This window comes from Bradyrhizobium sp. CCBAU 45389 (assembly GCF_028128625.1).
Lineage (GTDB): Bacteria > Pseudomonadota > Alphaproteobacteria > Rhizobiales > Xanthobacteraceae > Bradyrhizobium > Bradyrhizobium liaoningense_B.
In genome coordinates, this window is the sequence record NZ_LBIY01000079.1 from 1 (window position 1) to 52500 (window position 52500).

General features: G+C 63.9%; 64 protein-coding genes and 2 tRNA genes (1 of these 66 only partly in view). 32 read left to right on the forward strand and 34 right to left on the reverse strand.

Annotated elements, in window-relative coordinates; all coding sequences use genetic code 11:
- Positions 1–80: 80 nt before the first annotated feature.
- The 4 genes from XH79_RS11180 to XH79_RS11195 are packed head-to-tail and all read right to left on the reverse strand — an operon-like array spanning position 81 to position 5803.
- Positions 81–992, reverse strand: a complete 912-nt coding sequence (locus XH79_RS11180) for a hydroxymethylglutaryl-CoA lyase (RefSeq protein WP_271581684.1) — start codon at positions 990–992, stop codon at positions 81–83.
- A gap of 1 nt (position 993) precedes the next feature.
- The gene (locus XH79_RS11185) at positions 994–2997 is read right to left on the reverse strand and encodes an acetyl/propionyl/methylcrotonyl-CoA carboxylase subunit alpha (RefSeq protein ID WP_271581685.1); all 2004 of its coding nucleotides are present in this window, start codon (positions 2995–2997) and stop codon (positions 994–996) included.
- A 4-nt stretch (positions 2998–3001) separates the two neighbouring features.
- Positions 3002–4606 carry a carboxyl transferase domain-containing protein gene (locus tag XH79_RS11190; protein WP_271581686.1) on the reverse strand — a complete coding sequence of 535 codons (1605 nt, stop codon included), beginning with the start codon at positions 4604–4606 and terminating at the stop codon, positions 3002–3004.
- Positions 4607–4630: 24 nt separating this feature from the next.
- Positions 4631–5803: an isovaleryl-CoA dehydrogenase gene (locus tag XH79_RS11195; RefSeq protein ID WP_333938870.1), complete on the reverse strand. Its 1173-nt coding sequence runs from the start codon at positions 5801–5803 to the stop codon at positions 4631–4633.
- Positions 5804–5914: 111 nt separating this feature from the next.
- On the opposite strand from XH79_RS11195, the gene XH79_RS11200 reads away from it, so the two are divergent.
- The gene (locus tag XH79_RS11200; RefSeq protein WP_271581687.1) at positions 5915–6943 is read left to right on the forward strand and encodes an AraC family transcriptional regulator; all 1029 of its coding nucleotides are present in this window, start codon (positions 5915–5917) and stop codon (positions 6941–6943) included.
- Between the two features lie 96 nt (positions 6944–7039).
- Here XH79_RS11200 and XH79_RS11205 read toward each other — a convergent pair whose 3' ends face one another.
- From XH79_RS11205 to XH79_RS11215, 3 genes are all read right to left on the reverse strand, one after another.
- Complete coding sequence (locus tag XH79_RS11205) at positions 7040–7336, reverse strand: DUF3551 domain-containing protein (RefSeq protein WP_212336702.1); 297 nt, start codon at positions 7334–7336, stop codon at positions 7040–7042.
- Between the two features lie 217 nt (positions 7337–7553).
- Positions 7554–8045, reverse strand: coding sequence for an Lrp/AsnC family transcriptional regulator (locus XH79_RS11210; protein WP_271581774.1), 492 nt, complete (start codon positions 8043–8045; stop codon positions 7554–7556).
- A gap of 309 nt (positions 8046–8354) precedes the next feature.
- The gene (locus XH79_RS11215; protein WP_271581688.1) at positions 8355–8660 is read right to left on the reverse strand and encodes an ETC complex I subunit; all 306 of its coding nucleotides are present in this window, start codon (positions 8658–8660) and stop codon (positions 8355–8357) included.
- A 258-nt stretch (positions 8661–8918) separates the two neighbouring features.
- Here XH79_RS11215 and XH79_RS11220 point away from each other — a divergent pair, with 258 nt between their 5' ends.
- Positions 8919–10091 (forward strand): OpgC domain-containing protein, encoded by a 1173-nt coding sequence (locus tag XH79_RS11220; protein ID WP_271581689.1) that lies wholly within the window; start codon positions 8919–8921, stop codon positions 10089–10091.
- A gap of 127 nt (positions 10092–10218) precedes the next feature.
- Here XH79_RS11220 and XH79_RS11225 read toward each other — a convergent pair whose 3' ends face one another.
- Positions 10219–10413 carry a hypothetical protein gene (locus XH79_RS11225; protein ID WP_211408071.1) on the reverse strand — a complete coding sequence of 65 codons (195 nt, stop codon included), beginning with the start codon at positions 10411–10413 and terminating at the stop codon, positions 10219–10221.
- Positions 10414–11384: 971 nt separating this feature from the next.
- Between XH79_RS11225 and XH79_RS11230 the strand changes: the two genes are divergently transcribed.
- On the forward strand, positions 11385–11837 hold the full coding sequence (locus XH79_RS11230; protein WP_271581690.1) for a hypothetical protein: 453 nt from the start codon (positions 11385–11387) through the stop codon (positions 11835–11837).
- Positions 11838–11876: 39 nt separating this feature from the next.
- Positions 11877–12098: an RNA-binding protein gene (locus XH79_RS11235; protein ID WP_271581691.1), complete on the forward strand. Its 222-nt coding sequence runs from the start codon at positions 11877–11879 to the stop codon at positions 12096–12098.
- 52 nt (positions 12099–12150) lie between these two features.
- On the opposite strand, the gene XH79_RS11240 is transcribed toward XH79_RS11235, so the two are convergent.
- The 4 genes from XH79_RS11240 to XH79_RS11255 form a co-directional block, all read right to left on the reverse strand.
- Positions 12151–12227 (reverse strand) — tRNA-Pro (locus XH79_RS11240).
- A gap of 96 nt (positions 12228–12323) precedes the next feature.
- Positions 12324–12809, reverse strand: a complete 486-nt coding sequence (locus tag XH79_RS11245) for a DUF192 domain-containing protein (protein WP_212336708.1) — start codon at positions 12807–12809, stop codon at positions 12324–12326.
- A gap of 132 nt (positions 12810–12941) precedes the next feature.
- On the reverse strand, positions 12942–13604 hold the full coding sequence (locus XH79_RS11250; RefSeq protein WP_271581692.1) for a cold-shock protein: 663 nt from the start codon (positions 13602–13604) through the stop codon (positions 12942–12944).
- Positions 13605–13802: 198 nt separating this feature from the next.
- Positions 13803–14564: an SIR2 family NAD-dependent protein deacylase gene (locus XH79_RS11255; RefSeq protein WP_271581693.1), complete on the reverse strand. Its 762-nt coding sequence runs from the start codon at positions 14562–14564 to the stop codon at positions 13803–13805.
- 396 nt (positions 14565–14960) lie between these two features.
- Between XH79_RS11255 and XH79_RS11260 the strand changes: the two genes are divergently transcribed.
- Entirely contained in the window at positions 14961–15125 is a 165-nt protein-coding gene (locus XH79_RS11260) for a hypothetical protein (protein ID WP_164933808.1), read from the forward strand.
- A 68-nt stretch (positions 15126–15193) separates the two neighbouring features.
- Here XH79_RS11260 and XH79_RS11265 read toward each other — a convergent pair whose 3' ends face one another.
- Entirely contained in the window at positions 15194–15478 is a 285-nt protein-coding gene (locus XH79_RS11265; protein WP_212336714.1) for a hypothetical protein, read from the reverse strand.
- A gap of 295 nt (positions 15479–15773) precedes the next feature.
- On the opposite strand from XH79_RS11265, the gene XH79_RS11270 reads away from it, so the two are divergent.
- Together XH79_RS11270 and XH79_RS11275 are read left to right on the forward strand one after the other, a co-directional pair.
- On the forward strand, positions 15774–16004 hold the full coding sequence (locus tag XH79_RS11270; RefSeq protein ID WP_271581694.1) for a hypothetical protein: 231 nt from the start codon (positions 15774–15776) through the stop codon (positions 16002–16004).
- A gap of 77 nt (positions 16005–16081) precedes the next feature.
- Positions 16082–16207 carry a hypothetical protein gene (locus tag XH79_RS11275; protein ID WP_271581695.1) on the forward strand — a complete coding sequence of 42 codons (126 nt, stop codon included), beginning with the start codon at positions 16082–16084 and terminating at the stop codon, positions 16205–16207.
- 11 nt (positions 16208–16218) lie between these two features.
- On the opposite strand, the gene XH79_RS11280 is transcribed toward XH79_RS11275, so the two are convergent.
- The 4 genes from XH79_RS11280 to XH79_RS11295 all read right to left on the reverse strand — a co-directional run bounded on the left by XH79_RS11280 (position 16219) and on the right by XH79_RS11295 (position 18286).
- Positions 16219–16416, reverse strand: a complete 198-nt coding sequence (locus XH79_RS11280; protein WP_271581696.1) for a hypothetical protein — start codon at positions 16414–16416, stop codon at positions 16219–16221.
- A 484-nt stretch (positions 16417–16900) separates the two neighbouring features.
- Entirely contained in the window at positions 16901–17041 is a 141-nt protein-coding gene (locus XH79_RS11285; RefSeq protein WP_271581697.1) for a hypothetical protein, read from the reverse strand.
- Positions 17042–17210: 169 nt separating this feature from the next.
- On the reverse strand, positions 17211–17348 hold the full coding sequence (locus tag XH79_RS11290) for a hypothetical protein (RefSeq protein WP_212336719.1): 138 nt from the start codon (positions 17346–17348) through the stop codon (positions 17211–17213).
- Between the two features lie 641 nt (positions 17349–17989).
- Positions 17990–18286 (reverse strand): HU family DNA-binding protein, encoded by a 297-nt coding sequence (locus tag XH79_RS11295; protein ID WP_063683643.1) that lies wholly within the window; start codon positions 18284–18286, stop codon positions 17990–17992.
- A 539-nt stretch (positions 18287–18825) separates the two neighbouring features.
- Here XH79_RS11295 and XH79_RS11300 point away from each other — a divergent pair.
- Positions 18826–19128 carry a hypothetical protein gene (locus tag XH79_RS11300; RefSeq protein WP_183239317.1) on the forward strand — a complete coding sequence of 101 codons (303 nt, stop codon included), beginning with the start codon at positions 18826–18828 and terminating at the stop codon, positions 19126–19128.
- Between the two features lie 95 nt (positions 19129–19223).
- On the opposite strand, the gene XH79_RS11305 is transcribed toward XH79_RS11300, so the two are convergent.
- Positions 19224–19559: a GYD domain-containing protein gene (locus XH79_RS11305; protein ID WP_212336721.1), complete on the reverse strand. Its 336-nt coding sequence runs from the start codon at positions 19557–19559 to the stop codon at positions 19224–19226.
- Positions 19560–19871: 312 nt separating this feature from the next.
- Here XH79_RS11305 and XH79_RS11310 point away from each other — a divergent pair, with 312 nt between their 5' ends.
- Together XH79_RS11310 and XH79_RS11315 are read left to right on the forward strand one after the other, a co-directional pair.
- The gene (locus XH79_RS11310) at positions 19872–20144 is read left to right on the forward strand and encodes a hypothetical protein (protein WP_212336723.1); all 273 of its coding nucleotides are present in this window, start codon (positions 19872–19874) and stop codon (positions 20142–20144) included.
- A gap of 169 nt (positions 20145–20313) precedes the next feature.
- Positions 20314–20808: a hypothetical protein gene (locus tag XH79_RS11315; protein WP_271581775.1), complete on the forward strand. Its 495-nt coding sequence runs from the start codon at positions 20314–20316 to the stop codon at positions 20806–20808.
- 265 nt (positions 20809–21073) lie between these two features.
- Here the strand turns inward: XH79_RS11315 and XH79_RS11320 are convergent, their stop codons facing one another.
- Genes XH79_RS11320 through XH79_RS11330 form a run of 3 tightly spaced genes read right to left on the reverse strand, consistent with a single transcriptional unit; the run spans position 21074 to position 22100 of the window.
- The gene (locus XH79_RS11320; protein ID WP_271581698.1) at positions 21074–21337 is read right to left on the reverse strand and encodes a hypothetical protein; all 264 of its coding nucleotides are present in this window, start codon (positions 21335–21337) and stop codon (positions 21074–21076) included.
- Positions 21337–21537, reverse strand: coding sequence for a hypothetical protein (locus XH79_RS11325; protein ID WP_271581699.1), 201 nt, complete (start codon positions 21535–21537; stop codon positions 21337–21339). The genes XH79_RS11320 and XH79_RS11325 overlap by 1 nt, the downstream gene beginning before the upstream one ends.
- A gap of 53 nt (positions 21538–21590) precedes the next feature.
- Complete coding sequence (locus XH79_RS11330) at positions 21591–22100, reverse strand: site-2 protease family protein (protein WP_271581700.1); 510 nt, start codon at positions 22098–22100, stop codon at positions 21591–21593.
- Positions 22101–22349: 249 nt separating this feature from the next.
- On the opposite strand from XH79_RS11330, the gene XH79_RS11335 reads away from it, so the two are divergent.
- The 6 genes from XH79_RS11335 (at position 22350) to XH79_RS11360 (ending at position 28624) form a co-directional block, all read left to right on the forward strand.
- Positions 22350–22817: a cupin domain-containing protein gene (locus XH79_RS11335; RefSeq protein ID WP_271581701.1), complete on the forward strand. Its 468-nt coding sequence runs from the start codon at positions 22350–22352 to the stop codon at positions 22815–22817.
- A gap of 233 nt (positions 22818–23050) precedes the next feature.
- Entirely contained in the window at positions 23051–23860 is an 810-nt protein-coding gene (locus tag XH79_RS11340) for an HNH endonuclease (RefSeq protein WP_271581702.1), read from the forward strand.
- A 270-nt stretch (positions 23861–24130) separates the two neighbouring features.
- Positions 24131–25045, forward strand: a complete 915-nt coding sequence (locus XH79_RS11345) for a DUF4238 domain-containing protein (RefSeq protein WP_271581703.1) — start codon at positions 24131–24133, stop codon at positions 25043–25045.
- 1172 nt (positions 25046–26217) lie between these two features.
- Positions 26218–26904: a hypothetical protein gene (locus tag XH79_RS11350; RefSeq protein ID WP_271581704.1), complete on the forward strand. Its 687-nt coding sequence runs from the start codon at positions 26218–26220 to the stop codon at positions 26902–26904.
- A gap of 247 nt (positions 26905–27151) precedes the next feature.
- Positions 27152–27604, forward strand: coding sequence for a VOC family protein (locus XH79_RS11355; RefSeq protein WP_018641785.1), 453 nt, complete (start codon positions 27152–27154; stop codon positions 27602–27604).
- Between the two features lie 381 nt (positions 27605–27985).
- Positions 27986–28624, forward strand: coding sequence for a glutathione S-transferase family protein (locus XH79_RS11360; RefSeq protein ID WP_271581705.1), 639 nt, complete (start codon positions 27986–27988; stop codon positions 28622–28624).
- Positions 28625–28759: 135 nt separating this feature from the next.
- Here the strand turns inward: XH79_RS11360 and XH79_RS11365 are convergent, their stop codons facing one another.
- The 3 genes from XH79_RS11365 to XH79_RS11375 are packed head-to-tail and all read right to left on the reverse strand — an operon-like array spanning position 28760 to position 29481.
- Positions 28760–28921, reverse strand: a complete 162-nt coding sequence (locus XH79_RS11365) for a hypothetical protein (RefSeq protein ID WP_271581706.1) — start codon at positions 28919–28921, stop codon at positions 28760–28762.
- A gap of 6 nt (positions 28922–28927) precedes the next feature.
- Entirely contained in the window at positions 28928–29173 is a 246-nt protein-coding gene (locus XH79_RS11370; RefSeq protein ID WP_271581707.1) for a hypothetical protein, read from the reverse strand.
- A gap of 53 nt (positions 29174–29226) precedes the next feature.
- Positions 29227–29481, reverse strand: a complete 255-nt coding sequence (locus XH79_RS11375; RefSeq protein ID WP_212336740.1) for a PilZ domain-containing protein — start codon at positions 29479–29481, stop codon at positions 29227–29229.
- A gap of 225 nt (positions 29482–29706) precedes the next feature.
- On the opposite strand from XH79_RS11375, the gene XH79_RS11380 reads away from it, so the two are divergent.
- From XH79_RS11380 to XH79_RS11420, 9 genes are all read left to right on the forward strand, one after another.
- Positions 29707–29781: transfer RNA gene (locus XH79_RS11380), tRNA-Glu, on the forward strand.
- A gap of 105 nt (positions 29782–29886) precedes the next feature.
- Positions 29887–30477, forward strand: a complete 591-nt coding sequence (locus XH79_RS11385) for a hypothetical protein (RefSeq protein WP_271581708.1) — start codon at positions 29887–29889, stop codon at positions 30475–30477.
- Between the two features lie 243 nt (positions 30478–30720).
- Positions 30721–31347: a PilZ domain-containing protein gene (locus tag XH79_RS11390; RefSeq protein ID WP_271581709.1), complete on the forward strand. Its 627-nt coding sequence runs from the start codon at positions 30721–30723 to the stop codon at positions 31345–31347.
- A 122-nt stretch (positions 31348–31469) separates the two neighbouring features.
- Complete coding sequence (locus XH79_RS11395; RefSeq protein ID WP_271581710.1) at positions 31470–32468, forward strand: acyl-CoA desaturase; 999 nt, start codon at positions 31470–31472, stop codon at positions 32466–32468.
- A gap of 138 nt (positions 32469–32606) precedes the next feature.
- Positions 32607–32849, forward strand: a complete 243-nt coding sequence (locus XH79_RS11400; RefSeq protein ID WP_212336748.1) for a hypothetical protein — start codon at positions 32607–32609, stop codon at positions 32847–32849.
- Positions 32850–32949: 100 nt separating this feature from the next.
- Complete coding sequence (locus tag XH79_RS11405) at positions 32950–33105, forward strand: hypothetical protein (protein WP_212336750.1); 156 nt, start codon at positions 32950–32952, stop codon at positions 33103–33105.
- 323 nt (positions 33106–33428) lie between these two features.
- On the forward strand, positions 33429–34469 hold the full coding sequence (locus tag XH79_RS11410; protein WP_271581711.1) for a PrsW family glutamic-type intramembrane protease: 1041 nt from the start codon (positions 33429–33431) through the stop codon (positions 34467–34469).
- 68 nt (positions 34470–34537) lie between these two features.
- The gene (locus XH79_RS11415; RefSeq protein WP_212336755.1) at positions 34538–35116 is read left to right on the forward strand and encodes an HdeD family acid-resistance protein; all 579 of its coding nucleotides are present in this window, start codon (positions 34538–34540) and stop codon (positions 35114–35116) included.
- A gap of 233 nt (positions 35117–35349) precedes the next feature.
- Positions 35350–36435, forward strand: a complete 1086-nt coding sequence (locus XH79_RS11420; RefSeq protein ID WP_271581712.1) for a 3-deoxy-7-phosphoheptulonate synthase — start codon at positions 35350–35352, stop codon at positions 36433–36435.
- A 158-nt stretch (positions 36436–36593) separates the two neighbouring features.
- On the opposite strand, the gene XH79_RS11425 is transcribed toward XH79_RS11420, so the two are convergent.
- Genes XH79_RS11425 through epmA form a run of 3 tightly spaced genes read right to left on the reverse strand, consistent with a single transcriptional unit; the run spans position 36594 to position 39032 of the window.
- Entirely contained in the window at positions 36594–36848 is a 255-nt protein-coding gene (locus XH79_RS11425) for a hypothetical protein (protein WP_271581713.1), read from the reverse strand.
- Between the two features lie 40 nt (positions 36849–36888).
- A complete protein-coding gene (locus XH79_RS11430) occupies positions 36889–37983 on the reverse strand; it encodes a lysine-2,3-aminomutase-like protein (RefSeq protein ID WP_271581714.1) in 1095 nt (364 codons plus the stop codon).
- Entirely contained in the window at positions 37980–39032 is a 1053-nt protein-coding gene (gene epmA / locus XH79_RS11435) for an EF-P lysine aminoacylase EpmA (RefSeq protein WP_271581715.1), read from the reverse strand. The genes XH79_RS11430 and epmA overlap by 4 nt, the downstream gene beginning before the upstream one ends.
- A 162-nt stretch (positions 39033–39194) precedes the next feature.
- Here epmA and efp point away from each other — a divergent pair, with 162 nt between their 5' ends.
- From efp to XH79_RS11450, 3 genes are all read left to right on the forward strand, one after another.
- Entirely contained in the window at positions 39195–39761 is a 567-nt protein-coding gene (gene efp / locus XH79_RS11440) for an elongation factor P (RefSeq protein ID WP_212336766.1), read from the forward strand.
- A gap of 17 nt (positions 39762–39778) precedes the next feature.
- Positions 39779–41401 carry a M23 family peptidase gene (locus XH79_RS11445; protein WP_271581716.1) on the forward strand — a complete coding sequence of 541 codons (1623 nt, stop codon included), beginning with the start codon at positions 39779–39781 and terminating at the stop codon, positions 41399–41401.
- A 146-nt stretch (positions 41402–41547) separates the two neighbouring features.
- Positions 41548–42456 carry an amino acid ABC transporter substrate-binding protein gene (locus XH79_RS11450; protein WP_271581717.1) on the forward strand — a complete coding sequence of 303 codons (909 nt, stop codon included), beginning with the start codon at positions 41548–41550 and terminating at the stop codon, positions 42454–42456.
- 104 nt (positions 42457–42560) lie between these two features.
- Here XH79_RS11450 and XH79_RS11455 read toward each other — a convergent pair whose 3' ends face one another.
- Both XH79_RS11455 and XH79_RS11460 read right to left on the reverse strand, forming a co-directional pair.
- Complete coding sequence (locus XH79_RS11455; RefSeq protein WP_271581718.1) at positions 42561–43064, reverse strand: cupin domain-containing protein; 504 nt, start codon at positions 43062–43064, stop codon at positions 42561–42563.
- Positions 43065–43084: 20 nt separating this feature from the next.
- Complete coding sequence (locus XH79_RS11460) at positions 43085–43564, reverse strand: carboxymuconolactone decarboxylase family protein (RefSeq protein ID WP_271581719.1); 480 nt, start codon at positions 43562–43564, stop codon at positions 43085–43087.
- A 54-nt stretch (positions 43565–43618) separates the two neighbouring features.
- On the opposite strand from XH79_RS11460, the gene XH79_RS11465 reads away from it, so the two are divergent.
- Entirely contained in the window at positions 43619–44143 is a 525-nt protein-coding gene (locus XH79_RS11465; RefSeq protein WP_271581720.1) for a MarR family winged helix-turn-helix transcriptional regulator, read from the forward strand.
- 6 nt (positions 44144–44149) lie between these two features.
- Here XH79_RS11465 and XH79_RS11470 read toward each other — a convergent pair whose 3' ends face one another.
- Positions 44150–44332 (reverse strand): hypothetical protein, encoded by a 183-nt coding sequence (locus tag XH79_RS11470; protein ID WP_271581721.1) that lies wholly within the window; start codon positions 44330–44332, stop codon positions 44150–44152.
- Between the two features lie 85 nt (positions 44333–44417).
- Entirely contained in the window at positions 44418–44669 is a 252-nt protein-coding gene (locus XH79_RS11475; protein WP_212336780.1) for a hypothetical protein, read from the reverse strand.
- A gap of 222 nt (positions 44670–44891) precedes the next feature.
- Here XH79_RS11475 and XH79_RS11480 point away from each other — a divergent pair, with 222 nt between their 5' ends.
- Positions 44892–46121, forward strand: a complete 1230-nt coding sequence (locus tag XH79_RS11480) for a lytic murein transglycosylase (RefSeq protein ID WP_271581722.1) — start codon at positions 44892–44894, stop codon at positions 46119–46121.
- Positions 46122–46224: 103 nt separating this feature from the next.
- Here the strand turns inward: XH79_RS11480 and XH79_RS11485 are convergent, their stop codons facing one another.
- The 3 genes from XH79_RS11485 to recJ all read right to left on the reverse strand — a co-directional run bounded on the left by XH79_RS11485 (position 46225) and on the right by recJ (position 49832).
- Complete coding sequence (locus tag XH79_RS11485) at positions 46225–47022, reverse strand: aldolase (RefSeq protein WP_271581723.1); 798 nt, start codon at positions 47020–47022, stop codon at positions 46225–46227.
- A gap of 96 nt (positions 47023–47118) precedes the next feature.
- On the reverse strand, positions 47119–47928 hold the full coding sequence (locus XH79_RS11490; protein ID WP_271581724.1) for an SDR family NAD(P)-dependent oxidoreductase: 810 nt from the start codon (positions 47926–47928) through the stop codon (positions 47119–47121).
- Between the two features lie 62 nt (positions 47929–47990).
- A complete protein-coding gene (recJ, locus tag XH79_RS11495; protein WP_271581725.1) occupies positions 47991–49832 on the reverse strand; it encodes a single-stranded-DNA-specific exonuclease RecJ in 1842 nt (613 codons plus the stop codon).
- A gap of 284 nt (positions 49833–50116) precedes the next feature.
- On the opposite strand from recJ, the gene XH79_RS11500 reads away from it, so the two are divergent.
- Positions 50117–51193: a methyl-accepting chemotaxis protein gene (locus XH79_RS11500; protein ID WP_271581726.1), complete on the forward strand. Its 1077-nt coding sequence runs from the start codon at positions 50117–50119 to the stop codon at positions 51191–51193.
- Positions 51194–51411: 218 nt separating this feature from the next.
- A protein-coding gene (locus tag XH79_RS11505; RefSeq protein ID WP_212336792.1) for a TAXI family TRAP transporter solute-binding subunit crosses the window boundary here: on the forward strand, positions 51412–52500 show its 5' portion. It continues 279 nt past the right edge of the window; the window shows 1089 of its 1368 coding nt (coding positions 1–1089); its start codon is at positions 51412–51414; its stop codon lies off the right edge, out of view.

Consider the following 52500-nt stretch of genomic DNA (forward strand, 5'->3'; position numbering starts at 1 on the left):
AGCTTCGCAACCTCAGCTTCCTCGGTTCAGACCAGATGGACAACCTCCTGAGACACCAAAGCTAACCCACCCTACGAAGCTTACGAGCTCACTCGCTTCTTCTTCGCGTTCAGCGCGGACGCCACGCGGCTCACCGGCGGCTTGCCCAGCACGACGCTCATCGCGTTCGTCGCCGCCAGCAGCTTCACCATGTCGACGCCCGTCCTGACGCCCATGCCTTCGAGCATGTAGACGACATCCTCGGTCGCGACATTGCCGGTCGCGCCCGGCGCGTAGGGACAGCCGCCGAGGCCGCCGGCGGCGGCGTCGATGACACGGACGCCCTCCTCCAGGCCGGCATAGAGATTGGCGAGCGCCTGACCGTAGGTGTCGTGGAAATGCATCGCGAGTTTTGCAGGCGGGATGTTGGTGGCTACCGCCCGCAGCATCTCCTTCGCCTTATCAGGCGTGCCGACGCCGATGGTGTCGCCGAGCGAGATCTCGTAGCAGCCGAGCTCCCACAGCGTGCTCGCGAGATCGGCGACGGCCTTCGGCTTGATCTCGCCGTCGAAGGGACAGCCGAGCACGCAGGAGATATAGCCGCGCACCTTCACGCTATCGGCCTTGGCGCGGGCCAGCACCGGCTTGAACCGTTCGATGGATTCGGCGACCGTGCAGTTGATGTTGGCGCGCGAAAAGCCTTCCGAGGCCGCCGCAAACACGGAGACCACCTTGGCGCCCGCGGCGCGGGCGGCGTCATAGCCCCTCTCGTTCGGCACCAGCACGTGGAATTCGGCGCCCTTGATGTGGCTCACGCCGCGCAGCACGGCATCCGAGCTCGCCATTTGCGGGATTGCCTTGGGCGAGACGAAGGCGCCGACCTCGACCGTATCCAGGCCAGCTCCGACCAGCGCCTCGATGAAGGCAATGCGGGCCTCGACGCTGACGGGCGTCTTCTCGTTCTGGAGGCCGTCGCGCGGCCCCATCTCGATGATGCGGACGGGATCGCTCATCTCATTCCCCCGTAGGTTCGACCACGGCGAGCTCGACGCCCTCCTGCACGATGTCGCCGACCTTGCACCTGATCGACTTCAGCACGCCGGCATAGGGTGCGCGCAGCGTCTGCTCCATCTTCATCACTTCAAGCGTCAGGATCGGCGCGCCCTTCTCCAGCTTGGCGCCCTCCTCGGCCAGCACGGCGACGACGGTTCCCGGCAGGGGCGCGGCGATCTTGTCTTCGCCGACATGCTCCTCGGTCTCGCCGCCGAACTGATCGACCCAGTGCAGGTCAAAGCGGCCGTTGCGCGTGCGCAAATACAGCTCATGGCCATCGATCACGGCTGCAACTGACGATTTGACGCCGTCGAGCGTAAGATCGAAGCCCCCGTCCTTCGCCGCGATCGTGAACGCCAGCTCGCGCTCACCGATCACCAGCGTGGACAGCCCGCCGCCGTAGTTCAGAACAATCTTCTGCTCCGTTCCATGCCCGACGCGGAAGGCAAAGCTGCGCTGGCGGCGGCCGACCGGCTGCCAGCCAAAGGTCTGCCACGGAGAGCTCGCCTCGACCTGCGCGGCCTGCCGTTCCTCGTTGACGATCGCAGCGACCGCAGCGCACAGCTCGAGCTCGCCCGGCGCCGGCGCCGCGGACGTCAGCACCGCCAGCTCGCGCTCGATGAACCCGGTGTCGATCGCATTCGCGCGCACCTTCGGGTGTGTGATCAGCGCCGACAGGAACGGAATATTGGTGACGATGCCGCGGACATCGGACTCTTCCAGGCCGCGGTTGAGGCGGTCGATCGCAACGTCCCGCGTCGGCGCCCACGCAATCGTTTTTGCCAGCATCGCATCGTAGTACGGCGAGACCGTATCGCCCTTACGATAGCCGGCATCGATGCGCAAGCCGCCGGTCTCCGCGGGCAGACGCCAGGTCGAGATCCTGCCGACCGAGGGCATGAAGTTCTTGGTCGGGTTCTCCGCGTACACGCGCGCTTCGATCGCGTGGCCGTTGAGCTTGATCTCGTCCTGCTTCAAGGGCAGCGCCTCGCCAAAGGCGACGCGGAGCTGCCATTCGACGAGGTCGATCCCGGTGATCAGCTCGGTCACGGGGTGCTCGACCTGCAGGCGCGTGTTCATCTCGATGAAGAACACGTCCTTGCCGTCGGAGACGAACTCGATGGTGCCGGCGCCGACATAGTCCACCGCGCCGGCGGCCTTGCGCGCCGCGGCGCAGACCGTCTCGCGCTGGGTCGCATTGAGCGTCGGCGACGGCGCCTCCTCGATCACCTTCTGATGGCGGCGCTGCAACGTGCATTCGCGCTCGAATAGCGAGAGCAGATTGCCGTGGCTGTCGCCGATGATCTGCACCTCGATATGCCGGGGATTGTCGACATATTTTTCGATCAGCATGCGGTCGTCACCGAACGCTGCCAGGGCTTCGCGCTTGGCGCTGACGATCGCAGGCCCGAGCTCGGCGGCCGAGCGAACGATGCGCATGCCGCGGCCGCCGCCGCCGGCGGAGGCCTTCACCAGAACGGGGAAACCGATCTTGTCGGCGGCTTTCGAAAGCGTCGCCTCGTCCTGGGCCTCGCCGTGATAGCCGGGCACCAGCGGCACGCCGGCTTTCTCCATCAGCTCCTTCGAGCCGGACTTCGAGCCCATGGCCGTCATCATCCCGGCGGTCGGGCCGACGAACACCAGCCCGGCGTCCAGGCAGGCCCGCGCGAACTCGGCATTCTCCGACAGGAAGCCGTAGCCGGGATGCACGGCCTCGGCGCCGGTTTTTTTCGCGGCCTCGATCAGCCGCTCGACATTGAGATAGCTGTCGCGGGCGCGTGCCGGCCCGAGCAGCACGGCCTCATCGGCGAGCGCGACATGCATCGCATCGCGATCAGCCTCGGAATAGACCGCGACCGTGCGCAGGCCCATGGCGCGGGCGGTGCGGATGACGCGGCAGGCGATCTCGCCGCGGTTGGCGATCAGGAGGGTGCGAAAACGGCGGTAGAGCTTTGAGCGGTCCATCGCATCACATCCTGAACAGGCCGAATTTCGTCGGTTCAATCGGCGCATTCGACGCCGCCGAGAGGCCAAGGCCGAGCACGAGGCGCGTGTCGGCCGGATCGATCACGCCGTCGTCCCACAGGCGCGCGGTCGCGTAATAGGGATGTCCCTGACTCTCATATTGCGCCCGGATGGGTTCCCGGAATTTATCTTCCTCTTCCTTCGACCAGCTATCGCCCTTGGCCTCGATATTGTCGCGGCGGACCTGGCTCAGCACCATCGAGGCCTGCTCGCCGCCCATCACCGAGATGCGCGCGTTCGGCCACATCCAGAGGAAGCGCGGCGAGTAGGCGCGGCCGCACATGCCGTAGTTGCCGGCGCCGTACGAGCCGCCGATCACGACGGTGAATTTCGGCACCGAGGCGGTGGCAACCGCCGTCACGAGCTTGGCGCCGTCGCGCGCAATGCCGCCGGCCTCGTATTTCTTGCCGACCATGAAGCCGGTGATGTTCTGCAGGAACACCAGGGGAATGCCGCGCTGGCAGCACAGCTCGATGAAATGCGCGCCCTTCAGCGAGCTCTCGCTGAACAGGATGCCGTTGTTGGCGATGATGCCGACCGGATAGCCCCAGATATGGGCGAAGCCGCAGACCAGCGTCGTCCCGTAGAGCTTCTTGAACTCGTCGAATTCGGAGCCGTCGACGACCCGGGCGATGATGTCTCGCACGTCGAACGGCTTGCGGCCATCGACCGGCACCACGCCGTAAATCTCCTCGGCGGCAAACAGCGGATCGCGCGGCGGATGCATGTTGAGGTTCGGCCGCGTGGACGGCTTCAGCGTGCCCACGATACGCCGGGCGATCCCGATCGCATGGGCATCGTTCTGGGCATAGTGGTCAGTGACGCCCGACTGCCGCGAATGCACGTCGGCGCCGCCGAGCTCCTCCGCGCTCACGACCTCGCCGGTCGCAGCCTTCACCAGGGGCGGGCCGCCGAGAAAGATGGTGCCCTGGTTGCGCACGATGATGCTCTCGTCCGACATGGCGGGCACATAGGCGCCGCCGGCAGTGCAGGAGCCCATCACGATCGCGATCTGCGGAATGCCCTGGGAGGACATCTGCGCCTGGTTGTAGAAGATCCGGCCGAAGTGCCGCTCGTCCGGGAAGATCTCGTCCTGCAGCGGCAGGAAGGCGCCGCCGGAATCGACCATGTAGATGCAAGGAAGGTTGTTCTGGCGCGCGATATCCTGCGCGCGCAGATGCTTCTTCACGGTCATCGGGTAATAGGTGCCGCCCTTGATGGTGGCGTCATTGGCGACGATCACGCATTCGCGGCCGGAGATGCGCCCGACGCCGGTAACGACGCTCGCCGAGTGCACGTCGCCGCCATAGAGGCCGTAGGCCGCGAGCGGCGACAGCTCCAGGAACGAGGTGCCGGGATCGACCAGCAGGTCGACGCGCTCGCGCGCCAGCATCTTGCCGCGCGACGTATGGCGGTTGCGCGAGGCCTCGCCGCCGCCGCCGGCGACCTGGCTGAGTTTTTCGCGCAAGTCCGCGACGAGGGTGCGCATGGCCTCGGAATTGCGCGCAAAGTCCGACGAAGAAGGATCGATGCTGGAATGGAGCGGCATGTTGATTCCAATGAGGTGAAAGATTTAAGCCGTCTCGGCCATCAGTTCGCGGCCGATCAGCATGCGGCGCACCTCGGATGTACCGGCGCCGATCTCGTAGAGTTTTGCGTCGCGCCAGAGGCGGCCGACCGGGAATTCGGATGTGTAGCCGACGCCGCCAAGCGCCTGGATCGCCTCGCCGGCCATCCAGGTCGCCTTCTCCGCGGAATAGAGGATCGCGGCGGCCGCGTCCTTGCGTAAGCTGCGCGCATGGTCGGCGCGGTCGCAGGCGCGCCCGACCGCATAGACATAGGCCCGCGTCGCCTGCCAGGTCGCGTACATGTCGGCGAGCTTGCCCTGCATCAGCTGGAAATCGCCGATCGGCTGGCCGAACTGCTTGCGCTCGTGCATGTAGGGCACCACCGCGTCCATGCACGCCGCCATGATCCCGAGCGGGCCGCCGGAGAGCACTGCGCGCTCATAGTCGAGGCCGGACATCAGCACCTTGACGCCCTCGCCCACCTTGCCCATCACGTTCTCCTCGGGGACCTCGCACTCGTCGAAGAACAGCGGATAGGTGTTGGAGCCGCGCATGCCGAGCTTGTCGAGATGCTGGCCGTGGGTGAAGCCCTTGAAACCCTTTTCGATCAGGAAGGCGGTCATGCCGCGCGGGCCGGCCTCCGGATCGGTCTTGGCGTAGACCACCAGCACGTCGGCATCGCCGCCATTGGTGATCCACATCTTGGAGCCGTTGAGCACGTAGCGGTCGCCGCGCTTGTCGGCGCGCAGCTTCATCGAGACCACGTCGGAGCCGGCGCCGGGCTCGGACATCGCGAGCGCGCCGACATATTCGCCGGAGATCAGCTTGGGCAGGTAGCGCTGCCGCTGGGCATCGTTGCCGTTGCGGCGGATCTGGTTGACGCAGAGGTTGGAATGGGCGCCGAAGGATAGCCCCACAGCGGCCGAGCCGCGCGAGATCTCCTCCATGGCGACGATATGGGCGAGATAGCCCATGTTGGAGCCGCCATATTGCTCCGGGGCGGTCATGCCGAGCAGGCCGAGGTCGCCAAGGCGCTTCCAGAGGTCTGCGGGAAAGAGATTGGCCTTCTCGATCTCGGCCGCGCGCGGGGTGATCTCCGCCTCCACGAAGGCGCGGAGCGTGTCGCGCAGCATGCCGATGTCTTCGCCCAGATCGAAATCGATGCTCGGGATGTTCAAGGCGATTCCTCCGTAATTTGAGACCGAACCTAGCGGGGAGCGGGCCCTCTTGCGGTCGAAAAGGTTGCATTTTCCGCCAAACTTGGCGAGGATTTTTCGGACGGAGTTCCAATGACTTTTCAAGCCGCAACCGCAGTCCCGCGCCGCGCCGTGACCCCCGCCGCCTTTGTTCGCGGCGTGGTGGCCGCCTATGAGCGATACGGCCGCGATCCGGCCGAGGCCCTCAGCCGGGGCCAGGTAGCGCCGGACCTTGTCAATTCTCCGGACGGGCGGGTCACCGCGGCCCAGTTCGAGGCCCTCGCCGGCCACGCCATGCGCGAGCTCGACGACGAGGCGCTCGGCTGGTTCTCGCGCCGGCTGCCATGGGGCACCTACGGCATGCTGTGCCGCGCCTCGATCACGGCGCCAACGCTTGAGGTCGCGCTCAAGCGCTGGTGCCGGCATCACCGCCTGCTCACCGAGGATGTGCTGCTCGATCTCGCCGTCGGCGAGGAAACCGCGACCGTGACCATCCGCGAGCTGCGCGATCTCGGGGCTTTCCGCGAATTCTGCCTGGTCACCCTGCTCCGCTACGTGCTCGGCTTTTCCTGCTGGGCGGTGGATTCCAGGATCGCGCTCCGCGCCGCGGAATTTCCGTTTCCCGAGCCCGGCCACGTCTCGGTCTATCCGACCATCTTCTCCCGGACCATCCGCTTCGATGCGGCCCATGCCCGCATCGTCTTCGACAAGCACTATCTTTCGCTGCCGCTGACCCGCAGCGCCGCCGATCTCGACAACATGCTCAAGGGCGCGCTCAGGCTGACCGTGCTGCCCTACCGGCGCGACCGCCTGCTGGTCGAACGCGTGCGGCGCGTGCTGCGCAATGCGCGCGGACGGGTTCTCGGTGCCGAGGACGTCGCAAGCGAGCTCGCGCTCTCGACCCGCACCATGCATCGCCGCCTGCGCGAGGAGTCCACCTCGCTGCGCGATCTCAAGGAAGAAGCAAAGTTCGAGCTGGCCAAACAGGAGCTGATGCGCGGCCGCACCCCGATCAAGCGGATCGCGGAGATCGCCGGCTTCCGCAACGAAAAGAGCTTTTCGCGGGCCTTTCGGACCTGGACCGGCGCCTCCCCGCGCGAGTTTCGAGGGCGCTATCGGTGACGCGCCGGCGAGCGACGTTGCCTCGCTATCACAAACTTACGGCCCCCGAGATCAACCTCGGAGGCCGCAACTTTTCGAAACTCCTGATGTCAGGCGTCAGTTCGAGTTGGTCTGCGCGCCCGCGCGAAGCTTGGGGTGCTTGGCCTGCTTCGGCTGGAAAGCGAGCGCGTCGTTGGTGGCCTTGGCGCCGCCGCTCTGCGAGCACATGCCGCCGATGCCACCGGCAGCAGCCCGGCAGGCTTCCATCGTCGGATAGCCGCAGCCGTGAGCGGCCTGGGCGCCGTTGGTGATGCAGTAGTCCTCTGCCTGCGCAGCCGGCGCGGTCAGAACCAGAAACGCAGACGCAAACAGCGTCGCAGCGGAAGCCGCGAACGTCTTCGAGTTCGATGTCATGTTGTCTTTTCCTGCTTCAGGGTCCCACAAAAGAGTCCTCGGCATGCGACGCAGGCTGAGGGTCACACCTTGCATCTAGGCGGCGCACAGGACCCGACAATCACGGCTCAGCGCATTGCAGGACTTCCCAAATCACATGTCACAGTTAGGTGAGTTACTCAGTGTTATAATTCGTCTTTTGTGAAATCGCCGATCGATCGGTCCGGGAGAATTCGAATCAACTGATCGCCGGCACCACCGCCTCTTGCAGCGGTAGCGGCACGTCCTTGGCGACGCCCAGCACCGGAAAGCTGCGGACGTTCTTGACGTCAGGCATCGCGGCGAAATGCAGCAGCTGCTGGCGCATGCTCTCGACGCTCGGCGCGACGCATTTGAGGAGATAGTCGGTGTCGCCCGAAATCCGCCAGCACTGCTGGATGCGCGGGATCGCGGCGATCGAGCTCTCGAACGCCTCCAGCACCGGCTGCGCCTGGCTGCCGAGCTGGATCGAGACGAACGACACCACCTCATAGCCGAGCAGCCGCTCGTCGATCACGGCGCGCACTGCCCGGATCACGCCGCGGCTGAACAGCGATTTCAGCCGCCGCAGGCAGTTCGGCGCGGAGACGCCGACGCGCAGCGCCAGCTCGTTGTTGCGAACCCGCCCGTCCTGCTGCAGCTCGGAAAGTATCTTCAGATCGACGCCGTCGAGCTGGTCACGCCCCGCCATACCCCACCCCGCCATGGTCGTGTCATGCGAGGCAGCGAAGCACGGAGTGAGATTGGTGCCAACCACCTTGGGCTTCCCGGAGGCTGGAAAAGCGTGGCGGGAAGCTTGCCTGCGGCCCATCCTTCGAGACGCCCGCCTCCGGCGGGCCCTCAGGACGAGGTCACGCTTCGCGGCGAGATTTCAGACCCTCATGGTGAGGAGCCCGCCAAAGCGGGCGTCTCGAACAATGCAGGCCGAGCTCATGGGGTCCCAAAACGCAGATGCCCGGGACAAGCCCGGGCATGACGTGCCGACAGAGCTTGCCGAGGATCAGTGCGTCCAGGGCTCGCCGCGGCGGAACGAGAAATTGTCCGCATACGCGACCGGCCGGCGGATCGAATCCTGGGGCTCGATGACCTGGTAGGCAATGCCCTTGCGCTCGCAATAGGCGACCGCCTCTTCCTTGCTGTGGAAGCGCAGGGTGATCTGCTGGTTCATGTCGCCCGACGAGGTCCAGCCCATCAGCGGCTCGACCGCGCGCGGCTGCTCCGGCTCGTAGTCCAGCTGCCATTCCTTCGTCTTGGACCGGCCGGATTGCATCGCGTTCTTGGCGGGCTTGAAAATGCGTGCGGTCATGGGTGGTCCGGGCCTCGTTTTTCGTCTTTTCGTTCGATTTCGCTGCGTCAGGGTGGCAGTTGGTGGAAACCTCAGGGATAGTATAGAGACACCAGTCGGAAACTGATCGGTGATTCCGGCCCCCGGCGACCCTCAGGACGGTATAGTCATTATGCTGCACCGTGACAATTGCGTACCCGCCCTCCGCGCCGGGATCCCACCCGGCGGCACTGCATCCCTGACCTCAGCCTGTCCGCCTCCTTCGAAAGCTCCCGTCGCATGGCCTTCCTGAACGTCAGCGCAACGCTCCCCGAGAAAGGCCGCGACCTCAGGCTCGACCTGTTTCGCGGCGTCGCCAACTGGGCGATCTTCCTCGACCACATTCCCGACAACGTCGTGAACTGGATCACGACGCGCAATTACGGCTTTTCCGACGCCGCCGACCTGTTCGTCTTCATCTCCGGCTACACCGCCTCCTTCGTCTATGCGCGGATGATGCTGGAACGCGGCTTCATCGTCGGCGCCACCCGCCTCACCAAGCGGGTCTGGCAGCTCTACGTCGCCCACATCATCCTGTTCGTGATCTACATCGCATCGATCAGCTATCTCGCGCTGCGCTTCGGCGATTCCGAGATGATCAACGAGTTCAACGTCGCCGGCCTCGTCGACAACGCCACCGAGACGTTGCGCCAGGGCCTGTTCCTGCGCTTCAAGCCGCTCAATCTCGACGTGCTGCCGCTGTACATCGTGCTGATGGGCCTGTTTCCGCCGGTGCTGTGGTTCATGCTGCGCAAGCCCGATTTGACGATGGCGCTGTCGATCGTGCTGTGGCTCGCCGCACGCCAGTTCGGCTGGAATCTGACGGCCTATCCGGCCGGTCAGTGGTACTTCAACCCCTATTGCTGGCAGGTGCTGTTCGTGTTCGGCGCCTGGTGCGCGATGGGCGGCGCTCGGCGCTCGATGACGCTGATCAATTCGCCGATCACGCTGTGGCTCTGCCTCGGTTATATGCTGTTCGCGCTGGTCATGACCATGGCCGGCCGCTTCCCCACCTTCGGTGGCATGTTCCCGGAATGGCTGTTCTCGGCCTTCAACCCCAACGACAAGACCAACCTCGCGCCCTACCGCTTCCTCCATTTCGTCGTGATCGTGATCCTGGTGATCCGCTTCGTGCCGAAGGACTGGCCGGGCCTGGAATGGAAGGTGTTCGACCCGCTGATCGTGTGCGGCCAGCAGTCGCTCGCGGTGTTCTGCGTCGGCGTATTCCTGTCCTTCGTCGGCCATTTCGAACTGTCGATGAGCTCGGGCTCGCTGTTCGCGCAGCTCTTCGTCAGCATCGCCGGCATCGCGATCATGACGACCGTCGCCTATTACATCTCGTGGTCGAAGAAGCAGGACAAGCCGCTGAAGCCGCCGCCGGCGAAGCCGGCGGCAGAGGCAAGGGCGGCCTGAGAGAGGCTGCCTGAGAGAGACGGCGGCTAAAGCGCGATGAGATTTGGATGAATCGTCATCGCGCTTTGGATTGTTGTTTGCGCATGATCTTTCCGGAAAACCGCTTCTCACTTTTCCGGATCATGCTTTAGGCCGCCTCTTCGCCGTCGAACTCGGTGAATTTCTTGTAGATCCAGTCGCGGCCGTCGTGCCGGCGCCAGACCTTGCCGTAAACGAGCTGCCCGTTGATCGAGCGGCGTGGCACGATCACGGTCCAGAGGTGCCAGATTTCGGTCCAGCTCGACTGCGTGCTGACCGTTTTTAAGTTGCGATCGAAAGACATGACGCAAAACTCACAAGATGCGCGCGCCGCGACGAACTGTGATCTTGTGTGAGCACGAGTTTCAGGCAGCCCATCGCGAGCCGGGACTGATCTGATAACGCCCACTGAGACGGCCGCAACAACCGCTCGCCCTTAACCTAACCGATCAACCTTACCTGCCGCGGACGGATGGCCGAACCGGTTGAAACCCGACGCGGGTTTTTCTAGAATGCATGCGCGATTTGAGATGAGCGCGCCTTTTCGGACGTGCAGTGATTTTGAACTGACATTGCATTTTTGAAAAATGACTTACCGGCGGGGACGACCGCGATGAGCTTGCATTGTGTATGTTTGCGCCTGGCGGTGCGATTGGTACCGCCTGCCCCACTACTCAGGGCGTCCGTTCAGGAACCGCCAAAGCCCGCCAACGACAACCAGATGGTCTGGCCGCTCGTGCCGTTTCCGCCCGGCTGGCACGCGTCGAGCTGATTGGACTGCTCCGAAATGAGCGGCATCCAAATGAGTGAGGTCTGAAAAGCGCAACGCCGCACAAGCGGAATATCATCGCTTGGCGGCGTCCGTTTAGGCATTGGGCGCTGAAATCCCCAACACCCATATGTCTGTGGCGCCAGCCAAAGGTTCGATGAATCTTTGGCAATCCCGCGCCAACACCCTGAAAAGTCGCGCCGAAGTCGTGCCATGCACACAATGAGCACCAGGGCGTTGGCCGGCTTCGGACATGCCTGGTGCGAGCGCTTCAGGACACCATGGGCGCCAGCCCTGCCTCGGCGATCAACCCGGGCTAAACCGCAGCGCTGGCGGCGGCGCTGGACGACGCGCTGCCAGATGCGTTCTGGGCATTGGCGCCGAGCGCGCCTTGCGCGTTGTAGGTCTGTCCGGCCTGACCGCTTTGACCAGCTTGCGCGCTCGCGGACGTCTCGACCTCCGTCGTGCCGTCGGAATAGGTGATCGTGGTGGTGGTGACTCCATCGATGGTGATCGAGACCTCGCTGACGATGGTCTTGGCCGAGCCGCCACTGCCTCCCGATCCCGAGCTTCCGCCCGCCGATTGCGACGACGATGTCGCCGACGTCGATGACGTGGCCGAAGTCGACGAAGCCGCCGATGTCGAAGAAGCCGCTGAGGACGACGCCGTGGCGGTCGACGGGGTCGTCGTCACCGCCGCGCTGGCTGATGCAATCGCACTGATCGACATGAAAACCTCGAAGGAACCTCGGACGCAACGCCGGTTGCGTAACCGCCTCTCCGCTTCAACGCGGCGGGCCAGTGAAGCAGGCGCTGGATGTGTGAAAAATTCGGCGCGCCACTCATTTTCCCGCCTCGACCGCAGCAACCAAACGCCGCCATGCGCGTTGCAGCTTCTTCCCACCTGTCCGGGATCCGCGAGCGGCTGCGATCAGCCGCGCGCTCTCATGGATAGATAGTCATCTCGTCTCACGTCCGTGTGAGCTGGAGCGCGGCCGGTGAATTTCTTCGACCGAGCAGAGACCAATGAAGAGAAGGCCGCAAGGCAAGGGGGCGCAGTGAGCCAGATCGATACGACCGAGAAACTCTCCGAGGCATCGGAGAGCGGAAGCTCACTGTTCGCGCTCTGTGGCCTCGGCATCGCGGGGATCGTCATGCTGGGCTGGATCTGCGCCCTCGCCTGGATCGCCTGGCGGCTCGTCGATTGGATGCTGTTCTGATGGGACGCTAGCGGGCCGTCAGGCCCTCCCTTCGAGGCATCGACACCGGGACTGGTCGGGGCAGCTGGATTCGAACCAACGACCTGCAGTACCCAAAACTGCCGCGCTACCAGGCTGCGCTATACCCCGAATGTCCGGCGAGCCCCGTCGATACACGCTTCCAAAGGCGCCAGCAAGCTTACAAACCGGCGCCAGCAAGGCTGGCAAAGGCCCTCCTGGGCGACCCTATTTGCTGCCGAACAGGGGGTGGCCGACACGGTCGCCGGGGCGGATGCCGTATTTCTGCGCCGTTCCCGCCACCACCTCCAGAACCGCCCGGGCGGGTCCCCGGGACGAGATGATCTTGGTCGACAAGGGCTCGGTGTTCTCCGCAATGCGCAGGATGCGGCCGTCGGCGCGGATGAAGATCATGTCGAGCGAGACATAGGTGTTCTTCATCCACATCGAGATTTCCTGCTCGGGATTGAAGTCGAACAGCATGCCTTTGCCGTCGGCGAGCTCCTTGCGGTACATCAGGCCGGTCTGCTTCTCCTCCTCGGTCGTCGCCATCTCCACCGAGAACACCTGCACGCCGTTCTTCGTGACGATCTCGAGCGGCTGGAAGCTCGCGGCGCCGGCGGGCGCACTCGCGACGGCAAAGCCGGCGATGACGAGGATGGCGGCGAGCCAGGTCCCGGCCAGCAACCGGAAGGGCCGTCGATTGAAATTCATGGCGGAACGCATGGGGGATGGCACTCGAGGCGTGGGGAATGGAACAGTCCTACGCGGCGACCGCCGGAAAAGCCAGAGGCGCGCCGGCCTGCCAGCGCGCCTCTGCTCACGATTGCGGGAATTGGTGTCCTGCTAGTGCGACTGCAAGCCCGGCGATCCGGTCTCGGGATGGATCTCGGCCGCCATCATGCCCTTGGAGCCGGGCCCGAAGCGGACCAGCACATATTGGCCGGGGCGCAATTCGGTCATGCCGAAGCGACGCAGCGTCTCCATGTGCACGAAGATGTCGGGCGTGCCCTCGCCGCAGGTCAGGAAGCCGAAGCCGCGCAACCGGTTGAACCATTTGACCTGGGCTCGCTCCAGCCCGCTGGTCGGCGTGACCGTGACATGGGTGCGCGGCGGCAGCATCTGCGCCGGATGGATCGCGGTCGACTCGTCCATCGAGACCACGCGGAATGCCTGATAACCCTTGGCGCGCTGGATGCACTCGACGACGATGCGCGCGCCCTCATAGGCGGTCTGGAAGCCGTCGCGCCTAAGCACGGTAACGTGCAGGAGGACGTCGGGCCAGCCGTTGTCGGGAACGATGAAGCCGTAGCCTTTGGAGGCGTCGAACCATTTGATGACGCCGTTCACCTCGACGAGATTGGCGCTGGCCTCACCCAGTCCGGTGAACGGGCTGAGTGCACTGTCGCGGCCAGCGCCACTATGCTCGCCCGGCGTCAAGCGCCCCGGCGAAGTGCCCTGTCCGGGAACTCCAAGTTTTTTCGACTCAAATCCGTCCGACGACCCCATAACCCCGGACCCCACACTGCCATGCAACCCGCCAAATTGGCGGCGCCCGAATCACGCGTCTTAAGAGAATGTTCTCAATTCGACGCGACGCGAATCTTTCGACTCAAAAGATAACACTCCCGGTTGCGGCGCATAGACAAAAAAGAGATTCGCCGGAACCTATGAACAGCTTGCACAGCCGCGAATCAAACTAACGCCTCAATTACCGACGAAGGGCCCGAGGGTTTCGCCGATGTCGTGGCGGATGACGAGATCGGCGATGTCGTCCTGCTCGGTCGGCTCGCGATTGATGATCACTAAACGTGCACCGGAGTTCTTCGCCATCATCGGAAAGCCCGCCGCCGGCCATACGACGAGCGAGGAACCGATCGCGATGAAGAGGTCGCAATGCTGCGACAGCTCGGTAGCGCGCTGCATTTCATCCTCGGGCATCATCTGGCCGAACGAGATCGTGGCCGTCTTCACCGGCTCGTCGCACACGGTACAGTTGGGTGCGGCGCCGTCCTCGTCGAATCGTCGCTTCACCCAGTCGAGCTGATAGGACTGCCCACATCCGATGCAGCGCGCATAAGTGGTATTTCCGTGCAGTTCAATCACGCTCTCGGCGGCGAAGCCCGAGGCTTGATGCAGATTGTCGATGTTCTGGGTGATGACCGCCGGAATCTTGCCGGCACGGTAGAGCGCGGCGAGCGCACGATGGCCGCGGCCGGGCTTTGCCGCCGCGAAAACCTCCTCCATCGCAAAGCGGCGGCGCCAGGATTCATCGCGCGCTGACTGGCTCGCGACAAACTCGCCGAACTCGATCGGACGGTAGCGCGTCCAGATTCCGCCCGGCGAGCGGAAGTCGGGGATACCGCATTCGGTCGAGATGCCGGCACCGGTGAACGGCACGATGGTCCTGGCCTCGGCGATCATGTCGCCTAACCGTTCGACGCCGCTGCGAAGATCTGATGCAATCATGGGCCAGCCATCCTGACTTTCGAGCACGGCTCTATAGCATGGCCCGCGCCGGAGGTTGCCATCGTCTCTCGTCAGGCGCGCCCCTGCCCTGCGGCAGATTCGGTGTGCGTCAAGCTGCCGTTCGCCAGCTGCGCGCAGCCAAGCGGCAAGATTGTTGACGCTCTTATCAACAGCGAACAAACGCGTGGAGCAGCCTGCGGAGAGAGACGCACTCGGCAATTATTTCCGACCATCGCCTATCACAATCCTGCAATGCCTCCTCCCCATTGACGCCCCAATCAGAAGCGCCAATGCATATGTGAATGCGACTCAGCGTGCGATGCGGCGGCAGCGCTTGAGTCCGCATGTAAACTGAGTCCCGTAGACGAAGTCCAAGTGCGAACAGAGGGGATGGACATGACCGAAGACGAACAACGCAAAATCCGCGAACGCGAAGAGATCGCCGCCCGTGTCGCCGCCTTCCGTGCCACCCAGGAGAAGTTCAAGCGCGAACGCGAAGAGTATTTCGTCTCGACGCTCGAGAATGCCCGCAAGGTGGAACGGCCCTCGCTCTGGCCGTAAGGCATGTTTGATCGATACGCATGAAAAAGCCCGGAGCATCGCTCCGGGCTTTTCGCGTTGTTGGACCGTTACCAGTGGCGATAGTAGTGGCGCCGGTAGTACGGTCCGCCGTAATAGGCGTACGGGCCCGGTCCGTAATAATAGGCCGGCCCGTCATAATAGCCGTAGCCCGGACCGTAATAGCCGTACGGACGCGAGGCGGCGACTGCGCCCGCGGTGATCGCGCCGGCGGCAAGGCCGAATGCGAGGCCCGGCCCGATGCCGCGTCCGCCCGCCTCGGCGGGTGCAGGCGCCGCGATCGCGGTCACGCCGACGGCTGCGACGGTGGCGAGAACTGCCAGTGTCTTCTTCATGATCTCCTCCTTCGCAACAGGAAGCACAACGCAGGCCGCCTGCGATGGTTGCGCGCAGGGCGGAACCGGGGGCCGTCAAAAAAATGGCCATGAAGGCGGAACGAAATCCCGTCGCTGGTATTAAGTCTGCAAGTGCAGAGCCTCCGCTATCCGGTAGAGGCAAAAGCACGGAAGCCCCGTCAGTATCCTCCGCGATGCTGGCGGGGTTTTCAGTTCCACGGGAGCACAGTTCCACGGGAGCAAATGGCAGCGGACGATAACGACTGCCAGCGGGGCGGATGCCGAGGAGGAAGGATTGCCCATATCCGCTTTGCTGGCCCGTATCCGCAGGCTCGTTCCCAAATCCGATGATCAGCACTTTGAGCAGATCGTGCGCAATTTTGGTGTCGGCACGCTGCGCCCGCCGCCGACGCCGATGAGCGACGGCGAGCTTGCGCGGGCCATCGCCGAGTTCCTGAGGAAGCAGCCCTCATCCGAGTCCGTCGCGACCCTCGGCCGGCGGCTCGACCCCTCCTCCCGGCTCTAGCCGGATTTTTTTCGCGCGCGCGGAACAAGCGCCCCTCGCGCACGTTGAGGTTGTCTTGACGAAATGCGAGGCCCGACATGCCCGCTTGGCTCGAAGTTCTGCTCAACCTGTCCGGCTTCGCCGGCTTCGTGGCGCTTGCGACCTGCGGCGCTTCGTCCAGCGATGCGTCCGGGACCGACCCGATCCACACTGACGAGCGCTAATTGGCCGAGCGCTAATTGGCGTGCGGCGCCTGGCCCGCCGTGCGCACGAGCCTGTCGGCCTTGACCGCCACGCGGATGTCCTCGGCTTGCGGCCGCAGCGAGAAGCTGATCACCACGAAAGCGAGGCAGAACAGCGAGCCGACGATGGCGACCCGCCGGTAGGTGTGCCGGTCGCCCTGATAAAAGGATGGTTCTGAAAATGGCGTCATGTCAAAAGCTGCTTCTTGGCAAAGTCGTTCTTGTCCTTGCAAGAACACCTACTCCAAGCAGCAGTAATCGCAACGCGATTGGGCTTTTAACCTAACCGAATAGGGTTATCGGCTTGCGCGCAAGCTTTCGTTAGCTGTTTGGGCAGCACGCGCCGTTGCCCTGCGAGCTCTTCGATGTCCCGCATTTGCCATCCGGCTTTGTTCCAGCTTCGACTCCATTTCGTTCTCGAAGAACGAATCGGAATCGAAGAAATCGGCGCACAGCAACTCTTAACAAGAGGTGTGGATCACGCGCGCCGATGCCGACCGCGGCGACCCATTCGCGTTCGCGGCGTCACATGCAAGACTGACAAGACTGAATGCAAGACTGACGGCCGGCTTGGCTTTCGCATGGAAATCCGGACAGCCGCGAATGTTCTGCATCCGACTCCATTTCGTTCTCGAAGAACGAATCGGAGTCGAGAAAATCAGTGCGAAGCGTTTGCTAACGATCGATGAAGTCGCGCGGCGTCGCTGCGTCCGTGGCGGACATCTTCGGCGGCACGAATGTCGAGACGACCGCAAACACGATGACGATCTCGCGGCAGGGCTCGCATCGAAAGCTGTTGGCCGAGCTTGCCGTCATCGGCCTTGCGCATCGCGGGCATGTCATGTTGCGCGAACGCTGGTGCAGGATGATCGTTCCTAAACGACGGGCGGCGAGCAGACGGACGCGCCCTCGCACGATACCGATCGAGCGTGCGCCAGAACGGGGCCGCGCCTGCCGGATGTCGTCGATGTTGGCCGAACCTACGTCAAGCCGCTTGCTTGCCTGTGCCCTTCTGCGAAAAGCATTCGAGGATCTGGATGCGGAGTTCCTCCGCGGCGGGGCCTTCGACCTTCCGGAGCTTGTTCCAGAGCCTGATCACTTCGCGCTGCTTTTCGACGGTCATGAGTCACCTCCAAGGTGACCTGACTAGAACAAAAAGAGAACAAGAAGTCCAGCCCTTCCACGAGATTTCCGCGCAATAGTCTTGAACCTTCCGGGCGCTGCGCAGACTCATGAAGGCTGGGGATTTCAGCGCCCAGTCACATAGCAGCGCCGCGTGACGAACATACTCCGTCGCCGCGGCGCTGTTGCATTTTGGATTTTCAACCTTAAGTTAGAGGTATGACTGACGGCCAGGCGCTGAAATCCCATCGCCGTCAGTTTGGAAAGCCCCGCGCGCATCGCGCGGGGTTTTTCTTTTGCACTGCCGGCTGACGCGAAGCGCTCTGAAACGCGGCTCACGCCGTCCCACGCCGAATTGCGCGCAGGCGCCGTGAAGCCCCTTCTGCGCGCTTCTCAAATGCTGTGGATGATCCTCGCGCTCGCGGGACTGTTCGCGATCGCGGTTCGCTGAGCACAGTCTTTCCGTCAGACCGTGAACCTTTGGCAGGCTGGCGCGTCTAACTAGTTGAAGCTTCCCCCAAGCTTCCCCCACCAGAAAGCCCCGCTTCCCCCAGGCGGGGTTTTCGCTTTTAGCGAGGACGATCGCGCCGCCGTCCCGCGTGCCGTTTCGTCCGGCACGCAAGGCAGCGCGTCAGCGCCGGATCAGACGGAGTCCTTGGCCACTTTCAGCGGCGAGGCCTTGACCGACTTGCTCGCCGGCTTGGCCGCGAACTGCATCGGCTCCTTGGTGAAGGGATTGATGCCCATCCGCGCTTCGGTCGCCGGCTTGTTCACGACCGACATCTTCACGAAACCGGGAATAACGAACTCACCGGACTCGTTGAGCTCCTTGTATCCGACGGTGGCCATGTACTCGATGACCGACTTCACGTCGTTCTTCGCAAGCTGCGTGCCCTCGGCGATCGCATCGATCAATTGAGTCTTGGTCATCTTCGCCATGTCAAAAATCCTCTGGATTGGGTGGGCGTGAGCTGTGAGGTCACTTGCCGGGCACATGACAAAGCCGCGCAGCGCGCTTCGTGTTCATGCCGGAGGTCAGGAAGTCACGGGGCTTAGAACCCATCGAAGCCGAAAACGCAAGCCGCAGTTTCACGTGAATCCCGTCACTTTTTGCTGCCGCCCGCCCCCCGTTGGTCGAGAGCTCGCGCGCCATATCAGCCGCGACACGGCGATGATGCGTCCGGCAGCATCGCCGCCGCCGCGAGCAATGTGATGACTTTCAGGCCGCTTCGCGGTTTCCCCAGGATGAGGCTAAGCAGCGTCGGCCCCGTTGAAATTGCTGCCGCGTACCCCGCCGTCATCCTGAGGACCCGCCATCGGCGGGCGTCTCGAAGGATGGGCTGCGGGCGAGCTGTCCACCGATGCCTCCAAGGAGTCACCTCACCGTGAAACTTGTGATGTGCTGCGCGTTGTTGAGACTTCAGTAACCCAACGCATCCAAGCTTCATTAGGTATCGTTGCGTTGGAGTATCCCCACAGTGCTGAATTTTGACGAGCTGCGTGAACTCGCAGCCGATGTTCGCGTGTTTGTCGATGTCGCCGAGGACAAGGCCGAGGCGCTGAGAACCGTGATCGCGGCTTATGACGTGGTGCTGGCGATCTTCCCGTCCGCGGAAGGCATGGGCCTGCACGTCATCAAGGGCAAGGAGATCCTGGACAGGATCGCGACTTCGCGGACCCATGCGATCTACAGCCACACGGCCATCGCGGTTCCCGATCTCGAACATGCGAAAGCGCTCAAATACCTGACCACCCCCGTCGCGCAGCGGATTGCCGCGTAGCTGCGGCGCGAGGCAGACATGAGAATGAGTTCGCGAGACCGCCGCTCGACGCGGCGGTCCGCGGCCTCGCATGGTGCGCAAGGCGGTGCGAACGATCAGCTGCCGGGTGCGCTGTAGGACGAGCGCAGCTTCGCCGCGTTCTGCCGCACCTGCTTGATCTCGTCCTGCGTGAACAGGCGCATCAGCTTCACGTTCTGCAAGGTGCCCGCCGTGACGGTGAGGCCGGAGATAGCCGGCGCCGCGCTGGGATCAGGGACGTCGAAGATCACGAGAACGCCGGGGCCGTCGGCCGCGACGCTGTACATCGAGACCAGCTTTCCGCCGGCCGCTTCGATCAGCTTCCTCGCCGCTTCCTGGCGATTGGTCGTGGGATTTTCCAGAATGGCATTGAGCGCGCGCGGCGTATATTGCCCTGTGAGACAGAAATGCATGGCTTACTCCGTTCTGAAATTAAAGACGCGCATCGTGACGAGCTGATCGTCGCGACGGTGGATCTAAAATGGATGGAGTACATTGCCCGCCGTGGGCATAAACGCCGCCAGGTACTGACGAGGTTTCGGCACACCTCGTTGGCGGCTCGCATGGAACATACCTCAGCGAGCAGGCCTGTGAAAGGCGGTTTCGAAGGTCGCCCCAAAATGGTGTCCACAAACCTCCCGAGAATTTCTTGCGCCTGAAGGCCCGCTGTTAGGAACGCGGCTTCCTTATTCCCGTTGGCCAACACAACCAACCGGGAGTTCGAGATGAAGAAGATCCTCGCTGTCGCCGCCGCGCTCGGCCTGATGTGCGGCTCCGCCCTCGCCCAGACCCAGACCGGCCCAGCCCCGCAGTCCGACAACATGCAGAAGCCCGGCATGACCAAGACGCACAAGGGCTCGACCAGCACGGGCACGACAGGCATGAGCCGCGACCGGATGGACAAGAGCGGAATGGTGCGGCCCGATGCATCCGGCCAGGGCGGCTCCGGCCCCGGCAGCGACCAGGGCGGCACCAAGACGCGCAGCAACATGAAGTAAGCCGGGTCTCCTGTAGGGCTTGCTGCCCAGCCGCGTCGCTCCCCGCAAGGCGGCGCGGCCATTGTCAATTGCGCGCACTGTCACGCGTCGATCCCATCATGATGACCCCAGGCCCGACTGGCAGGATGCTCCGGCTGTTGTATGGTCGGATGTTTCTCGCGAGGGGCTGATGAAGATTGCCATTGTTATCGCCGGTCTGATCGTTGTTGCCGTTGCCGTCCTCGTGGCGATCCAGCCAGGCTTCTTGAAGCCGACGGCGCTGGCCAATTTGAAAAAGTCCGACATCCTCGGCTTCTCGCCCGGGATGACATTCGAGGAGACCAACAAGGTCGTCACGCAACGCCGCTACCGCTGCCGCCAGCTTCGCGACTCCTTCACCCTCGAATGCGCAGTCGATGGCGCCAAGCTCACGATCGACAGCGACGACGTTGACGCCAGGCATCCGATCTGGCGCGTCCATGCGGAGCTGAGCAATCCGGGGCCGCAGGACGCCGCCGTCAAATCGATCTCCGACCAGTTCAACGCCCAGCCAACGAAGGACGCCCGCGAGGGCTGGATATGGATCGTCGGCCGCGGCTTGAAGCTGAGCTACGACGGCGCCGCGCTCGAGCTCGTGGACGAGGCCGAGGAGGCCCGGCGCGGCAAGGACGGATCAAGGCGCTAAAGCATGCGGTGTATTCACTCCGTGTCCCTGGTCGCGAAGTGACATCCAAACGCGACCAGAGCCAGAGTGAACGATGAACCGAGCAGAATTCGCAGAGCCCGTTCTGTCCCCTCGCTCACATATCTGACGTCGTGCCGGTGCGCGTAACGCTCGGGATGTGCGGCATCGGGCGCTTGCGGAGAACTCGTCAAAAGCACGAGCCAGGCGACGGTGCCGCAAATCGCTGCAACCCTCGCAACCTTACCCAACCTCTGAAGCCAGCGCTTCATGCCTCCCTCAGCACCTTCACGGCGCTGAGAATGGCGAAAGCACCGAAGCCATAGATGAGCGCATTCACAAGCCAGGAAATGGCGATGCCGAGGAAGGTCGGTCCTCCGACCGCTCCCCAGAAAAAATACGCAACGGTGATGCCGGGCCACTCCAGCGAAAGATAAGCGAAGTCGGTCAGCGGCTCGATGGCGAGGAGCAGCCCCGAGACCAGCGCCCCGATGGCCAATGCAATGATGAGGTTCGTCTTCACGGAGGGCATCAGAGACCCAGCAGCCCGGCGATAACAGGAATGAGGAAATAGGCGGCGATCCCGACCAGGCCGCCCACGACAAAGCGTGCAGCGCGGCCGTGAATCTTCGTGTCCAGCCACGCACAAACGGCCACCGCAGCCTCTCTCAGCCAGCTGCCAATGAGGCTTCTGACGAGATCAAACAGGAGTTCTGCAACGAGCGCGGCCATGGCGTTTAGTCGCCTCACCTCCGGCGGGGTTCAACTGCCGAGGGTTTGACGGTCTATTGTCCGGCGGCTGCTTTGTCCCGCCTCGCCGAGCGCCATGCATCCCACATGAGCAGTCCATCGGACTTGTTGCCGTCCTCGAACTGTCGCGGAACGAGATTCCATGCCGCGAGCCCGAGGTGGGCGAGTGCGATGGCCCAAAGCATCCTGTCGAGCCAATGCGGCTCGCCTGACAGGTAGAACGCGAGACTGGACATGCCGACGACGAGGTTGACGGCTATTCCCCCGGCAGCGAGCACCGTTGTCGTCAACGGGCCGCCGTAATATTCGTCATGCTCGACATGGCCGCTGAATGGGATGGCGTGGACCGAGAACGTGGTCGCGCCAATTCGCCAGCCGAACAGTCGTCGCCCTTCCCCGATGACAACGCCCAGAATTGGAACGCCGGCAATTCGACCAAACAGAAGGTGACCAAACTCATGCAGCACGACGGCAGAAAATGCCGCCAATACCATCCGTACCGTCAAGGTTGAAATGAGGCCCTGGGCGATCAATTCCCAATTCATGCATGTTTCTCAAAAATTGGCCCCATGTGATGCGATGCCAAGACCCTCGATTCAGGCCTTCGTCGCCGCGAACTCCACCCGGGTTCATGATGCCTGCCACCCCGGCCTCTCGTCGGCAAGACATCTGAGACGATCATCGCAGACGATCACGCATGCGCGCCACGCGTCTTGCGCTGGCGACTGGACAGGCTAGCATCCCCTGCAACCACAGGGCGCGCGCAACGGACGCCCGATAAAAGGGAGGTCATCATGACGACCAGCCGCGCCCGGCGCCTTTTGCTGTTGCCCCTCGCCTTCGCCGCCACGCTGAGCATCGCCTCCGCCGCCGAGCTCAATCCCGCCGCCGTCACCTACAAACTGCCGGACCAGATCCCCTGGGGCCCGGTCGACGCGCGCGGCGCGCAGTCAGCGGTGGTGGTCGGCGATCCCAGCAAGCCCGGCTTCTACATGGTCTACAACAAGTGGACCAAGGGCAACCACTTCAGCCGCCCGCACTTCCACCCCAACGACCGCTACATCGTGGTGCTGCAAGGCACCTGGTGGGTCGGCTCAGGCCCAAAGTTCGATCCCGACAACGGCACCGTGCCGATGCCCGCGGGAAGCTTCGTCACCCACACCGGCAAGCAGGTGCATTGGGACGGCGCCAAGGACGAAGACGCCGTGCTGCTGATCATGGGCGAAGGCCCCGCGACAGCGACTGGGGCGGAGGAGAGGTAGGAAGAAGGATCTGCGGTGCAGCCCGTTAAACTATCTCGCCAGCATTCCCGCTAGCATCTGTCCACGTTTGGCAGCGTCAATCAAGTAAGCTGTCACCGTAGTTGCGACCGAGTCTTTCGCCCGGCGTCCCTTTCGCTTCGTCAAGCTTCACCCGCTGAATAGCCCAAACCAACGCCCTACCTGTCACACGGGAAAGGTGGTATTGGCAAGACTTTCAACCGTCCTGATTCATCGTGATTGCCAGCTTCGAAAGCAATGACCGAGACCCCGCTGTTCGCATTCGAATAGGTCGATGCGTGTATTGCGGAAGCACGCGCTATCGCGAGAAGGACGACCGCAGGCTCGGCGATGAACATGTCATTCCCGAAAGCCTTGGAGGCAACTTAATCCTCGAACAGGCGGCCTGTGAGAGCTGCGAGCGCAAGATAAATCTGTTCGAGCAGTCCATCATGAAAACGGTGCTCTATGCGCCTCGCGTGCATCTCGGGATCCGTCGGAAGAAACGCAAGCGAGGTGAAGAGACGATTTCGCTGGATGCTACAGTCGACGGCAAAGAGGTCAAAATCTCCCTTCCTCTGAAACGGACGCCGTTGATGCTGTTCTTCATGACGATGGATTCACCTGGCATTCTCATTGGCCGACCCGCGGACATTCCATCGTTCAACGGGGCTTGGGTAAAACCGTTTCTTGAAGACGGACCACGCATGCCTGCTGGTTTGCAAGGTATGGCTACCCCTGCCCTCGATACTCACAAGTTTATGCAGTTCCTCGCGAAGATCGCCCATTGCTACGCCATGAGCGTGGTTGGTGAGGAGTTGAAACCTCTGTTGCCAGAGATCATCCTATCGGATCCCGCCCCGCCCCCGAACTTCAGCCTAATTGGCGGGCCTGGGACTACCCACCCCGGTGACGCAACGGTAAACCTTCACGAACTCACGCTAAGCTGGCAGACCAGCAACGGCGTCGAATATGCCATTGTCGGCATCAGGATGTTCGCCAAACTCGGAGCACCGATCTACCGGGTTATTGCCGGTCACCGCTAATGCATTTTATTGACGAAAGCGGCACATTTACGGGATTTGGCAACCCCCAACATCTCTATGATCGGGGCGTTTATCGAGCCCGACGAGCGAAAGCGTAGCCTTGAGCGCGAATACCGCAAGCTCCGGAAATTCCTGCCACCGAGAGCGGCGAGGTGAAAGGCGATTACGGTGACAGTGGACTCAACTCACTTGAGCGGCTCTTTGAACTGAGTGCACGGTCAATGCGTTCCAAAGAGACGTCCATTATTTTGGCTGATATTTCGGGTTTTCATGAACACCCCCCGTAAACATCATTACATCCCGGTCTTCTATTTGCGGCAGTGGGCGACGAATGGTTTCCTGTGCGAGATACGGAAGATCCAGGGAAAGGTCGTCGTTCACTCAAAGGCTCCGGACGGCACCGGCTGGCAAAAGGATTTGTACAAGGTCGAGGGTGTGGCCCCGGAGCTTGCACAGCACTTCGAGCGCACATTCATGCACATGGTCGATACCGAGGCCGCCCAGGCCATGCAAAACTTCATCGCCGGCAACATGGACGTGCCGGTGAAGGAACGGGATGCCTGGATCAGGTTCCTACTCTCCCTCCTCTTCCGCAATCCCGAGGCCGTCGCAGAATTCAAGGAGCATGTGCTCACCCTTTACCGGGAGAGCTTTCGAAGGCTTCGGGAAAATTATTCCGAACTGCGGCCACCTGACTTTCCACCGACCCTTGAGGAATTTGACGCGCGCACAGACCCGAACGCAGGCGCCATCGCTGCCTCGAATTTCCTCCAGCAGTTGATGAACCTCGAGGGCATCGCAAACCGGCTCGCTAGGATGAGGTGGGGACGCCTAAACCTCTGGAGATCGCGCCATACCCTATTGACCTCCGATCGGCCACAATGCCTACCGATGCACTTAAAGACCGCCTCTGTCGCGATAGTTCTGCCTATCTCGCCTCGGATAGCCTTTGCGGCCGCAGAGAACGATGTCGCGCTGCAAAAGCTCGCTCAGGGGGACCACACAGCGACGGCCTTGCAGATCAACAAACAAGTCGTGTCTCAGGCCCGGCAATACGTATGGGCTCTGGACGATAATGCCCTAAGCTTTGTGCGGAAGCATATCGGCACGCTGCCCGACCGGAAGTTGATATCCGACCACGCGCGACAGCTCTCTATCCAGCAGGCGCGCGGCGCTACCGGATAAGCCACAGCACCATGGCCACGATGACGATGGCGGCAAGAATACCCAGCCAGCCCCGAGCATCAAAATCGAAACCGGGGCCCTTGAAGCGCAGTTGGTGATCAGACATGACATAGGTCCCCATTTTTTTCGTGAGACCTGAATCACTTTCTTTCTGGGGGGGATGATCTATTGGGGCCTAATTTGCAGCGTTGGCAAGAGTCTCCTGCAATTTCCCCTTCAGCCCTCCACCCATAAACTTATCGGTGGATGGTGGGTTGAAAAGCACTCGCCAGCTTTTCTCGGGTGTTGCCCTGGCTGATCCCTGAATCAAGCCCTTCGCCTCGCGACAGCGATGACCACCACGATTAGAACCGCAGCGCCGATTGCCCAGACGCCGTCAGCACTGATGCTTGCACCCCACAGGTTGACGAGAAGTTTGTCCGACATGGCACAGCTCTCCATTGAGGAAGTTCATTGCTGTGTTTCCGGGGGATTTAGATTTGTCGGCTGTTTCGCGAATCGACGCAAGGGATTGGATGGCAGTTCCCCACGATTTACCGGGATTTTCGAGTAAACTGCCAGTTTACTGCGAGCTTTATCAATGGCTTACGGGCTTCCGCTCGGGAACTTATCCACAGCGTTCGAGCGGCTCTAACACCTGGTTCAGCAACTCCGCGCGCCTCGGCGCTATCTCCTCAAACATTTCTGGCAAGGCCGGTTCGGTGCCGTCGTCATGGACGAAGAACATCTCGCCGCGCCGCTGCACTACGTGTCGCTCAATCCGGTGGGGGCGCGCCTAGTGCAGCGGGCAGCCGATTGGCGCTGGTCGAGCGCGCGCCTCTGCGCGGTAAGGATGACGGCGTCTCCGCCCTGGCATCGATCCGCGATCGGATTACGGTGACAGTGCACCGAACTCGCCCCTGCTGCCATTTGATTTGAAATTCAGTGCACTGTCAGCGTAATTACGTAATTCCACGAAGTATGGGATGAAGGAGACGGTGACGACTTCTTCTGCGAGCCTTAAGCGCCGTCCCACTATTGCATCATTGAGCGCCCCCCTCCCCGCGCCCAAAGAAGAACCGGCGAGCGACAACGCCGAGCAAGTGCAGGCCGCGTGACCAACGCAACGGTAGCGAGCGAGCGAGTTGAGCGCAACGTAGGGTGTTGCTACACTCGATCTCCGAGGGGGGCGCATGGATCAAAAGTATTGGGGCGAGAAGGCCGTCGAGCTGCTCCACATTTGGCTGGGAAATGCGTGGAATAAAGGCGGCCTCCTGCTCATTGCAGGAGGAATCTCGGCGCTTGTCGGTTGGATAGATAAGCCCGTCAGATTCGTGCTCACGTCCCTTTGGCCGAACACTCCGCAATCCATTTGGACCGATACCCCGGAGCGCATCGGCTGGACTCTTATCGTGCTCGGCTTTGTCGTTCTGGGTATCGGCACATACAAGCGGAAACCGGCCAACCCGAATGACATCACACTGATCGGAAAGTTTCGGAAGGTATTCACGCCTGAGCAGGTCGAATTCCTCTCAACCCATAACTTTCACCAAAATTGGCACAACAGCTTCATCACCGATATTGAAGACGTCGCCGATCACTGGCGGGGCGCGCAACATGAATTCATCGACAAGAAATTGAACGCGCTCCTCGTGAAGGTGAAGGAGCTGAGCCGCAAGTTTGCCGATCTGGAAAATTTAGGTTTCAACGTCCAGCCCGGTCAACCCATCCGCACTATGAAGGCGGACCCGGACCTCATCAAACTAAGCCCAGAAACACAGTCCCGTATCGATAAGCTCAACAGCGCAGCCCGAAAGCTGGCAGGCGCGGTAAATGAGCTGGAGCGCGCGGCGCGGCGAAGGTTACCGACCGCAGCGTGAGCCTTGACCGAAAGCCCCCCGCCTTCGGCGCTATGGAATTCCTGTGACAGTGCATTCAACTCATCCGCGAGTCCCAGCCGACGCTGCGGCTCGTCGTCCACGCTCAGCTTGCTTACTGCACCAACCGTCTCTCCCTCACGCACATTTGCCTCCGCCCCCTGCCCCTCCTCCCCGTTTCCTGCTATCTCATACCCCCGCCGTCCCGGCCCAAAGCAAAACCCTCCGACTGTCAAAGGGAGCAACAACCATGCGTTATCTCCACACCATGCTGCGCGTGCGCAATCTCGATGTCGCGCTGAAGTTTTACCAGGATGCGCTGGGCTTGAAGGAGGTGCGGCGGATCGAGAACGACAAGGGGCGGTTCACGCTTCTCTTCCTGTGCTCGGCCGACGATCTCGAGGCGCTGAAGAAGCAGCCGCAGACGCGCGGCGCGCCGCTGGTCGAGCTCACCTACAATTGGGACGAGGAGAAGTACGGCGAGGACCGTTTCTTCGGCCATCTCGCCTATGAGGTCGACGACATCTACGCGACCTGCGAGAAGCTGCAGAAGGCCGGCGTCACCATCAACCGTCCGCCGCGCGACGGCAACATGGCCTTCGTCCGCTCGCCCGACCTGCACTCGATCGAGCTGCTGCAAAAGGGCGAGCCGAAGCCGCCGCAGGAGCCGTGGGTTTCGATGCCGAATACCGGCCATTGGTAAGGCCGTCTCAGTAGGAACAAGCCCCCGCGGCCCGCGTTCACCCCAGGACTATGCGATTGGAGGAGAACGCGATGGGACGCGGAATCTTGTTGTGGATGCTGGGCGTGCCGATCCCGGTGATCATCCTGCTGTGGCTGTTCTTCGGCCACTGATTTCAGGCTCAGTTTGCGATGAAAGGCTCCGCCCCGGGCGGAGCTTTTTGCATGAGGGGCTCGGCGCAATCGCCGACGCTGGCGCGGCGAAATTCCGCTATCACGCGGCGGACGCGTAGCCCGGATGGAGCGCAGCGTAATCCGGGACAGTCTCGCCGCACGAACAGACCCCGGATTGCGCTGCGCTCCATCCGGGCTACGACACAAAAAACGCCGCGGGAGGAGCTTCATGCCTGAGACCAAGCTGACGATCTGGGGCCGCGCCAATTCGGTCAACGTGCAGAAGGTGCTGTGGTGCCTCACCGAGCTCGGCCTTTCCTACGAGCGCATCGACGCCGGCATGCAATACGGCAAGACCCGCGAGGCCGACTATCTCGCAATGAACCCCAATGCGCGGATCCCGACGCTGGTCGAGGGCGACTTCGTGCTGTGGGAGTCGAACTCCATCATGCGCTATCTCTGCCTCGCCCATGGTCGCGGCACGCCGATCTATCCGGAGGCGCCGAAGCTGCGCACCAGCGTCGACCGCTGGCTCGACTGGACGCTGTCGGCGGTGCAGCCGGTCGACCGTCCGGTGTTCTGGGGCATCGTGCGCACGGCGCCCGCCGAGCGCGACATGATCCAGGTGCAGCGCGATGCCGATGCCGCCGCCGAGGTCTGGGCGATCGCCGACCGCCTGCTCGCCTCGCGCCGCTTCATGGAGGGCGACCAGTTCACCCTCGCCGATATCGCGATCGGCTCCTACGCGCGGCGCTGGCTCGGCGTCGAGGGCATCAGCCGGCCGGCCCAGCCGAACCTGACGCGCTGGCTCGCCGAGCTCGGCAAGCGAGGTGGATTTGCACAGTTCGTCGCACCGCCGATGTCGTGACGCGGCGGCACCGCTTAAAGCGCAACGCGCGCACGCGAAATCGCCGCTCTCGCGCGAACTTTCACTGTGGCCGCACGACTTGACGGCTACTGTGCATGGGGTTGTTTTCGCAGTTTTTTATTTTGACCTTCGCGCCTAGCGCCGCTCGACCAGCACCACGCAGATGATCAACAGCAGCGTCACCGCCGCGGTGGCGAGCTTTGCCGTCCAGCTCAGGCCGCGACCGACCCACCACAGCAGCGCGCAATACATCAGCACGGGGACGATGATATCGAGCCGCAACAGATCCGGCGGCATGTGGCTCTAGCGCCTGACGCCGGCGTCGACGCTGATCGCGCCGCCGATCTTCACGCAGGTCCCGGTCGCCTCGACCAGATGGAAGCCGGCGCCATACGAGGCGCAGGCATTCGCCTTCGCGCTGGCGGATGCGCCCTTCAACGGCAACGCCTTGCCCGCCCGCGACGGCTCGGATGCCGGAAGCCGCAGCGCCTCGGCCGCGGCCGCGGAGGTGATGAGCAACGAGATCAGGATGAGGAGTGACGCACGCATGCCGACGTTCTAGCCCGGACCGACGCCGCGCGCCATCCGGCAGGCGCGTGAGGTCAGATGAACCTGACGCCGGCCGACTTGCCACGGCGCCAGATCACCTGGCAGCTCCGTCCGGTGCGGGCATCGCGCGCAAACGCCATCCGGATCACGCCCGGCAGCTGGCTCGCGTCGTCGTCCATCATGATCTTGGCGCCGGTGTCGGAGATGTCCTCGACCAGGCAATGCCGCGCCGCGAATCCGCCCTCGAGCGTAATCCAGGCGTGCCGCGACAGCAGCTTGCGGGCCGCGCGCTTCTTGGGTTGTGGCATCGGCTAAAACTCTCCCCCTCCGACGCTAGCTCAGGGAACCCTAAGAAACCCTTGAAATCGCCTCCGAATGATGTCCGGAGCGGCACTGTCCACCGGTTCCAAAAGACGTTCCCGAACGGCTTGCCCGCGGCCGCAAAGGCCACTATACGTTCGCCCGCTGCAAGCCGCCGGGCCGAGTCAGGTGGTCGGCGGCCGTGCCGCCACAAGCGGCGGGGCCCTGCGTTTGCTCCCTTCGTCTATCGGTTAGGACGCCACCCTTTCACGGTGGAGAGAGCGGTTCGATTCCGCTAGGGAGCGCCACATGCGATACAGCGTGCGGACGCGGCGGCGAATTTACCGTCCTCGTTCGTGAACCTCCCCGCCCCCGGCCTCCGACCAATCCTCGATTGGAACCGGTGCAGGCCCATGGAGCAGAGCGAATCCCCCTCGGACGGCCAGGCCGGCGTTGCCGCGCAGCCGCCACCCTGGATGCACCGCGCCGCCCCCTACGCGCCGGAGCGGCGCGCCAAAATGCTGGAGCACATGGCGCGCGCCAGATCGCTGCCGCAGCGGCAGGCCGCGCCGAAGCCATCGCGCACGATTGGCATTGAGATCCTCGAGATCCTCGTCGACATCATCGCCCATGTCGTCCTGTTCGGCGTGATCGCCATTCTCTGCATGTCGCGCATTCCGCTCTACCTCGGCGCATTTCTGTTCCTGACCGATGACGAGCGGATCGAACGCATCCTCGCCGCGACCGGCATCCGGTTCGAGCCCGGTGCGATCGGGCCCGATATCGTCAAGGGCTTTGCATCCTGGTTCGGATGGTTCGCGCTGCTCGGCGCACTGAAAGGCTCTGTCCCTGCCTTGATCGCGCGATGGATGCCCCCCCGGCCGAGTCATGGTCGTTCATCGCCGGCATCGCCCTTCTGTTCGCCTGCCTCGAAGTGTTCGGCTCGCTCGCGATCCGGCGCGCATTGGCGTGGTGCGGATTGCAGCACCGGTCGGATGGTCTGACCTGGACGACGATCAAATTCCTGATCGGGCTCGGCCTGCTGGCTCTGGTGGTGCTGCTCGGATAGGCACCGCAGCCGTTGCTTCTGCAGCTCTCGGCAATGACGATGTTGTGAGAGCATCACGGCGCACAGCGCCCCGCGCGTTTACCGGAAATTTAGCCCTGCTCCTGAGCGACGGTATCATTTGCTTAGAAATTGATGGCTACCGTGGAATTACGGAAATCATCCGCAACCGATTGGCCTCATGTCCGTCGCAGAATTCCTCAGGCAGCGAGCAGTGGAAGTCGCCGTGAGCGGCAGCTACTCGCTGCCGCGCTGGTACGATTGCGAGGGCCAGCTGCGCACCTTCGCCTGCCGGACCAAGCGCGTCTCGCCGTTCCGGATGATCGTGGACGTGCCCGTCGTCGGCAAGGTCGGCGAGCGCGTGACCTCCTACTTCCAGGATTTCGGCGAATTCCAGTGCACCATCAGCGCGACTCTGAAAGCGGGCTTCCTGATGGAGCTCGAGATGACGCGGGCGCGGCGAGCCTGGATGTCGGAAAAGCTGACCTGGCTCGAGAAGAAGCAGAAGGACGCCAGCGTTCAGGAGCTGCGGCGTGACGCCCGCTTCGTTCCGCAGGTCTCGCACACATTGCTGACGCTGGCCGACGGCAGCATCCATCCCTGCTTCATCATCGACGTCTCCACGGCCGGCGTTGCCATATCCTGCGAATACGACCCGCCGGTCGGAACCGCGCTTGCGGTCGGTGCCTGTGTCGGGCGCGTCATCCGCAAATTCGACAACGGCTTTGCGGTCAAATTCGCCGAGAAGCAGTCGCGGGACGACCTCGTCCGCCTGATCGTGCGCTCGTCCCTGGCGCAGTCAGCCTGATACCGGCCAGACCAATCTTAACTCTTTCTTAACTAAACGCTGGAGGCGGAGGCCCCTGCGCGATAGGGTGTGACCCAGTACGTCCGCAATCATTGCGGGCCTTAAGGTTTGGAAGTCCCGGAATGTCCCTCGCCGAGTCCGCCCCGGCCGAAATCGCGAAAGCCACCGTCGCCGCTGCCAAACCGCAGCTGCCTCCCGGCGTCGTCACCGAAGGCCCGCTGGTCCAGGCCAAGCTGCGCGAGAGCTATCTGCTGCTCGGCATCCTCTATGTCGGCGCGGTCGCGGGCATCGTCTGGGCCGTCACGCAGGGCGTCGGCAAGGTCGAGCTGTTTACGTTCGCCTGGATGTTCGCGCTGACGACGTTCGGCATCGGCGCCGGCATGCACCGGCTGTTCGTCCATCGCAGCTTCCGCACCGGCCCGATCATGCGCGTCTTCTTCTGCGCCATCGCGCAGATGGCGGTGCAGGGTTCGATCGCCAAATGGGTCGCCAACCACCGCCGCCATCACCTCTATGCCGACGACGTCGGCGATCCCCACAGCCCGCAATTCGACGGCTTCGGCAACCGCTACGTCAGCGCGCTCAAGGGTTTCCTGCATGCCCAGGGCAGCTGGGTGTTCGACCAGGCGACCACCGACAACGAGTACTATGCCAAGGACATCCTCGCCGATCCGATCGCGATGTTCTTCGTGCGCACCCGCTGGGTCTGGTACGGGATGTCGGCCGTCTTCATCCCCGGCGTGATCGGCTACACCTTCGGCGGCGTCCACACCATGATCGGCTGCGTGCTGTTCTCCGGCCTGCTCCGCGCCTATCTGCTGATCCTCACCAGCCAGCTCACCGGCTCGGTCTGCCACGCCTACGGCTATCGCCGCTTCGAGGTCGACGACGCCTCGACCAACGAGTTCGTGACCACGATCCTCACCTTCGGCGAGGGTCTGCACAACAATCATCACCGCTTCCCGCGGGACGCCTATATCTCGCACGCCTGGTGGGAGATCGATCTCAACGGCCTGATCATCCTGGGCCTGGAAAAGATCGGCCTCGTCCACGACGTCTTCCACGCCTCGCACCGTCAGCTGGAGCGGGCCGAAGCGCAGGCGGCCTCGACGGCGCGCTGAACCGGCAGGCGGCGGCCGCGCGTTGCGGCCGTCTTGCCTCCGCATCGTCGCCCTATCGCGGCCCCATTGCGGGATCAGCTTTTGACGGTCCGAGCCTCATGCCGGACGTTATTTGCGGACTTGCGATCGGGGGACTGGATGCCAGTCAACAAGATCACCTGGGACAGGGTCGGCCGGGTCACCGAGCCCGGGCGCTACATGTACACGTTCGGCTGGCTCACCATCACCGCCGACGATCTCGATATCTGGAAGCAATACCCCAACGCCGCATTCACGCTGCTCGCGCACCATGCCGAGGCGGGCGCCTTCATCGGCGAGGAGTTCCATCTCGGCGCCTTCGACATCGCCCCCGAAGCGCCGCCGCCATTCACCACGCACTGAGGCTGGGAACCCGGGCTCCAGCCACTTTGCGAACGGCCCGGCTGCACCCAACGCAGGTCAATGCGGGAACGCATGGCATGCGCGTTGCTTATTCTGCGCCATGATACACATCCCTGCCGTCGACCAGGCCTTCCTGCTGCTGCTCATCGTCTTCTGCCTCGGCACGTGCCTCGTGCGCGCGTTCTGGGAGCTGGAGCAGGTGCGGGCCCGCCGGATCGCATCATCGCCGCGCGGCCGCCCAAGGAAGCGTGGCTAGGCCGCCGCTTGTCCGTGCCTTGTCGGGACGGATGCCGCCTCGCCTCTGGACTCGGCGTCAGCGCACGTGCATCGTGAATCGAAGAAACCTGCGCATTCCATTGATCTGACTTGCCAATTCGCACCTCGGCCGCGAGGCGCCGCCGTTGCCATCGATAGCAAAGCGGTTCCGTCATGCAATTGAATGTACTCGTGTTCTATACGCGGCGGCCCTGATGAACGGCGGCTGTCATGCGCGTTAAGCGAGGCGACAGCAAGCGCATGACACATGGTCGCATCGGGAGACGTAGATAAGCGGACCAAGGGAACCTATTTTCGGCGCCGATGTACCTGATTGAAGCGTTACCCACCGTCATCGGAACTGCCGCCATCGCCCCGGCGCTGCTGATGCTCTGGCTCGTCATTGCCGCCGAGGAACGCCCGGGGCCGCCGGCCCAGGTCTGGACCGCGTTCCTTCTCGGCGCAGCCAGCATTTCCCTGCTGGGCCTCGCCCGCGCCCCCTTCGCCAAGATGGTTGCGGCCCCCGACAATCCCTGGGCGGCGCTGGCCATGCACTCGGTGTTCGGCGTCGCGCTGCCGGAAGAAGCCGTGAAGGTAATCGCGATCGTGCTGGTCTCCTCGACCAAGCGGCGGACCTTTGCCAATCCGATGGACACCGTCGTCTATGGCGCCGCGGTCGGCCTCGGCTTCGCCGCCTACGAAAACCTCGCCTATCTGGTCCAGCATGCCGAGATGTGGCGCTCGCTGGCCGCCCTGCGCAGCGTGCTGACGGTGCCGTTCCACGGCGCGCTCGGCATCATCGCGGGAGCCTACCTGACCATCGCGCGCGCCGGCACGGCGCTGGGTGCGAACCGCCACCATCGCGACTGGGCCCGCCTGTCCAGCCGCCTCTTGATCTTCGCCGGCCCGCTCGCGCTGCATTCGGCCTTCGACTTCCCGCTGCTGACGCTTCAACGCATGCCCGATCTCGATCCGACAATCCGGATGTGGCTGGGCGGCGCGAGCCTCCTGATCGGCTTCAGCTCGATCGCCTTCGCCATCCGCCTCGTCCGGCGCGTCGCGCGCCACCACGCGCCCCGCACCGACGTCGCGCGCGAGCGGCTCAGCCAATTGCGGCGGATGTGGGCGTTGCTGCTGGCCGGCGGCGGCGTCGGCTTCCTCGGCCTCGCCTTCGTGCTGACCTCGATCCATCACTGGCTGATCAATCCCGAGCGCAATCTGACCCTGGCCCTGATCCCGATCGGCTTCGTCTCGATCCTGCTCGGCCTCGCGCTTCTGATCGTCACGATCGCGATCTACATTCTCGGCCGCAACCGCGTTCGTACCAGCGGCGAAGGTTTTTCGTCGGTGCACGGCGGCGGTTGAGGACGGGATAGCGAGTACGCTGCGCGCATAGTAGATTGGACGCACCAGCCGTCACGTTAGGGGTCACCATGACATCGCCCGAGGATTTTTCACGGCTGCAGGCCGCAATGAGCCAGACGGTGAGAGCGCATTGGAAGGCCTTCCTGTTCGAAGGCATCCTGCTCGCGACGCTCGGCATTGCCGCGCTGATCGTGCCGCCGCTCGCGAGCCTTGCGACCGCTATCTTTCTCGGCTGGGTGCTCCTGATCAGCGGCATCGGCGGGCTGATCGTCACCTACTGGGCACGCACCTCCCCGGGCTTCTGGTGGTCGCTGATCTCGGCTGCGCTGGCCGTGCTGGCCGGCATGCTGCTGCTGGCCCGGCCGATGCAGGCCGTGCTGACGCTGACCATCGTGCTCGGCGCCTATTTCCTCGCCGAAGGCGTCGCCACCATCATGTACGCACTGGAGCACCGCCGCGAGCTTAACGGCCGCTGGTCGTGGCTCCTGATCTCGGGCCTCGTCGACATCGCGATCTCCTTCATGGTGATCACGGGGCTGCCGAGCTCGGCGGAATGGGCGATCGGCGTCCTCGTCGGTATCAACCTGCTGTTCGGCGGCGCCATCCTGATCGGCATGGCGCTGGCGGCACGCAACAGCAACACCTGAGGGCTCTCGTCGCCCGGCAGGCCGATTGGGGGGTGACAACCCGCTAACGGCACGCTATATGGCCCTCCATGATCACCGTCGCCACCAGCTATTTTTGGTACTTTAGCTACGACAGCTTGCTGGCGGCAGGAGGATCGCGCTCAATCTGAATATTGAAGCAAACGTCCGAACAGCCGCCAGACCTGGCGGCTTTTTTATTGGCCGGCAGGTTCTAGAACAGACAGGAGCCCGCCGTGCTGAGCACGACTGACGATCTTCGTATCCGCGAACTGAAAGAGCTGAGCACGCCGGAAGAGGTGATGCGGGAAGTCCCGCGCACGCTCACGGCGACCCGAGTGGTCATGGCCGCGCGCAACGCCATCCATGCCATCCTCACCGGCCAGGACGACCGCCTGCTGGTCGTGGTAGGCCCCTGCTCGGTGCACGATCCCAAAGCCGCGCTCGACTACGCCGAGCGCCTCGCAAAGCTGCGCGAGGACCTCGCCGACCAGCTCGAGATCGTGATGCGGGTCTATTTCGAGAAGCCGCGCACCACGGTCGGCTGGAAGGGCCTGATCAACGACCCCGATCTCGACGGCAGCTTCGACATCAACAAGGGCCTGCGGCTGGCGCGCAACGTGCTGTCGGCGGTGAACAATCTCGGCCTACCTGCCGGCGCCGAATTCCTGGATATGACCACGCCGCAATACATCGCCGACCTCGTGTCCTGGGCCGCGATCGGCGCACGCACGACCGAGAGCCAGATCCATCGCGAGCTGGCATCCGGGCTGTCATGCCCTGTCGGTTTCAAGAACGGCACCGATGGCAATGTGCGGATCGCGGCGGACGCGGTGAAGTCGGCTTCGCACCCGCATCATTTCATGGCCGTCACCAAACTCGGCCGCTCGGCGATCGCTTCGACCGCGGGCAACGAGGACTGCCACATCATCCTGCGCGGCGGCAGCAAGCCGAACTACGATGCGGCAAGCATTGCGGCGGCCTGCAACGAGCTGGCGAAATCCGGCGTCGCGCCGCTGGTGATGGTCGATGCGAGCCACGCCAATTCGAGCAAGAAGCCGGAGAACCAGCCGCTGGTGATGGCGGACATCGCCGGCCAGATCTCCGGCGGCGAGAACCGCATCATGGGCGTGATGATCGAGAGCAATCTCGTCGCCGGCCGCCAGGACGTCGCGCCGGGCAAGCCGCTCGTCTACGGCCAGAGCATCACGGACGGCTGCATCGACTGGGCGACCACGGCAACCGTGCTGGAACAGCTCGCCGACGCGGTCGAAATCCGGCGCAACGCGCAGCGCGCGGGACTGCACGAGCGATCGGCCTGAGGTGAGGCCAATGCGGGCGGGGCGATGCTGTTCGCGCCCTGCCCGCTATTATTTTCTGAGCATGAACTCCGCGCAAACGCGTTCCGCGTTTGTCGCGCCGGAAAAACCGCTTCACACTTTGCGCTGACGCGGCCCTTCGGGTCCGGATCATGCTCCGATCAGCAGCCGCGGCAGATGCTCTTGATCTTCTTGTCGAGCAGAGCGTCTTCCTTGTTCACGGGATTGTTCGGATCGCTGAGGTTCTTCTCGCTCGGCACATCGCTTGCACGCGGCTGGCGATGACCGACAGGCGCCGGCAACACCGTTCCGGAGGACGCACCGCTTGATGTCGATCCCTTGGAGCCGCCGGTCTGAGCAACCGCCGCGCCACCGAGCAAGACCACGAGCGATGCTGCCAGCATGATCTTCTTCATGTCCGTTCCTCCGTTCTCAACGGGCGCTCCCACCAACCGCTCAGGTCTCGGGCGGATAGAGATGAACGCCGCCGCAATAATCGACGATACGATAGCGTGTTTCGGCTTCCGCATCACGTGCGTCGGGTGCGGTATTTTGTGCCGCCAACACGTAACTCGGCCCAACCGGCGATTTGCCGGCGCCGCCGGGAATATCGATGACATAGTCAGGCTGACACAGTCCTGACACCCGCCCGCGCAATTGCCGCATTAACTCCTGTCCTTCCGCCAGCGTCGTGCGCAGATGCGCGGTACCCGGCGCGAGATCGCCATGATGCAGGTAGTAGGGCTTGATCCGGCATTCGACGAAAGCTCGCATCAAATCCGACAAAGCGGCCACATTGTCGTTGACGCCGCGCAAGAGCACGGACTGGCTGACCATGGGAATGCCGGCATCGACGAGCCGCGCGCAGGCGGTGCGGGCACCTTCCGTCAGCTCGCGCGCATGATTGGCATGCAGCGCGACCCAGGTGGTCGCGCCTGGAACCTTCAGCGCGGCGACCATTTCCTCGCTGACGCGCGCGGGATCGGCCACGGGCACGCGGGTGTGGAGGCGGATGATCTTGACGTGATCGATTGCAGCGAGATCGGCCATTATCTCGCTCATGCGACGCGGCGACAGCATCAAGGGATCGCCGCCGGTCAGGATCACCTCCCAGATCTCGCCGTGCGAACGGATGTAGTCGATCGCGGTGCGATAGGCGCTGTCCGACAGCGCGTTCTCCTTGCCGGGCCCGACCATCTCGCGGCGGAAGCAGAAGCGGCAATAGACCGCGCAGACGTGAACCAGCTTGAACAGCACGCGATCGGGATAGCGATGCACGATGCCGGGAACCGGCGAATAGGGATGATCGCCGATCGGATCGGCGTTCTCGCCGGGCTGCATCTCCAGTTCCGCGGCCGTCGGGACGAACTGCCGGGCGATGGGATCGTCGGGATCGGAGGTGTCGATCAGCTCGACCAGCGCCGGCGTGATCGCAACGGCATAGCGCGCGGCGACGCGCTCGAGGGCAGGCAGCGCCGCGGCGGGCGCGAGGCCCTCGGCCACGAGCTCGGCTGGCTCGCGCAAGGTGCGTGCAAGATTGGTCTTCGTCATGTCTCACCCGCAGGCGGCGTCCACACCACCTGATCAATCCGTGTTGCGCCGCTCGCCAGCATCACCAGCCTGTCGAATCCGAGTGCGACGCCGCTCGCCTCAGGCATTGCGGCGACAGCAGCCAGAAAATCCTCGTCCAGCGGGTATGCCTCGCCATAGCGGCGCTGCTTCTCCGCCATCGAGTCCGTGAACCGGCGGCGCTGCTCCTCGGCGTCGGTCAGTTCGCCAAAGCCGTTGGCGAGCTCGACGCCGCAGGCATAGACCTCGAACCGCTCGGCGACCCTGGGATCGTCGGCCTTCACGCGCGCCAGCGCCGCCTCTGGAGATGGGTATTCGAACAGGATGGTCAAACGTCCCTGCCCCAGATGCGGCTCGACATGCTCGACCAGGACCTTGCTGAAGATGTCCGACCAGGTGTCGTCCTCGGCCACGCGGACCTTGCCGCCGGCCATTTGGGCGAGCGCGGCACGGTTACCCTCGCCGGCGGAGATTGTCGACACCAGATCGATCCCGGCGAACCGCTCGAAGCCGTCGGCGACCGTCAGAAGCTCCGGCTCGGCGAAAGGATCGGCAGTGCGGCCGCGGAAGGAGAACGTCCCGATTCCGGTCGCCTGCGCCGCCCGGACTATGACGGCGACCGTGTCGGCCATGATGGCGGCATATGGGGCGTTGGCCCGGTACCATTCCAACATGGTGAATTCGGGCAGATGCAGGTCGCCGCGCTCGCGGTCGCGGAACACCCGTGCGAACTCGAAGATTCGGGGCTCCCCCGCCGCCAGCAGCTTCTTGCAGGCGAATTCGGGCGAGGTCCGCAAGTAGCGGCTGGCCCGGCTGCCGTCGGGCCGCATGATCTCGGTCCGGGGGGCGTGAAGATGGGTCTCATTCCCCGGGGAGACCTGAAGGACCGAAGTTTCGACCTCCACGAAGCCCTGTTCGGCGAAAAAGCCCCGTAAAGCTCCGGTCACGGCACCCCTGGCCTGGAGGAACGGCCGCCGGTCCAGGTGCCGCGAGGGCGACCAGAACGGCGAGATCGGCTTGTCCCCAGCCATTAGCGGACCGCTCCCCAGTCCAGCAAAAAGCTGGCATCCAGCGGCAAAATCAGTATGTTGCGGCCCGAAACGGGCGCCGAGGTCCGATTTGAGGCCCCAAGTCCCCCATCAATTTGACCACGTCCTGGCCGCAGCCGGGCCAAGCAAGCAGGAAATACAGCTTTGAGAGTCATCGCCAGTTCTATTCGCAAGGGCAACGTGATCGAGCAAGACGGCAAGCTTTATGTCGTCGTGAGCGCCGAGAACATCCATCCCGGCAAGGGCACCCCGGTCAGCCAGATCGAAATGCGCCGAATCTCGGACGGGGTAAAGATCTCCGAACGCTACAAGACCACCGACCAGGTCGAGAAGGCCACGATCGAAGAGCGCAACTACACCTTCCTGTACGAAGATGGCGACGGCTTCCACTTCATGAACCCCGAGACCTACGACCAGGTCCAGGTCTCCAAGGACGTCGTCGGCGACGCAGCCGCGTATCTTCAACCTGACATGACCGTCAAGCTGTCAACCCACGATGTCAACGTGGTCTCGCTCGCGCTGCCGCAGCGCGTGACGCTGGAAGTGGTCGAGACCGAGCCGGTGACCAAGGGCCAGACCGCCTCGTCCTCCTACAAGCCCGCGGTGCTTTCGAACGGCATCCGCACCGCCGTGCCGCCGCACATCTCGGTCGGCACCCGCATCGTGGTGATGACCGAAGACGGCTCCTACTCCGAGCGCGCCAAGGACTAAGCGAGGGATCAGAACAGGTGCCGCCGGGGGGCGAGACAGTGGTTGGGAAGAGTTTCCGCTTCGTCTCGCTTCTCGTGGCGTCGCTGTCGCTCCTCATTGCCGCACCGCTCGCCGCGGACGAGTTCCGCAGCGCTTCACTCACGGCCCTGCGCGTCGATTGGCGCGCAGCGCTCGACCAGCTCCGCGCCGAGATCAACAGCCGCCCCCAGATCGCCGGAGATTTCATCTTCGTGCCCCGCCGCTCGGTGCCGCGCTACGATCCGCGCGCGATGCCGGCCCTGGTGCAGCTCAACGCGCTCTCCTCGCAATTCTTCACCGGCATTGCCCGCAGTGCCGTGCCGGTGCTGCTGCCGTTCGATGTTGGCGCCTATCTCGAGGCCCGGCGCAGTGGCGCACCATCGATCCTGTCGCTGTCGCGTTACCAGGCCGACTTCAATCCGATCGACATGTTCGATGCCGGTCCGGCCGGCTACAGCGCGACCTTTTCGCTCGAGCCTGGCGCCGGCGACGGCATGCCCTCGCGTGTCTTCGCAAGACCGGTCGAGGTGCAGATCACCGGCTCGGCGCTGCTCTACGACATTGCCGATCCCACCGGCGGCAAGGGCGAGCCGGTCAAGCCGCTCGCAGCAACCTATCCGGACCTGCGCAGGTTCATCCGCGAAGGTTACGTCCGCTACGCCTTCACTCGCTTCGGCGTCGCCTACGTGGTGTCGATCCAGTGTCTCGACAGCGTCGCAAAACCGCGGCGGCTCGCCTGCAAGGAGGCCTATCCCGTTGCCGAGCGCTTCCTGAAGGCCCTGCGCGTCGCCGGCGGCCAGCGCATGCGGCCGCTGATGGACGTCGCCTCCAACGTTCTCGATCGTCCCGCGGCGCGCTCACCCGATTTCAGCTATCGTCCGAGCGGCGACATCATCCCCAACACCGGCTACCGCAACAAGAGCGGCCATCCTGATGCGATGGCCTATGCGCAGATCCGCTTTCCGCTGGAGAAGGCGCCCGCCTTCGTGCGCTCGCAGTCCTATGCCAAGCGCGACAGGAACGACGGTCCGACCGCCTTTCCCTGGCGTGACAATTTCTGCGAGTCCCGCAGCTTCGAAGTCTGGCAATGCGCCGGTGGTTACGGCCACCAGGGCGAGGACATCCGCGCGGCCGAGTGCCCGCCGCCCGGCGAGGGCCGCGAACCCTGCGATCGCAAGCAGCGCGCCGTGGTCGCGGTGCGCGATGCTGTCGTGATGCGCGGCTCCAAGGACCAGGCTGCAACGCTTCAGGTCAACAGCCGGACCGAGCACATCCGCTTCCGCTACATGCACATGAATCCGCAGGCGATGAATGCCGATGGCCTGCTCAACGGTCGCATCGTCGCCGAAGGCGAGAAGATCGGCGTGGTCTCGAACTATCTCGACCATCCCGCCGGCACGTCGATGCACCTGCATTTCGACGTCCAGGTGTTCACCCGCGACGGCTGGATCTGGGTCAGCCCCTACGTCACGCTGGTGTCCGCCTATGAACGCCTGATCCGCGCCCGCGGCCGCGAGATCGGCCCGGAGATCGCCGTCACGGCCCAGCCGGTGGCGCATGCGCTGCCGGAGGACGTGATCAAGCCGGACCTGCGCGAGGGATCGAGCAGCGAGGAGAATTGAGGCAGTTACCGCCTCAACGCGCAGCTCCCCGCCCCATGCGCGCGCAGACTGACCGGATCGACGTCAGGACCTTCCCGAAACATCGCGCCTTCTCTGGCCCCGGAATTGCTTTGCTCTCACCAGGCAAACTGGAAGAAGGGAAGCACATGCGTTGTCTCACCACGGCGGTCGTTCTGGCCGTTGCATTTGCCGTGCCGGCTGGTGCGGAGGAATTGACCGGCACGCTGAAGAAGATCAAGGACACCGGCGCGATCACGCTCGGCGTGCGCGACAGTTCCGTACCCTTCAGCTACATCGACGAGAAGCAGAAGACCGTCGGCTACGCGATCGACATCTGCATGAAGATCGTCGAAGAGATCAAGGCCGAGCTGAAGCTGGACAAGCTTGCGGTCAACGAGAACCTGGTCACCTCGTCCAACCGCATTCCGCTGATGGCCAACGGCACCATCGATCTCGAATGCGGCTCAACCACCAACAACGCCGAGCGCCAGAAGCAGGTCTGGTTCACCAACACCCATTTCCTCACGGCGAGCCGTTTCGTGTCGAAGAAGGCTTCAAAGCTCGATCAGATCGATGACCTCAAGGGCAAGGCCGTCGTCTCGGTCTCCGGCACCACCAACATCACCCAGCTCAACAAGGCCAACGCGGCCCGGTCGCTCGGCATCACCGTGATGAATGCCAAGGATGTCCCGGAGGCGTTCCTGATGGTCGAGACCGACCGCGCGGTAGCCTTCGTCATGGACGACATCCAGCTTGCGTCCATGATTGCCTCGGCGAAGGATCCGTCGCTCTACGCCATCAGCACCGGCGCTTTTTCCGATCCCGAACCCTACGGCATCATGCTGCGCAAGGATGACACAACATTCAAGGCCGTGGTCGATCGGGCCACCGCAAGACTCTACAAGAGCCCGGAGATCGAGAAAATCTACAACAAATGGTTCATGGAGCCGGTGCCGCCGCGCGGCCTTAACTTCCACGTGCCCATGCCCGTGTCGATGAAGAAGTCGTTCGAGCACCCCTCGGACAATCCCGATCCGGCCTCGTACGGGGGCTGACGAAAACCTCCGCTGCGTAGCCCGGATGGAGCGCAGCGTAATCCGGGGTCCTCTTGCGCAGATGCAGCGGCCCGGATTGCGCTTCGCTCCATCCGGGCTACCGGCTACTCCAGCAACGTCGTCAGCTGCGCACCCTCGTCCGCCACGAACACGGCGATCAATTCCGCCGGCTCTGTCGCGCTCGCGTTCGCCGACACCAGATGCGTCGAGCCCGGCGGCTCGAAGAACGACTGGCCGACACCAAACGTCTCGACCGGGCCGCCGCCGAGCTGGGAGCGGATCTCGCCCTTGGTGATGTAGGCGGTCACCGAGCCCGCGTGGCGATGCGGCCGCGAAAACCCGCCGGGGCCGTAGAACACGCGCACGATGGTGACGCGCTTGCCCGGGACGTTCGGCAGTGCGTAAGAACCGATCGGCTCGACCTTGTCGAGCGGCGAGCTCTCCGCCGCGGTGGCGCAGAGCGGCGCCAGCGCGCCGGAGACAGTGTCGATCGTCAGCGGCAGCGCCTTGCCGATCGCAAACGCGCAGGCGAGCCCTGCGACGACCGCGAGCACCGCCGAACGTGACGGCGTCGGACGTTGCACGGCAGAGAAGCTCATGGCTGTCATCGTGGTCTCCCTTGTCTCCGTCAGGATGCAGCGGTGGCCGCTGCGGCCGGCCGCTTCGCGGGCGTCCAGCGAAACGCCGCGCCAAAACGGTTCCAGACATTGATCGAGGCGACCGCGGAGGTCAGATACGTCAGCTCCGTCTCGGAGAATTCGCGAGACGCTTCCGCGTAGACCTCCTCGCTGACGCCATCGGGCAAACAGGTCAGCGCCTCCGCCCAGGCCAGGGCCGCCCGCTCGCGTACGGAAAAGATCGGCGCCTCGCGCCAGACCGCAACCAGATGGAGCTTGTCGACGGGCACGCCGATGCGCTCCGACAACAGGACGTGGTGCTGAACGCAGAAGGCGCAGCCATTGATCTGCGAGGCGCGCAGCTTGACCAGCTCGAGCAGCTGCTTGTCGAGGCCTGCTTTGGCCGCGAGCTGGCCCAGCGCCAGCACCAGGTCATACGCGTCCGGCGCGATCCGCTTGAAATCCTCATATTCGCTGCGGGCGTGTGACATTGCCTTGCACCTCGTGTTATTGTAAGAGCACTGATACTGTATAAGAGTTCTTATATGTTGCGCAAGACGTCCGGCATCACAAGATCGAAAACCTCCCGGAAGCCGCCTGCCGATGACGGCGCGGTACGCGTTCCCGCTCCCGGCGAAGGCAAGCGGGGCGAAGAAGGCTATCTCGGCTACCTCTTGCGTCAGGCCCATGCCGCGGTCCGCCTGACGATGGAACGCACGCTCGCCGATCTCGGCGTGACGTCGCCGCAATTCGCGGTGCTGACGATGTTGAATGCCTATCCCGGACTATCCGGCGCCGATGTCGCCCGCCTCACCTTCCTGACGCCGCAGACCGTGGGCGTCATCATCCGCAATCTCGAGCGCGACGGCGCGATTGTGATGACGCCCCACCCGGTCCATGGCCGCATCCAGCAATGGACGCTGACGCCGCGCGGGGCAACGCTGTTGAAGGCCTGCAGGGAACGCGTGATCGCGCTGGAGAAGCGTCTTGCCCGGACTCTGGATGCCAAGGCGGAAACCACGGTCCGGCGCTGGCTTGCCGGCATCGCCGCCGATTTGCAGGAGGACTAGGCGGGCCTAGTCGCCACCGCCTCCGTCGCCGCATCCTCCCCCGCCATCGAAATCCGGGAGGTCGCCGGCAGCGCCATCGCCCTGATTGCCGCGGCCAAAGTTCTCGGCGACGATCATCAGGATCACGACGAACAAGCCGGCGCCGAAGGGCCAGGGATTGGCACGGATGATCTCGAGCAGCTCCCGCATGTGCGCATCTTGCGCAGACGGAAGCGAACCGACCGTAAAGCTCCAGGTACAAATTTGGGGATAAGCAGGCTCGTGCAAGGGCGGCCTAATCGCCCTTCAATACCTTCTTAACCTCGCCGTCGGGCCAGGTCTCGCCGGCGGCGATCACCCGCACGCGGGTTTGGTCCGTGCCATTCACCAGCACATGCGAACTTACCCGGTCGCCACTCGGCTCCAGGCGCAAATCGGTCTCGGGCTTCCAGCTCAGCGTGGTCGCGAGGTCGCCGGGGAAAATCTGCCATTGCGATCCGTCGTCGAGTTCGACAACGTGGCTTTCCGCATGCGCGCGTATCTTCATTCCATCCCGCATTCTCGACGACGTTCCGTCAGTCGGTGTCGTGATGAATCACGGCTTTGCTGCGATTGCCGAATTCATCTTCCTTTTTGATCACAGTGGTGGAATGCGGCAGTGCGACACTTGTTCCGATGGGAACGGGCGAGGCGATCGGGCAGAATTCAGACCTCGTTACTGTTCCTGGAACCGACTCACACGGGCCATGTTTCCGGCTAGAATGTGCCCATGAAGCACGCTGATTCCTCGCCCCGACATACCCGCCGCGCCCTGCTCCAGTCGACACTCGGTGCGGCCGCTTTGCTGGCGCTCCCGACGCGCGTCCTCGCCGCGCCTGCCGGCTTCGACGAATGGCGCGAGAGCTTTCGCGCACGCGCGATGTCCAAGGGAATCTCGGCTGCGACCTGGCAGCGCGCGATGGGGCGGGTCGAGCCCGGCATGAGCGTGTTCAAGCAGATGCGCAACCAGCCCGAATTCCACGAGCAGGTCTGGCAATACATCAACCGCCGCGTCTCGGACTGGCGCATCATCAACGGCAAGATCGCGCTGAAGAACAACGAGGCGCTGCTCGCACGCATCGAGCGCGATTTCGGCGTCGAGCGCGGCACGCTGCTGGCGCTGTGGGGCGTCGAATCCGCCTATGGCGATCCCCTGGTGCAGCAGAACCACATGACGCCGGTGTTTCCCTCGCTCGCCGCGCTCGCCTGGAACGAGCCGCGCCGCAAGGCCTATTGGGAGACCGAGCTGATCAATGCGCTCCGCATCGTCGACAAGGGCTGGAGCACGCCGGAGGAGATGAAGGGCTCCTGGGCCGGCGCGATGGGGCATTCGCAATGGATGCCGGAGGTCTGGCTCAATGTCGGCATCGACTATGACGGCGACGGCAAGGTCTCGCCGTTCGGCAAACCCGACGACGCGCTGGGCTCGACCGCAAAATATCTGGTCAATCGCGGCAAGTGGCACCGCGGCGAGCATTGGGGCTACGAGGTGCGCGCCTCCGGCGAGATGAGCGGCAGCCGGACCTACGCGGCCTGGCAGGCGGCCGGTGTCACCCGCGCCGATGGCCAGCCGTTTCCGCAGCCGAATGCCTCGGCGCAGATGTGGACGCCGGTTGCGGGCGGACCGACATTCCTGCTGGGACCGAACTTCTACTCGGTGAAGAGCTACAATCCCTCGATGAATTATGCGCTGGCGATATGCCATCTCGGCGACCGCTGTCTCGGCGCGCCGCCCTTCATCCAGCCCTTCCCCGGCTCCGAGCGTGCGCTGACGCTGGCCGAGGTGCAGGAGATGCAGACACGCCTGACCAAGGCCGGTTTCGACACCGGCGGCACCGACGGCCGCGTCGGCAACGACACGATGAAGGCAATCAAGGATTTTCAGCAGCGCGCCGGGATCACGCCGGCGGATGGCTATGGTGGCCTGAAGGTGCTGGCGAAGCTGCGGCAAGGGTCGTAGCGCGTCCCGTAGCCCGGATGGAGCGAAGCGCAATCCGGGACTTTGCTTCCGCGGTTGCCGCCCCCGGATTACGCTTCGCTCCATCCGGGCTACGCGATCATCGCTAATGCCTGTATTGCGGCTCCTCGGCATCGAGCTGGCGGCGGATCGCAGCGAGATGCAGCCGCGCGGATTCGGAATCGCCCTCGCGCATCTGCCGGTAGGTTTCGGCCGCGATCGCCGGATCGACCGGCAGCACTTTCCGCCCCGTCGACATCGCGAGCACCTGCACTTCGGCGGCGCGTTCGAGATAGTAGAGATCATCCCAGGCTTCCGCGATGGTCGGGGCCAGCACCATCACGCCGTGATGCTTCATGAAGACGATGTCGGCATCGCCGACGGCGGAGGCGATGCGCGCGCCTTCGCGGTTGTCGAGTGCGAGGCCGTTGTAGTCGCGGTCGACCGCCGTGCGGCCATAGAATTTCAGCGCGGTCTGGCCGGCCCAGATCAGCGGATCGCCTTCGGTCATCGACAGCGCCGTCGCGTAGGGCATGTGAGTGTGGAAGGCGACCTTGGCCCGCGGCAGCAGCCTGTGCATCTCGGCATGGATGTAGAAGGCCGTCGCCTCGGGCACGCCTTCGCCGTCGAGCACGTTGCCATGGAAGTCGCAGATCAGGAGTTTTGACGCCGTGAGCTCACGGAAAGCGTAGCCATAGGGATTGACGAGGAACAGATCGTCATGACCCGGCACGACGGCCGAGAAATGGTTGCAGATGCCTTCTTCAAAGCCGTTGCGCGCGGCCATGCGGAAGCAGGCGGCGAGATCCTCGCGCGCGGTGCGGATCGCGTCGGTGGCGAGGTCCGGCCGGTTGGAGCGGAATGGCGCGGGCGAGGAAGATGACGAATGAAGGCTGTGCGCCATGGCGAAGGACACCTTTGTCGGTCGGAAGCTGTCCGCCTTGTACAGGGGCTGCGCCTGCGCGTCAGCCCCTGCGACCGCCACCCTGCCCTGCGCCGTTCAGGCGCGCCGCGGCACGCCGCCGGCGTTCATGCCGCCATCGATGACGAGCTCGCTGCCGGTAACGTAGCGCGAGGCGTCGGAGGCCAGATACAGCACGCCGGAGGCGATCTCCGCGGCCTGCCCGGCACGGCCCAAAGGCGTAACGATCCGCGCGCGCTCTTCCGGATCGATCGGGGCGTTCTGCCCGGCGCCGCTCGCCCCGGTCGGGATCTTGCCCCAGATCGGCGTATCGATGATGCCGGGATGCACGGAGTTGACGCGGATGCCGTCACCGGCGGCCGCGCACTCCATCGCGATCGACTTGGCGAACAGCCGGACGCCGCCCTTGGTCAGCGAATAGGCCGAGAGGCCCGGTGAGCCGCGCAGGCCGGCGAGCGAGGACATCATGACGATCGAGCCGCCGCCGGTCTTGCGCATCAACGGCAGGCAGTGCTTGACCGACAGAAACACTCCGTCGAGATTGATCGCATTCTGCTTGTGCCAGTCGGACAGCGTCATATCGACGATCGAGGGCACGGCAATGCCGATGCCGGCATTGGAGACCATGATGTCGAGCCGGCCATAGCGCTTGCCGACCTCGGCAACGATCTCGATCCAGCGTTCCTCGCTGGTGACGTCCTGCTCCAGGAAGATCGCCTTGCCACCGGCGTTTGTGACGCGCTTGGCGAGCTCGGGGCCACGCAGCTCGTCGATGTCAGTGATGACAACGGTCGCGCCCTCGCGCGCGAACAGCTCGACGATGGCCTCGCCGATGCCCGAAGCGCCGCCCGTCACCAGCGCGACCTTGCCCTCAACCTGCCCTGCCATGTTCACTCCCTTTTTTTGTTTGAGCGGTTCATTCTTGACGCATGATCTCGTTGGATCTTGCGTTATCTAATCACGGATGGCCCCTGGTCCGGTAGGGCGACATCGATGACGCGGAATTGCACGCGCTCGGCGCCCTGGTAGCGATCGACCGACAACGAGCCCGCGACATGCATCTGCTGGCCACGGTTGGCGAGCAGCGCATTGCCGAGCTTCTGGCCGACCGAACGGAACGCGATGCCGTTGACGATGGAGCCGTCGCCCGACTTGAAGCGCAGGCGCAGATGCGCCTGCCCGACCTCGTCGGCGAACACGAGCTGATGCCCCGGCAGCGCCAGCACCGGCTCCGGATTGCCGCTGCCGAAGGGACCGGCGCGATTGAGCGTGGTCGCAAGCTCCGTCGTCACCGCGCGTGCGGAGACCGCGCCGTCGATATAGAGCTCGTTGACGTGGCGCGCCTCCGCAACGTCCTGCGCCAGCGCGTTCTCGAGATAGGCGCGGAATTCGGCGAGCTTTTCCTTGCGCAGCGTCACGCCGGCGGCCATCGCGTGGCCACCGCCTTTCAACAAAATTCCGTCGGCGACCGCCTGCCGCACCGCCTTGCCGAGATCGACGCCGGCAATCGAGCGGCCCGAGCCGGTGCCGATGCCGCCGGGTTCGAGCGCAATGGCGAAAGCGGGTCGCGAAAACTTCTCCTTCAGGCGCGAGGCAACGAGGCCGACCACGCCCGGATGCCAGCCTTCGGACGCCGTGACGATGACGCCGAGCTTGTCCTCCAACCCGATCGAGGCGAGCGCTTCGGCTTCGGCCTGGGCTTCAGCCGCCTGCTCGATGACGCGGCGCTCGCTGTTGAGGCGATCGAGCTCGGCCGCGATCCGCGCCGCCTCGACGCTGTCGCCTTCGAGCAGCAGCCGCACGCCAAGATCGGCGCGGCCGATGCGGCCGCCGGCATTGACACGCGGGCCCAGCATGAAGCCGAGATGCCAGGCCTCCGGCGGGCCGTTGAGCCGCGCCACGTCCATCAGCGCGGTGTGGCCGATGTGGTCGCGCCGCCGCATCGCGATCAGCCCCTTTGCGACGAAGGCGCGGTTGAGACCGATCAGCGGCGCCACATCGGCAACCGTGCCGAGCGCAACGTGATGCAGCATGCCGAGCAGATCGGGCTCGGGCATCTCAGTGCTCCAGAAGCCGCGCTGGCGCAGCTCGCGATTGACCGCGACCAGCGTGACCAGCACGAGGCCGACGGCGGCGAGATGGCCGAGGCCGGAGAGATCGTCGGGGCGGTTCGGGTTGACCAGCGCATCCACCTCGGGAAGATCGAGGCCGCATTGGTGGTGGTCGATCACAACCACGGACATGCCGAGGCGCTTGGCCTCCGCAAGCGGCTCGATGCTGGTCGTGCCGCAATCGACGGTGACGAGCAGCGTCGCGCCCTTTGCCGCCAGCCCGCGCACGGCTTCGACGTTCGGGCCGTAGCCCTCGAAGATCCGGTCGGGAATGTGGATCAGCGGATCGAGCCCGCAATGGCGCAGGTGCCAGGCCAGCAGCGCCGCCGAGGTCGCGCCGTCGACGTCGTAGTCGCCGAAGATCGCGACCTGCTCGCCCCTCGCAGCCGCATCCGCGATGCGCCTGGCGGCGGCCTCCATTTCCGTCACCGTGAACGGGTCCGGAAGCAGCTTGCGGATGGTCGGATCGAGAAAGTCGGGCACGGCGTCGATATCGACGCCGCGGCCCGCCAGCACGCGCGCCAGCAGCTCCGGCAACTGGTGCCGCTGCACGATGGCGAGCGCCTGAGCTGCCCCGCGAGCGTCCAGCCGGTCGCGCCAGAGCTTGTCGGTGAGCGAGCGCGCCACCCCCAGGAACGCCTGGGGCAGTTCGACGGGCAAGGCTGTGGCAGGCGGCGTCATGACGAGGCTATCGGTTGGGGATCTCGGGTCCGGGCGATCACGCTGGCGGCCCGGTACTGGCTTGAGGGGATTGGCCGGGAAACTCCGGCGATTTGCAACGGCCGGGCTGCACAAAGCGGTGGATGGCCGGCCGGCAGGCCGGAGTGACTATCATTTAGGCATTCCGCCGAATAGCAAATTAAGCAGGCGTTAGGCGGAATCCTCGAAAAAGAATCGTATTCGATCTGTAAGTTGTTGTTCCGGGTTCATTGCAGATCAGGCCTCATTGCCAAGGGAAGTCCCCGATGTCTGCTGCGCTGGGTCTGAAAGCCAAGCCGATCGCCTCCGAACCCACTGATGATGATTCCGACATCTCCGCGCTGATCAATCGCCTCACCGCGGAGGTCAACCAGATCGCGGTCGACAAGACCAAGGCGATCCAGCAGATCACCAACCAGATGAAGATGCTGGCGCTGAACGCGCTGATCGAAAGCTCGCGCGCCGGCGCGCAAGGCGCGGGCTTTGCGGTGGTGGCGCAGGAGGTGCGCGGCGTCGGCCAGCAGGTCGAGACCATCGCCCGCGAACTCGAGACCCAGCTGACGAAACGGACCGGCGACCTTGTCGCCTCGATCGACCGCATGAGCCAGCGCTCGCGCGGCGAGCGCATGGTCGATCTGTCCCTCAATGCGGTCGAGTTGATCGACCGCAACCTCTATGAGCGCACCTGCGACGTGCGCTGGTGGGCGACCGATTCCGCCGTGGTCGATTGCGCGGCCTCGCCCGCGCCGGCAGCGGTCACCTATGCCTCGCAGCGGCTCGGCGTGATCCTCGGCGCCTACACGGTCTATCTCGACCTCTGGCTCTGCGACCTCGACGGCAACGTCATCGCCAACGGCCGCGCCGACCGCTTCCGCGTGGTCGGCCAGAACGTCGCCCACACCAAATGGTTTCGCGAGGCGCGCACCTTGCGCTCCGGCGACGACTACGTCGCCGGCGACGTCGAGAACCAGCCGCTGCTCGGCAACGCGCAGGTCGCGACCTATTGCGCCAGCGTCCGCGCCGGCGGCCAGTCCAACGGCGCGCCGATCGGCGTGCTCGCCATCCATTTCGACTGGGAGCCGCAGGCCCGCGCCATCGTGCAGGGCGTCCGCGTCGGCGATACCGACAAGGCCCGCGTGCTGCTGGTCGACTCCAATCTCCGCGTCATCGCCGCTTCCGACGGCCAGGGCATCCTCAGCGAGCGCATCTCGCTGTCGCTGAACGGCCAGCGCTCCGGCTTCTATCAGGACCGCTCCGGAACGATGGTCGCCTTCCATGCGACGCCCGGCTACGAGACCTATCGGGGCCTTGGCTGGTACGGCGTGATCGTCTGCGGGGCGTGAGGCGAGAGCCAGCCGCGCCGAAACAAAACGACGAAAACAACCCCATGCACAGTAGGCGGAGGGTTGTTTTTGCTCGTGTTTTTCGTTCATCGAAGCAGCTTCGACGAGGCCAGCCCTCGCGCTCCGGTCGGCCGGCGTCTTGATGCAAATCAACACGGGACTGCCATCCGGCAAATGATGCTCGTGCAGACGGGTAACCTTCCCGGACGAGCGGCGCCATGGACGAGCTGTCGAAATTTGGCATTGATGCCGGCAGGCTGCCGATCTGGCTTCGCATCGTCGCGGTCGTGGCGCTCGTCGTGCTCACCACCGGTGCGGGCTTGCTGGCCTATCGCTGGTACGCCCACCCGGTCACGCTGTCGATTGCGGTGGGCTCGCTGGATGGCGACGCCCCCAAGATCGTGTCCGCGCTTGCCAGCCGCCTTGTCGTGAACAAGGCGCCGGTGCGGCTCAAGGTCGTCGAGACCAGCGGCCCGCTCGAGTCGGCGACCGCCTTCTCGTCCGGCAAGACCGATCTCGCCGTGGTCCGCGGCGACGTCGGCGACCTGTCGCAGGCGCAGGCCATCGTCGTTCTCGCCGAGGCCGTGGCCATGCTTGTTGCGCCCCCCGGGTCGACCATCGCGGATGTCGCTGGTCTGAAGCGCGCGACCGTGGGCGTTGTCGCCGGGGATACCAATCAGAGGGTCGTCCATGTCCTCACCAAATCCTATGATCTTGACCGCGCCAACGTCGTGTTCAAAAACCTTGCACTGGACGAGGTCCGCCGCGCCTTCGAGAGCAAGGAGGTGCGTGCGGTGCTTTTCGTCATGCCGCTGAGCGAGAAATATCTGTCGCTGGTGCGGGGACTGTTCCCGCAGAACGCCAAGACCGCGCCGGTGCTGATCCCGATCGAGAACGCGGGAGCGATCGCGGAGAAAGAGCGCGCCTATGAAAGCTTCGACATTCCCAAGGGAACGTTGCGCGGGTCGCCTCCAATCCCCGGCGATGACGTGACCACCTTGCGCGTGTCCTACTATGTGGTCGGCAAGAAAGATCTCGATAACGACACGATCGCCGACCTCACACAGGCTCTCACGGCCGCGCGCAGGGACATTTTGCCGGACTGGCCGATTCTCTCGCAATTCAAGTCGCCCGACACCGACGCGGGCGCCTATCTCCCGGTTCATCCCGGCGCCGCGGAGTTCTACAACGGCAGCCAGCTGTCCTTCCTCGACAAGTGGAGCAACGCGATCTTCCTGGCACCGATGGCCCTGGGCGCACTGGCGTCGATCGCGGCCGCACTCTGGCAATTTCTCAGGTCCGGCGAA

What these genes read in the sequence shown, in the direction of transcription:
- XH79_RS11285 (WP_271581697.1), bottom strand. Translation starts at nt 17,041, where the DNA reads ATGACGGCAAGCTCGGCCAACAGCTTTCGATGCGAGCCCTGCCGCGAG.
- XH79_RS11410 (WP_271581711.1), top strand. Translation starts at nt 33,429, where the DNA reads ATGTACCTGATTGAAGCGTTACCCACCGTCATCGGAACTGCCGCCATC.
- XH79_RS11250 (WP_271581692.1), bottom strand. Translation starts at nt 13,604, where the DNA reads ATGGGGTCGTCGGACGGATTTGAGTCGAAAAAACTTGGAGTTCCCGGA.
- XH79_RS11325 (WP_271581699.1), bottom strand. Translation starts at nt 21,537, where the DNA reads ATGGCCGCGCTCGTTGCAGAACTCCTGTTTGATCTCGTCAGAAGCCTC.
- XH79_RS11375 (WP_212336740.1), bottom strand. Translation starts at nt 29,481, where the DNA reads ATGCCACAACCCAAGAAGCGCGCGGCCCGCAAGCTGCTGTCGCGGCAC.
- XH79_RS11415 (WP_212336755.1), top strand. Translation starts at nt 34,538, where the DNA reads ATGACATCGCCCGAGGATTTTTCACGGCTGCAGGCCGCAATGAGCCAG.
- XH79_RS11395 (WP_271581710.1), top strand. Translation starts at nt 31,470, where the DNA reads ATGTCCCTCGCCGAGTCCGCCCCGGCCGAAATCGCGAAAGCCACCGTC.
- XH79_RS11180 (WP_271581684.1), bottom strand. Translation starts at nt 992, where the DNA reads ATGAGCGATCCCGTCCGCATCATCGAGATGGGGCCGCGCGACGGCCTC.
- XH79_RS11370 (WP_271581707.1), bottom strand. Translation starts at nt 29,173, where the DNA reads ATGCGTGCGTCACTCCTCATCCTGATCTCGTTGCTCATCACCTCCGCG.
- XH79_RS11425 (WP_271581713.1), bottom strand. Translation starts at nt 36,848, where the DNA reads ATGAAGAAGATCATGCTGGCAGCATCGCTCGTGGTCTTGCTCGGTGGC.
- XH79_RS11460 (WP_271581719.1), bottom strand. Translation starts at nt 43,564, where the DNA reads ATGTCACACGCCCGCAGCGAATATGAGGATTTCAAGCGGATCGCGCCG.
- XH79_RS11430 (WP_271581714.1), bottom strand. Translation starts at nt 37,983, where the DNA reads ATGACGAAGACCAATCTTGCACGCACCTTGCGCGAGCCAGCCGAGCTC.
- XH79_RS11500 (WP_271581726.1), top strand. Translation starts at nt 50,117, where the DNA reads ATGTCTGCTGCGCTGGGTCTGAAAGCCAAGCCGATCGCCTCCGAACCC.
- XH79_RS11455 (WP_271581718.1), bottom strand. Translation starts at nt 43,064, where the DNA reads ATGACAGCCATGAGCTTCTCTGCCGTGCAACGTCCGACGCCGTCACGT.
- XH79_RS11480 (WP_271581722.1), top strand. Translation starts at nt 44,892, where the DNA reads ATGAAGCACGCTGATTCCTCGCCCCGACATACCCGCCGCGCCCTGCTC.
- XH79_RS11230 (WP_271581690.1), top strand. Translation starts at nt 11,385, where the DNA reads ATGGTGATCGAGACCTCGCTGACGATGGTCTTGGCCGAGCCGCCACTG.
- XH79_RS11365 (WP_271581706.1), bottom strand. Translation starts at nt 28,921, where the DNA reads ATGCCGCCGGATCTGTTGCGGCTCGATATCATCGTCCCCGTGCTGATG.
- XH79_RS11305 (WP_212336721.1), bottom strand. Translation starts at nt 19,559, where the DNA reads ATGCATTTCTGTCTCACAGGGCAATATACGCCGCGCGCGCTCAATGCC.
- epmA (WP_271581715.1), bottom strand. Translation starts at nt 39,032, where the DNA reads ATGGCTGGGGACAAGCCGATCTCGCCGTTCTGGTCGCCCTCGCGGCAC.
- recJ (WP_271581725.1), bottom strand. Translation starts at nt 49,832, where the DNA reads ATGACGCCGCCTGCCACAGCCTTGCCCGTCGAACTGCCCCAGGCGTTC.
- XH79_RS11220 (WP_271581689.1), top strand. Translation starts at nt 8,919, where the DNA reads ATGGCCTTCCTGAACGTCAGCGCAACGCTCCCCGAGAAAGGCCGCGAC.
- XH79_RS11310 (WP_212336723.1), top strand. Translation starts at nt 19,872, where the DNA reads ATGAAGAAGATCCTCGCTGTCGCCGCCGCGCTCGGCCTGATGTGCGGC.
- XH79_RS11385 (WP_271581708.1), top strand. Translation starts at nt 29,887, where the DNA reads ATGGAGCAGAGCGAATCCCCCTCGGACGGCCAGGCCGGCGTTGCCGCG.
- XH79_RS11190 (WP_271581686.1), bottom strand. Translation starts at nt 4,606, where the DNA reads ATGCCGCTCCATTCCAGCATCGATCCTTCTTCGTCGGACTTTGCGCGC.
- XH79_RS11210 (WP_271581774.1), bottom strand. Translation starts at nt 8,045, where the DNA reads ATGGCGGGGCGTGACCAGCTCGACGGCGTCGATCTGAAGATACTTTCC.
- XH79_RS11295 (WP_063683643.1), bottom strand. Translation starts at nt 18,286, where the DNA reads ATGGCGAAGATGACCAAGACTCAATTGATCGATGCGATCGCCGAGGGC.
- XH79_RS11470 (WP_271581721.1), bottom strand. Translation starts at nt 44,332, where the DNA reads ATGCGGGAGCTGCTCGAGATCATCCGTGCCAATCCCTGGCCCTTCGGC.
- XH79_RS11485 (WP_271581723.1), bottom strand. Translation starts at nt 47,022, where the DNA reads ATGGCGCACAGCCTTCATTCGTCATCTTCCTCGCCCGCGCCATTCCGC.
- XH79_RS11280 (WP_271581696.1), bottom strand. Translation starts at nt 16,416, where the DNA reads ATGACGCCATTTTCAGAACCATCCTTTTATCAGGGCGACCGGCACACC.
- XH79_RS11225 (WP_211408071.1), bottom strand. Translation starts at nt 10,413, where the DNA reads ATGTCTTTCGATCGCAACTTAAAAACGGTCAGCACGCAGTCGAGCTGG.
- XH79_RS11330 (WP_271581700.1), bottom strand. Translation starts at nt 22,100, where the DNA reads ATGAATTGGGAATTGATCGCCCAGGGCCTCATTTCAACCTTGACGGTA.
- XH79_RS11260 (WP_164933808.1), top strand. Translation starts at nt 14,961, where the DNA reads ATGACCGAAGACGAACAACGCAAAATCCGCGAACGCGAAGAGATCGCC.
- XH79_RS11315 (WP_271581775.1), top strand. Translation starts at nt 20,314, where the DNA reads ATGAAGATTGCCATTGTTATCGCCGGTCTGATCGTTGTTGCCGTTGCC.
- XH79_RS11490 (WP_271581724.1), bottom strand. Translation starts at nt 47,928, where the DNA reads ATGGCAGGGCAGGTTGAGGGCAAGGTCGCGCTGGTGACGGGCGGCGCT.
- XH79_RS11245 (WP_212336708.1), bottom strand. Translation starts at nt 12,809, where the DNA reads ATGAATTTCAATCGACGGCCCTTCCGGTTGCTGGCCGGGACCTGGCTC.
- XH79_RS11290 (WP_212336719.1), bottom strand. Translation starts at nt 17,348, where the DNA reads ATGACCGTCGAAAAGCAGCGCGAAGTGATCAGGCTCTGGAACAAGCTC.
- XH79_RS11350 (WP_271581704.1), top strand. Translation starts at nt 26,218, where the DNA reads ATGGATCAAAAGTATTGGGGCGAGAAGGCCGTCGAGCTGCTCCACATT.
- XH79_RS11450 (WP_271581717.1), top strand. Translation starts at nt 41,548, where the DNA reads ATGCGTTGTCTCACCACGGCGGTCGTTCTGGCCGTTGCATTTGCCGTG.
- XH79_RS11475 (WP_212336780.1), bottom strand. Translation starts at nt 44,669, where the DNA reads ATGAAGATACGCGCGCATGCGGAAAGCCACGTTGTCGAACTCGACGAC.
- XH79_RS11400 (WP_212336748.1), top strand. Translation starts at nt 32,607, where the DNA reads ATGCCAGTCAACAAGATCACCTGGGACAGGGTCGGCCGGGTCACCGAG.
- XH79_RS11275 (WP_271581695.1), top strand. Translation starts at nt 16,082, where the DNA reads ATGCCCGCTTGGCTCGAAGTTCTGCTCAACCTGTCCGGCTTCGCCGGC.
- XH79_RS11215 (WP_271581688.1), bottom strand. Translation starts at nt 8,660, where the DNA reads ATGACCGCACGCATTTTCAAGCCCGCCAAGAACGCGATGCAATCCGGC.
- XH79_RS11335 (WP_271581701.1), top strand. Translation starts at nt 22,350, where the DNA reads ATGACGACCAGCCGCGCCCGGCGCCTTTTGCTGTTGCCCCTCGCCTTC.
- XH79_RS11255 (WP_271581693.1), bottom strand. Translation starts at nt 14,564, where the DNA reads ATGATTGCATCAGATCTTCGCAGCGGCGTCGAACGGTTAGGCGACATG.
- XH79_RS11345 (WP_271581703.1), top strand. Translation starts at nt 24,131, where the DNA reads ATGAACACCCCCCGTAAACATCATTACATCCCGGTCTTCTATTTGCGG.
- XH79_RS11405 (WP_212336750.1), top strand. Translation starts at nt 32,950, where the DNA reads ATGATACACATCCCTGCCGTCGACCAGGCCTTCCTGCTGCTGCTCATC.
- XH79_RS11360 (WP_271581705.1), top strand. Translation starts at nt 27,986, where the DNA reads ATGCCTGAGACCAAGCTGACGATCTGGGGCCGCGCCAATTCGGTCAAC.
- XH79_RS11185 (WP_271581685.1), bottom strand. Translation starts at nt 2,997, where the DNA reads ATGGACCGCTCAAAGCTCTACCGCCGTTTTCGCACCCTCCTGATCGCC.
- XH79_RS11320 (WP_271581698.1), bottom strand. Translation starts at nt 21,337, where the DNA reads ATGCCCTCCGTGAAGACGAACCTCATCATTGCATTGGCCATCGGGGCG.
- XH79_RS11265 (WP_212336714.1), bottom strand. Translation starts at nt 15,478, where the DNA reads ATGAAGAAGACACTGGCAGTTCTCGCCACCGTCGCAGCCGTCGGCGTG.
- XH79_RS11390 (WP_271581709.1), top strand. Translation starts at nt 30,721, where the DNA reads ATGTCCGTCGCAGAATTCCTCAGGCAGCGAGCAGTGGAAGTCGCCGTG.
- XH79_RS11200 (WP_271581687.1), top strand. Translation starts at nt 5,915, where the DNA reads ATGACTTTTCAAGCCGCAACCGCAGTCCCGCGCCGCGCCGTGACCCCC.
- XH79_RS11355 (WP_018641785.1), top strand. Translation starts at nt 27,152, where the DNA reads ATGCGTTATCTCCACACCATGCTGCGCGTGCGCAATCTCGATGTCGCG.
- XH79_RS11465 (WP_271581720.1), top strand. Translation starts at nt 43,619, where the DNA reads ATGTTGCGCAAGACGTCCGGCATCACAAGATCGAAAACCTCCCGGAAG.
- XH79_RS11205 (WP_212336702.1), bottom strand. Translation starts at nt 7,336, where the DNA reads ATGACATCGAACTCGAAGACGTTCGCGGCTTCCGCTGCGACGCTGTTT.